The 54,625-nt window shown below is 72.5% G+C and carries 56 protein-coding genes, 2 pseudogenes and 1 riboswitch (2 of these 59 cut by a window edge); of the genes and pseudogenes, 35 read left to right on the top strand and 23 right to left on the bottom strand.

The genetic code is table 11. The features are described from left to right. The 3 genes from ACIBVL_RS30945 to ACIBVL_RS30935 form a co-directional block, all read right to left on the bottom strand. Window positions 1–194 carry the 5' portion of an urease subunit beta gene (locus ACIBVL_RS30945; RefSeq protein WP_399102161.1) on the bottom strand. It extends 118 nt beyond the left edge of the window, so the window shows 194 of its 312 coding nt (coding positions 1–194); its start codon is at window positions 192–194; its stop codon lies off the left edge, out of view. Between the two features lie 14 nt (window positions 195–208). Continuing rightward, window positions 209–511 (bottom strand): urease subunit gamma, encoded by a 303-nt coding sequence (locus ACIBVL_RS30940; RefSeq protein ID WP_334583814.1) that lies wholly within the window; start codon window positions 509–511, stop codon window positions 209–211. Between the two features lie 130 nt (window positions 512–641). Further along, window positions 642–1,271 (bottom strand): TetR/AcrR family transcriptional regulator, encoded by a 630-nt coding sequence (locus ACIBVL_RS30935; protein ID WP_399102159.1) that lies wholly within the window; start codon window positions 1,269–1,271, stop codon window positions 642–644. A 110-nt stretch (window positions 1,272–1,381) separates the two neighbouring features. Between ACIBVL_RS30935 and ACIBVL_RS30930 the strand changes: the two genes are divergently transcribed. Then, window positions 1,382–2,371, top strand: coding sequence for an ABC transporter permease (locus ACIBVL_RS30930; protein WP_399102157.1), 990 nt, complete (start codon window positions 1,382–1,384; stop codon window positions 2,369–2,371). 55 nt (window positions 2,372–2,426) lie between these two features. Here the strand turns inward: ACIBVL_RS30930 and ACIBVL_RS30925 are convergent, their stop codons facing one another. Further along, window positions 2,427–2,705, bottom strand: a complete 279-nt coding sequence (locus ACIBVL_RS30925) for a type II toxin-antitoxin system Phd/YefM family antitoxin (RefSeq protein ID WP_399102155.1) — start codon at window positions 2,703–2,705, stop codon at window positions 2,427–2,429. A gap of 73 nt (window positions 2,706–2,778) precedes the next feature. Between ACIBVL_RS30925 and ACIBVL_RS30920 the strand changes: the two genes are divergently transcribed. The 3 genes from ACIBVL_RS30920 (at window position 2,779) to ACIBVL_RS30910 (ending at window position 4,757) form a co-directional block, all read left to right on the top strand. Then, on the top strand, window positions 2,779–3,414 hold the full coding sequence (locus ACIBVL_RS30920) for an ATP-dependent Clp protease proteolytic subunit (RefSeq protein WP_399102153.1): 636 nt from the start codon (window positions 2,779–2,781) through the stop codon (window positions 3,412–3,414). 7 nt (window positions 3,415–3,421) lie between these two features. Further along, complete coding sequence (locus tag ACIBVL_RS30915) at window positions 3,422–3,727, top strand: hypothetical protein (RefSeq protein WP_399102151.1); 306 nt, start codon at window positions 3,422–3,424, stop codon at window positions 3,725–3,727. Between the two features lie 349 nt (window positions 3,728–4,076). Next, a riboswitch (cyclic di-AMP (ydaO/yuaA leader) is annotated at window positions 4,077–4,280 on the top strand. A 3-nt stretch (window positions 4,281–4,283) separates the two neighbouring features. Then, window positions 4,284–4,757 (top strand): C40 family peptidase, encoded by a 474-nt coding sequence (locus ACIBVL_RS30910; RefSeq protein WP_399102148.1) that lies wholly within the window; start codon window positions 4,284–4,286, stop codon window positions 4,755–4,757. Between the two features lie 45 nt (window positions 4,758–4,802). On the opposite strand, the gene ACIBVL_RS30905 is transcribed toward ACIBVL_RS30910, so the two are convergent. Next, the gene (locus ACIBVL_RS30905) at window positions 4,803–5,300 is read right to left on the bottom strand and encodes an ATP-binding protein (RefSeq protein WP_399102146.1); all 498 of its coding nucleotides are present in this window, start codon (window positions 5,298–5,300) and stop codon (window positions 4,803–4,805) included. Between the two features lie 213 nt (window positions 5,301–5,513). Here ACIBVL_RS30905 and ACIBVL_RS30900 point away from each other — a divergent pair, with 213 nt between their 5' ends. Together ACIBVL_RS30900 and ACIBVL_RS30895 are read left to right on the top strand one after the other, a co-directional pair. Further along, a complete protein-coding gene (locus ACIBVL_RS30900) occupies window positions 5,514–6,374 on the top strand; it encodes a helix-turn-helix domain-containing protein (protein ID WP_399102144.1) in 861 nt (286 codons plus the stop codon). A 9-nt stretch (window positions 6,375–6,383) separates the two neighbouring features. Continuing rightward, window positions 6,384–6,617, top strand: coding sequence for a DUF397 domain-containing protein (locus tag ACIBVL_RS30895; protein ID WP_399102142.1), 234 nt, complete (start codon window positions 6,384–6,386; stop codon window positions 6,615–6,617). Window positions 6,618–6,691: 74 nt separating this feature from the next. Here the strand turns inward: ACIBVL_RS30895 and ACIBVL_RS30890 are convergent, their stop codons facing one another. Then, entirely contained in the window at window positions 6,692–7,819 is a 1,128-nt protein-coding gene (locus ACIBVL_RS30890; RefSeq protein ID WP_399102140.1) for an 8-amino-7-oxononanoate synthase, read from the bottom strand. Window positions 7,820–7,967: 148 nt separating this feature from the next. Between ACIBVL_RS30890 and bioB the strand changes: the two genes are divergently transcribed. The 3 genes from bioB to bioD are packed head-to-tail and all read left to right on the top strand — an operon-like array spanning window position 7,968 to window position 11,156. After that, entirely contained in the window at window positions 7,968–9,164 is a 1,197-nt protein-coding gene (gene bioB / locus ACIBVL_RS30885) for a biotin synthase BioB (protein WP_399102137.1), read from the top strand. Continuing rightward, window positions 9,157–10,437, top strand: a complete 1,281-nt coding sequence (locus tag ACIBVL_RS30880; protein ID WP_399102134.1) for an adenosylmethionine--8-amino-7-oxononanoate transaminase — start codon at window positions 9,157–9,159, stop codon at window positions 10,435–10,437. Before bioB ends, ACIBVL_RS30880 begins: the two co-directional genes overlap by 8 nt. Window positions 10,438–10,439: 2 nt before the next feature. After that, window positions 10,440–11,156 (top strand): dethiobiotin synthase, encoded by a 717-nt coding sequence (bioD, locus tag ACIBVL_RS30875; RefSeq protein ID WP_399102384.1) that lies wholly within the window; start codon window positions 10,440–10,442, stop codon window positions 11,154–11,156. 47 nt (window positions 11,157–11,203) lie between these two features. On the opposite strand, the gene ACIBVL_RS30870 is transcribed toward bioD, so the two are convergent. Beyond that, window positions 11,204–13,420 carry a LuxR C-terminal-related transcriptional regulator gene (locus ACIBVL_RS30870; protein ID WP_399102132.1) on the bottom strand — a complete coding sequence of 739 codons (2,217 nt, stop codon included), beginning with the start codon at window positions 13,418–13,420 and terminating at the stop codon, window positions 11,204–11,206. A 175-nt stretch (window positions 13,421–13,595) separates the two neighbouring features. Here ACIBVL_RS30870 and ACIBVL_RS30865 point away from each other — a divergent pair, with 175 nt between their 5' ends. Next, a complete protein-coding gene (locus ACIBVL_RS30865) occupies window positions 13,596–14,282 on the top strand; it encodes an esterase/lipase family protein (RefSeq protein WP_399102130.1) in 687 nt (228 codons plus the stop codon). 78 nt (window positions 14,283–14,360) lie between these two features. Continuing rightward, complete coding sequence (locus tag ACIBVL_RS30860) at window positions 14,361–15,038, top strand: class I SAM-dependent methyltransferase (protein ID WP_399102128.1); 678 nt, start codon at window positions 14,361–14,363, stop codon at window positions 15,036–15,038. Here the strand turns inward: ACIBVL_RS30860 and ACIBVL_RS30855 are convergent. Then, window positions 15,033–15,407, bottom strand: coding sequence for a fic family toxin-antitoxin system, toxin component (locus ACIBVL_RS30855; RefSeq protein ID WP_399102126.1), 375 nt, complete (start codon window positions 15,405–15,407; stop codon window positions 15,033–15,035). The genes ACIBVL_RS30860 and ACIBVL_RS30855 overlap by 6 nt on opposite strands. Before the next feature lie 4 nt (window positions 15,408–15,411). Further along, complete coding sequence (locus ACIBVL_RS30850; RefSeq protein ID WP_399102124.1) at window positions 15,412–15,639, bottom strand: antitoxin; 228 nt, start codon at window positions 15,637–15,639, stop codon at window positions 15,412–15,414. A gap of 119 nt (window positions 15,640–15,758) precedes the next feature. On the opposite strand from ACIBVL_RS30850, the gene ACIBVL_RS30845 reads away from it, so the two are divergent. From ACIBVL_RS30845 to mug, 9 genes are all read left to right on the top strand, one after another. Next, a complete protein-coding gene (locus ACIBVL_RS30845) occupies window positions 15,759–16,574 on the top strand; it encodes an ABC transporter ATP-binding protein (RefSeq protein WP_399102122.1) in 816 nt (271 codons plus the stop codon). Between the two features lie 4 nt (window positions 16,575–16,578). Continuing rightward, window positions 16,579–19,146 carry an ABC transporter permease gene (locus ACIBVL_RS30840; protein WP_399102120.1) on the top strand — a complete coding sequence of 856 codons (2,568 nt, stop codon included), beginning with the start codon at window positions 16,579–16,581 and terminating at the stop codon, window positions 19,144–19,146. Between the two features lie 105 nt (window positions 19,147–19,251). Then, on the top strand, window positions 19,252–19,677 hold the full coding sequence (locus tag ACIBVL_RS30835; RefSeq protein ID WP_399102118.1) for a GNAT family N-acetyltransferase: 426 nt from the start codon (window positions 19,252–19,254) through the stop codon (window positions 19,675–19,677). 170 nt (window positions 19,678–19,847) lie between these two features. Next, on the top strand, window positions 19,848–21,185 hold the full coding sequence (locus ACIBVL_RS30830; RefSeq protein ID WP_399102116.1) for a hemolysin family protein: 1,338 nt from the start codon (window positions 19,848–19,850) through the stop codon (window positions 21,183–21,185). Then, on the top strand, window positions 21,182–22,195 hold the full coding sequence (locus ACIBVL_RS30825; protein ID WP_399102114.1) for a hemolysin family protein: 1,014 nt from the start codon (window positions 21,182–21,184) through the stop codon (window positions 22,193–22,195). The genes ACIBVL_RS30830 and ACIBVL_RS30825 overlap by 4 nt, the downstream gene beginning before the upstream one ends. Window positions 22,196–22,260: 65 nt before the next feature. Next, a complete protein-coding gene (locus ACIBVL_RS30820) occupies window positions 22,261–23,040 on the top strand; it encodes an SGNH/GDSL hydrolase family protein (protein ID WP_399102112.1) in 780 nt (259 codons plus the stop codon). Between the two features lie 17 nt (window positions 23,041–23,057). Then, a complete protein-coding gene (locus ACIBVL_RS30815; protein ID WP_399102110.1) occupies window positions 23,058–23,192 on the top strand; it encodes a hypothetical protein in 135 nt (44 codons plus the stop codon). A 73-nt stretch (window positions 23,193–23,265) separates the two neighbouring features. Beyond that, complete coding sequence (purB, locus tag ACIBVL_RS30810; RefSeq protein WP_399102108.1) at window positions 23,266–24,708, top strand: adenylosuccinate lyase; 1,443 nt, start codon at window positions 23,266–23,268, stop codon at window positions 24,706–24,708. After that, window positions 24,705–25,250, top strand: coding sequence for a G/U mismatch-specific DNA glycosylase (gene mug / locus ACIBVL_RS30805; protein WP_399102382.1), 546 nt, complete (start codon window positions 24,705–24,707; stop codon window positions 25,248–25,250). The genes purB and mug overlap by 4 nt, the downstream gene beginning before the upstream one ends. 7 nt (window positions 25,251–25,257) lie before the next feature. On the opposite strand, the gene ACIBVL_RS30800 is transcribed toward mug, so the two are convergent. Both ACIBVL_RS30800 and ACIBVL_RS30795 read right to left on the bottom strand, forming a co-directional pair. Further along, a complete protein-coding gene (locus tag ACIBVL_RS30800) occupies window positions 25,258–25,632 on the bottom strand; it encodes a hypothetical protein (protein WP_399102105.1) in 375 nt (124 codons plus the stop codon). 57 nt (window positions 25,633–25,689) lie between these two features. Beyond that, window positions 25,690–26,181 (bottom strand): annotated as a pseudogene (locus ACIBVL_RS30795) (ABC transporter permease); the annotation flags it as partial. Between the two features lie 5 nt (window positions 26,182–26,186). Between ACIBVL_RS30795 and ACIBVL_RS30790 the strand changes: the two are divergent. Together ACIBVL_RS30790 and ACIBVL_RS30785 are read left to right on the top strand one after the other, a co-directional pair. Then, window positions 26,187–26,597 (top strand): annotated as a pseudogene (locus ACIBVL_RS30790) (DNA-binding response regulator); the annotation flags it as partial. Between the two features lie 99 nt (window positions 26,598–26,696). Continuing rightward, window positions 26,697–27,857, top strand: coding sequence for an ROK family transcriptional regulator (locus tag ACIBVL_RS30785; RefSeq protein ID WP_399102381.1), 1,161 nt, complete (start codon window positions 26,697–26,699; stop codon window positions 27,855–27,857). A gap of 163 nt (window positions 27,858–28,020) precedes the next feature. On the opposite strand, the gene ACIBVL_RS30780 is transcribed toward ACIBVL_RS30785, so the two are convergent. Beyond that, window positions 28,021–28,782, bottom strand: coding sequence for a GntR family transcriptional regulator (locus ACIBVL_RS30780; RefSeq protein WP_399102103.1), 762 nt, complete (start codon window positions 28,780–28,782; stop codon window positions 28,021–28,023). 293 nt (window positions 28,783–29,075) lie between these two features. Here ACIBVL_RS30780 and ACIBVL_RS30775 point away from each other — a divergent pair, with 293 nt between their 5' ends. From ACIBVL_RS30775 to ACIBVL_RS30760, 4 genes are all read left to right on the top strand, one after another. Next, window positions 29,076–29,729: an NADPH-dependent F420 reductase gene (locus ACIBVL_RS30775; RefSeq protein WP_399102101.1), complete on the top strand. Its 654-nt coding sequence runs from the start codon at window positions 29,076–29,078 to the stop codon at window positions 29,727–29,729. Window positions 29,730–29,830: 101 nt separating this feature from the next. Beyond that, window positions 29,831–30,661, top strand: a complete 831-nt coding sequence (locus ACIBVL_RS30770; RefSeq protein WP_399102099.1) for an alpha/beta fold hydrolase — start codon at window positions 29,831–29,833, stop codon at window positions 30,659–30,661. Window positions 30,662–30,790: 129 nt separating this feature from the next. After that, window positions 30,791–32,377: an alkaline phosphatase D family protein gene (locus ACIBVL_RS30765; protein WP_399102097.1), complete on the top strand. Its 1,587-nt coding sequence runs from the start codon at window positions 30,791–30,793 to the stop codon at window positions 32,375–32,377. 109 nt (window positions 32,378–32,486) lie between these two features. Continuing rightward, window positions 32,487–33,782 (top strand): GNAT family N-acetyltransferase, encoded by a 1,296-nt coding sequence (locus ACIBVL_RS30760; RefSeq protein WP_399102095.1) that lies wholly within the window; start codon window positions 32,487–32,489, stop codon window positions 33,780–33,782. 45 nt (window positions 33,783–33,827) lie between these two features. On the opposite strand, the gene ACIBVL_RS30755 is transcribed toward ACIBVL_RS30760, so the two are convergent. Further along, window positions 33,828–35,006, bottom strand: a complete 1,179-nt coding sequence (locus ACIBVL_RS30755) for a trans-sulfuration enzyme family protein (protein WP_399102093.1) — start codon at window positions 35,004–35,006, stop codon at window positions 33,828–33,830. A gap of 60 nt (window positions 35,007–35,066) precedes the next feature. On the opposite strand from ACIBVL_RS30755, the gene ACIBVL_RS30750 reads away from it, so the two are divergent. The 3 genes from ACIBVL_RS30750 (at window position 35,067) to ACIBVL_RS30740 (ending at window position 38,143) form a co-directional block, all read left to right on the top strand. Then, a complete protein-coding gene (locus ACIBVL_RS30750) occupies window positions 35,067–35,558 on the top strand; it encodes an Lrp/AsnC family transcriptional regulator (protein WP_399102091.1) in 492 nt (163 codons plus the stop codon). 33 nt (window positions 35,559–35,591) lie between these two features. Then, on the top strand, window positions 35,592–37,283 hold the full coding sequence (locus tag ACIBVL_RS30745; protein ID WP_399102089.1) for a DUF885 domain-containing protein: 1,692 nt from the start codon (window positions 35,592–35,594) through the stop codon (window positions 37,281–37,283). A gap of 65 nt (window positions 37,284–37,348) precedes the next feature. Next, complete coding sequence (locus tag ACIBVL_RS30740) at window positions 37,349–38,143, top strand: ATP-grasp domain-containing protein (RefSeq protein ID WP_399102087.1); 795 nt, start codon at window positions 37,349–37,351, stop codon at window positions 38,141–38,143. Between the two features lie 16 nt (window positions 38,144–38,159). On the opposite strand, the gene ACIBVL_RS30735 is transcribed toward ACIBVL_RS30740, so the two are convergent. Beyond that, entirely contained in the window at window positions 38,160–38,633 is a 474-nt protein-coding gene (locus tag ACIBVL_RS30735; protein ID WP_399102085.1) for a rhodanese-like domain-containing protein, read from the bottom strand. Between the two features lie 124 nt (window positions 38,634–38,757). On the opposite strand from ACIBVL_RS30735, the gene ACIBVL_RS30730 reads away from it, so the two are divergent. Further along, window positions 38,758–39,204 carry an Lrp/AsnC family transcriptional regulator gene (locus ACIBVL_RS30730; protein ID WP_399102083.1) on the top strand — a complete coding sequence of 149 codons (447 nt, stop codon included), beginning with the start codon at window positions 38,758–38,760 and terminating at the stop codon, window positions 39,202–39,204. Between the two features lie 223 nt (window positions 39,205–39,427). Here ACIBVL_RS30730 and ACIBVL_RS30725 read toward each other — a convergent pair whose 3' ends face one another. Continuing rightward, window positions 39,428–40,288 (bottom strand): GNAT family N-acetyltransferase, encoded by an 861-nt coding sequence (locus ACIBVL_RS30725; RefSeq protein ID WP_399102081.1) that lies wholly within the window; start codon window positions 40,286–40,288, stop codon window positions 39,428–39,430. A gap of 238 nt (window positions 40,289–40,526) precedes the next feature. On the opposite strand from ACIBVL_RS30725, the gene ACIBVL_RS30720 reads away from it, so the two are divergent. Continuing rightward, the gene (locus tag ACIBVL_RS30720) at window positions 40,527–40,691 is read left to right on the top strand and encodes a hypothetical protein (RefSeq protein ID WP_399102079.1); all 165 of its coding nucleotides are present in this window, start codon (window positions 40,527–40,529) and stop codon (window positions 40,689–40,691) included. Window positions 40,692–41,045: 354 nt separating this feature from the next. On the opposite strand, the gene ACIBVL_RS30715 is transcribed toward ACIBVL_RS30720, so the two are convergent. The 3 genes from ACIBVL_RS30715 to ACIBVL_RS30705 all read right to left on the bottom strand — a co-directional run bounded on the left by ACIBVL_RS30715 (window position 41,046) and on the right by ACIBVL_RS30705 (window position 47,696). After that, complete coding sequence (locus ACIBVL_RS30715) at window positions 41,046–42,632, bottom strand: diguanylate cyclase domain-containing protein (protein WP_399102077.1); 1,587 nt, start codon at window positions 42,630–42,632, stop codon at window positions 41,046–41,048. Window positions 42,633–43,536: 904 nt separating this feature from the next. After that, window positions 43,537–46,536 carry an AAA family ATPase gene (locus tag ACIBVL_RS30710; RefSeq protein ID WP_399102075.1) on the bottom strand — a complete coding sequence of 1,000 codons (3,000 nt, stop codon included), beginning with the start codon at window positions 46,534–46,536 and terminating at the stop codon, window positions 43,537–43,539. Next, the gene (locus tag ACIBVL_RS30705; RefSeq protein WP_399102073.1) at window positions 46,533–47,696 is read right to left on the bottom strand and encodes an exonuclease SbcCD subunit D; all 1,164 of its coding nucleotides are present in this window, start codon (window positions 47,694–47,696) and stop codon (window positions 46,533–46,535) included. Before ACIBVL_RS30705 ends, ACIBVL_RS30710 begins: the two co-directional genes overlap by 4 nt. A 185-nt stretch (window positions 47,697–47,881) precedes the next feature. Here ACIBVL_RS30705 and ACIBVL_RS30700 point away from each other — a divergent pair, with 185 nt between their 5' ends. Continuing rightward, window positions 47,882–48,643, top strand: coding sequence for a class I SAM-dependent DNA methyltransferase (locus tag ACIBVL_RS30700; RefSeq protein ID WP_399102071.1), 762 nt, complete (start codon window positions 47,882–47,884; stop codon window positions 48,641–48,643). Window positions 48,644–48,690: 47 nt separating this feature from the next. On the opposite strand, the gene ACIBVL_RS30695 is transcribed toward ACIBVL_RS30700, so the two are convergent. The 4 genes from ACIBVL_RS30695 to ACIBVL_RS30680 all read right to left on the bottom strand — a co-directional run bounded on the left by ACIBVL_RS30695 (window position 48,691) and on the right by ACIBVL_RS30680 (window position 51,361). After that, window positions 48,691–49,317 (bottom strand): YigZ family protein, encoded by a 627-nt coding sequence (locus ACIBVL_RS30695; RefSeq protein ID WP_399102069.1) that lies wholly within the window; start codon window positions 49,315–49,317, stop codon window positions 48,691–48,693. Between the two features lie 78 nt (window positions 49,318–49,395). Then, a complete protein-coding gene (locus ACIBVL_RS30690; RefSeq protein ID WP_399102067.1) occupies window positions 49,396–49,797 on the bottom strand; it encodes a hypothetical protein in 402 nt (133 codons plus the stop codon). 266 nt (window positions 49,798–50,063) lie between these two features. After that, window positions 50,064–50,606, bottom strand: coding sequence for a SixA phosphatase family protein (locus ACIBVL_RS30685; RefSeq protein ID WP_399102065.1), 543 nt, complete (start codon window positions 50,604–50,606; stop codon window positions 50,064–50,066). After that, a complete protein-coding gene (locus ACIBVL_RS30680; RefSeq protein WP_399102063.1) occupies window positions 50,603–51,361 on the bottom strand; it encodes a hypothetical protein in 759 nt (252 codons plus the stop codon). Before ACIBVL_RS30680 ends, ACIBVL_RS30685 begins: the two co-directional genes overlap by 4 nt. A 117-nt stretch (window positions 51,362–51,478) precedes the next feature. On the opposite strand from ACIBVL_RS30680, the gene ACIBVL_RS30675 reads away from it, so the two are divergent. After that, on the top strand, window positions 51,479–51,886 hold the full coding sequence (locus ACIBVL_RS30675; RefSeq protein WP_399102061.1) for a CoA-binding protein: 408 nt from the start codon (window positions 51,479–51,481) through the stop codon (window positions 51,884–51,886). Between the two features lie 118 nt (window positions 51,887–52,004). Next, window positions 52,005–53,216 (top strand): 4-hydroxybenzoate 3-monooxygenase, encoded by a 1,212-nt coding sequence (locus tag ACIBVL_RS30670; protein ID WP_399102059.1) that lies wholly within the window; start codon window positions 52,005–52,007, stop codon window positions 53,214–53,216. Between the two features lie 10 nt (window positions 53,217–53,226). On the opposite strand, the gene ACIBVL_RS30665 is transcribed toward ACIBVL_RS30670, so the two are convergent. Continuing rightward, the gene (locus tag ACIBVL_RS30665; protein WP_399102057.1) at window positions 53,227–53,586 is read right to left on the bottom strand and encodes an ArsR/SmtB family transcription factor; all 360 of its coding nucleotides are present in this window, start codon (window positions 53,584–53,586) and stop codon (window positions 53,227–53,229) included. Window positions 53,587–53,647: 61 nt separating this feature from the next. On the opposite strand from ACIBVL_RS30665, the gene ACIBVL_RS30660 reads away from it, so the two are divergent. After that, on the top strand, window positions 53,648–54,625 hold the 5' portion of the coding sequence (locus ACIBVL_RS30660) for a cation diffusion facilitator family transporter (RefSeq protein ID WP_399102055.1). 132 nt of this gene lie beyond the right edge of the window; the window shows 978 of its 1,110 coding nt (coding positions 1–978); its start codon is at window positions 53,648–53,650; its stop codon lies off the right edge, out of view.

Genomic DNA, 54,625 nt, shown 5'->3' with positions numbered 1-54,625 from the left:
GCGGCGACGTTCAGCCGCTTGCCGCGCGCCGCGGCGCGGTCGAACTCCAGGCCGGGGTTGGCCTCGGCGAAGTGGTAGTGGGAACCGACCTGGACGGGCCGGTCGGCGGCGTTGAGGACGGTGAGCCGGGTGACCTCGCGGCCCTCGTTGTAGACGATCGGGTCCTCGGCGAAGAGGATCTCTCCGGGAATCATGGCGGCCTCCCCCGTCAGACGATCGGGTCGTGGACGGTGACGAGCTTGGTGCCGTCGGGGAAGGTGGCCTCGACCTGGACGTCGTGGATCATCTCGGGGATGCCCTCCATGACGTCGTCCCGGGTGAGCAGCTTGCGTCCGGAGGACATCAGCTCGGCGACCGTACGGCCGTCCCGGGCGCCCTCGAGGATGTGGGCCGTGATGAGGGCCACGGCCTCCGGGTGGTTGAGCTTGAGCCCGCGGGCCCGGCGCTTCTCGGCGACGTCGGCCGCGACATGGATCAGCAGCCTCTCTTGCTCGTGCGGGGTCAGTTGCACGTCCCACCTCACATCCTCGCTCCGGACCGTGCGGGGCCCGGTTGCCGCGGCCACGGGCCAAAGTCCCTGGTGGCGTGGAGGGGCAGGCTAGTTGGACCGCATTTCGAGCAAGTTAACCAAGATGTGATCCTCAGCCTTCCTGTCGCGGCTGCGACACGCTCATCAAGGCGCGCAGCCCGTCCCCCAGGATTTCGACCGGCGCGGGCCCGAACAGCGACTGCTGGGCGAGGAAGCCCAGTACGGTGGCGATCATCGTGCGCGCCACGTGGTCCGGGGGTACGTCCTTCCGCATCATCCCGGCGGCCTGATAGACCTCGACGATCCGCCCCCACGCCTCGCGCACCGCGCCGTAGCCCTCCCGCAGGACGGCCGCGAGCTCCTCGTTGCGCAGGGTCTCCGTCCAGACCTGGACGACGAGGCGGGGAAAGGCCGGCCTGCCGTCGACGGTCAGGGACTCGCGGGCGGCGAGGGACCGGCCGAGGACCGAGACCACGAGAACGTCGGGCGTCGGCGGCGGGTCGAGCTCGACCGCCTCCTCGAAGGCCGAGCGGACCTGGCCGAGCACCTCGGAGACGATCGCTGCGATCAGCTCCTCCTTGCCGCCGAAGTAGCGGTACACCGCTCCGGCCGAGAGATCGACCTCCTTCAGCACGTCCTGCATGGAGGTGGCGTGGAAGCCGTTGCGGGCGAAGCAGACCGAGGCGCCGTCGAGGATCTGGCGGCGGCGGGCGTCGAGGTGGGCCTGGGATACGCGTGCCATGACCGTAACGTAAAACGAACATTCCTTCTTGACAAGCGGCAGACCCGGGAGCACGGTGGTGGCACAGAAAAAACGAACGATCCTTCTTTTAAAATCGCCTGGGGGAATCCGTGTCCGCCACCCGACGCCTCATCGCCGCCGTCCTGCTCGTGCCCACCCTGGCCGCCCTCGCCCTGTGGGCCTTCGCCTGGCCCGCCGCCCGCACCGCACCCCGGGATCTGCCGCTCGGCGTGGCCGGACCGGCCGCCGCGACGGCCCAGGTGGCGAAGCAACTGGCCGCACACGAGGGCGCCTTCGAGATTCATCGCTACGCCGACGAGGCCGCCGCCCGAGACGCCGTGGAGGACCGGACCGTATACGGCGCGGTGGTCGTCACCGCGCAGGGACCCGAACTGCTGACCGCCTCGGCCGCGAGCCCGGTCGTGGCCCAGTTGCTCCAGCAGGCGGTGACGGAGCAGGCCGCCGCCGAGGGCCGCCAGGTGAAGACGGTGGACGTGGTGCCGACCCCGTCGGCCGACCCGCGCGGCGCGGCCCTGAACGCGAGCGTGCTGCCGCTGGCGCTGGCCGGGATCATGGCGGGTGCGGTGGTGACCCTGCTGCGGCTGCGCGGCTTCCGCGCGGTGATCGCGCTGGTCGGCGCCGCCGCCCTGGTCGCGCTGGTCGGGGCGGCGCTGGCACACAGCTGGCTCGGGGTGCTCACCGGTGACTGGTGGGCGGAGGCCGCGGTGCTGGGGCTGTCGACGCTGGCGGTGAGCGCGGCCGTGGCCGGTTGTGCCGCGCTGTTCGGCACCCCGGGCATCGGCGCGACGGCCTTCGTGGTGATGTTCCTCGGCAACCCGTTCTCGGGGGCGGCCTCGGCCCCGCGGATGCTGCCCGAGCCGGTCGGGATGATCGGCCAGTGGCTGCCGCCGGGCGCGGGCGCGAGCCTGTTGCGCTCGGTCTCCTTCTTCGACGGCGCGGCGGCGACCGGCCCCGCCCTCACCCTGGCCGGGTGGGCCGCCTTCGGCCTGGGGGCGGTGCTGCTGGGCGCCCGGCTGAAGACGCGGACGCAGGCCCGCCCGGAGCCGGGCGCCGACCGGGAGCCCGCGCTCCTCGGCTGACCCCCCGGCCCGCTCGAAGGCCGTGCACCCCGGCGGTGCGCGGCCTTCGCGCCGTCTACGACGGGTTCGGCCCCCGGTGCTCGGCCGCGATGCCGAACCGCTGGCGTTCGCGGGGAGCGGAACCGACCTCGCGCACGGCGGAGACCGACCTGATCACCTGCTCCTCCGCCGGCCGGTCCAGCTCGTCGAGTCGCTCCAGGTCGGCGGCGGAGACCAGGGCGACCAGGGGCTTGCCGTGCCGCGTCACGACGACCCGCTCCCCGCCGTACACCACCCGGTTGATCAGGTCGGCGAGTTCAGCCCTGGCTTGCGTCACCGGAATCTCGTAGGCCATGACCCCATTCTAACGTCACGTACGTCCTGTACATTTTTTACAGAGGTGCCCGACGCAGAAGGAGGGGTTTCCGATGACCCGACCGTCCGCCCGTCACGTCCTGCCCGAGTTCACCGAACGCACGAGCTTCGGACAGCGCACGATGGATCCGTACTCGAAGCTGCTGGAGGAGCGGATCGTCTTCCTGGGGACGCCCATCGACGACACCTCGGCGAACGACGTGATGGCCCAGTTCATGTATCTGGAGCACAAGGACCCCGACCGGGACATCGCGCTGTACATCAACTCCCCGGGTGGCTCGTTCAGCGCGATGACCGCGATCTACGACACCGTCCGGTACGTCACCTGTGACGTGGAGACGACCTGCCTGGGCCAGGCCGGTTCCTCGGCGGCGGTGCTGCTGGCGGCGGGCACACCGGGCAAGCGGTTCGCGCTCCCGGGCGCCCGGGTGGTCATCCGGCAGCCGTCGCTGCCGGAGCCCGTCGAGGGGCAGGCCGGCGACCTGGCCATCCAGGCAGAGGAACTGGCCCGCACCCGGGACCTGCTGGAGGAGATGCTCGTACGGCACACCGGGCGCAGCCCCGAACAGGTGACCGAGGACATCGAGCGGGACCTGATCCTGACCGCGGCTCAGGCCGTGGAGTACGGCCTGCTGGACGGGGTGGTCCCGAGCCGCAGGAGCTCGGCCGGCACACCGGGCGTGAGGTGAGCCGGCGATGGTTCCCGAGCTGCCGCCGCTGCCCGCGCTGACCCGCGCCGAGGCCGAGCTGATCGACCGTTACCTGGACGTGGTGGACCTGCTCGGGCGGATCAACCCGGCGCACCACGGGGACACGTACCGGGGACTGCGGGCCGCCCAGGCGCTGGTGGCCAGGGCGGCGGAGCTCCGGGACGCGCTGACGCTGATGCACCAGCGGGGCGAGAACGAGCTGCACGCGCCCACCCTCGCGCGGGCGCTGCGCGTCCTGGACGGGGAGCGCCGGACAGCGCGCGTCACGGTGCCTCCGCTCTCCGACAGTTGACGCACGGTCGTCCGGTCCGGAGTGTCCGCGTCATGAACGTGACGTCCGGGCCGGACTCGAAACGCACCAGACGAGTTACCCCCGTTCGGCGTAGCGGTGGCTCCTTTTGCGAGCGCGCGCATGTCGCCGAAGGCGCCGTTTTCCGGAGCGGCACCAGGGGTAGCGCCGCAGGTCGGGGGCCCTTTGGCCCCCTTGACAGCTGATCGCCCATCAGGGTGTCCACCCGAACGGGTGAGTGGTGAGTAACCCCACAAATCCCCGGTTCCATTGGGATTTTCGGTCAACGGTGAGTCAAGATCCCTGTCTGACGACAAGTCCCCGCCACAAGCGGCGGGGCGGTCCGGGCGGACGCCGAGTCCTGCCGCTGCCCGGATTGACCGGTCGACAGAAGTGCATCGGCAGGAGTGGAGGACCCAAGCACGACGGGTCGCCGGAACCGGTCACGCCATGACCGGGCCGAGCAGCCCTTGGGGTGAAGCCGCGAGAGCGGCCGGGCACCTTTGTCAGCCCGAATCCGACAGGTCACCCTTCACAGGCGGTTGACGAAGGGTTGCGCATGACTGCGCTCAATCGTGTCCCGTCGCTCATGGCCCGGGCCGGTACGGCCTCGGCCTTCGCCATCGCCGCCGTGGGCGGCTCGATCGTGATCCCCGGTGTCGCCTCCGACGCGGCGGCTGCCACACCGGCGACGAAGGCACTTCAGGTCGCGGCGTCCAAGAAGGGTTCCCCGTACAGGTACGGGGCCGCCGGGCCGAAGAGGTTCGACTGCTCCGGGCTGACGATGTACTCGTTCAAGAAGGCGGGCAAGAAGCTCCCGCGGACGGCGGCTCAGCAGTACAACAAGACCAAGCACATCTCGGCCTCCAGCCGTAAGGCCGGCGACCTGGTGTTCTTCCACTCGGGTTCGAACGTGTACCACGTCGGGATCTACGCCGGTAAGGGCAAGATCTGGCACTCGCCCAAGACGGGAGACGTGGTCAGGCTGCAGAAGATCTGGACGAAGAGCGTCTGGTACGGCCGGGTCCGCTGACCCCCGGTGTCTTCCCGTGGCGGTGACGGCGTCCCCGACGCGTCGTCACCGGCCCGGGAGCTCGCCCGTCGGCGGGGTCGTCAGGGCCCCCGCCACCGGTTCCTGCACCGGCTCCGGCTCCGCCGGGGCGGTCCAGGGAAGTTCGACGATGACCGTCTTGCCGCCCTCGCGGGTGGGCCGGAATCGCAGCCGGCCGCCGCACTCGGCGGTCAGCCAGCGAATGATCACCATGCCTCGGCCGTTGTCCTGCTGGACGGCGGCCGGGAGTCGTTTGGGGAAACGCGGGTGGCTGTCCGTGACACCGATGCTCAGGTGTTCGTCACGGTCGAGCACGAGGTCCACCGTGAAGGTGGGTGACTGACCGAAGGTGTGCTGTACGGCGTTGGTGGCGAGTTCGGAGACGATCAGCCGGATGGTGTCGGCCGCCTCCGCGTCCGCCGGCAGACCCCATTCTCCGAGGGTGCCGGCCACGAATCCGCGGGCCGTGGAGACCGAGGCGGGATCGCTCGGCAGAGTGATGGATGCTTCCAGATGGTCTGCCATGGCGACCTCGTCCCTTTCCCACGGGACCGGGGTCCGACACGCTGCGGATGGTTCGAGTACGGTCCCGGACCGGTGCTTCTTCGCCAGCCTGCCATTACCGCGCCGGTCCCGGGTGGCGATCCACCAAGATATGCATATATCTGTCGCCCGATGCGGTGAACTCTGCCCCGGCGGAGCGTATGGGGAGGGCCCGCAAGGAGTAAGGAGGAGCCCATGCAGCACGGTCCCGCGGTGCGCCGCCGGAAGCTGGGCGCCGAACTGCGCAGTTTACGCGCCCGGGCGGGGCTCACGAGCGGTGAGGCGGCCCGGCTCGTCGGCTGGCACCAGTCCAAGGTGAGCCGCATCGAGACCGGCACCAGTGGTACGAAACCGGCCGATGTGCGGTTACTTCTCGACGCCTACGCGGTGACCGACCCGCAGCTGCGGGAGCTGATGCTGGCGTTGGCCGGCTCGGAGGAGAGCGGTGGACGGGACCACTGGTGGCACGCCTACCGCGGGGTCCTGCCGGCCGTCTACCGCGACTTCATCAGCCTGGAGTCGCAGGCGGACGCGATGCGCACGCTGGAGACGACCGTGGTCCCCGGGCTGCTCCAGACGCCCGAGTACGCGCGCGCGGTGACCCGGGCGGCGGTGGAGGGGGCGGACGAGGACCAGCTCGACACGCTGGTGGAGGTGCGGATCGCCCGTCAGGACGTCCTGCGCAGGCAGCCGCCGTTCCGGCTGAGCGCGGTGCTGGACGAGGCGGTGCTGCGGCGGGAGGTGGGCGGCCCCGAGGTCATGGCCCGTCAGCTCGACCGGCTGATGGAGGCGGCGCGACTGCCCCAAGTGCGGCTCCAGGTACTGCCCTTCACCGCCGGGGCGCATATCGGAGTAACCGGCCCTTTCGTTATCTTCTCATTTTCGAGCACTTCTGATCTGGATGTGGTTGTTCTCGACCACTTGACGAGTAGCCTCTATCTCGAACGGAAAGAAGACCTCGAGGCCTACACCGAGGCCTTCGACGCCCTTCGGGCACACGCGCTCTCGCCCGAGGAAACACTGGATTACATCGCCGCGACAGCTGACGGCGCGTAGGGAGGCACCATGTCTGCACTGCCTCGGAACGTACCTTGCAGCACCGATCCCCACGCTCTCCCCGAGGTGCGGTGGCTGCGCAGCAGCTACAGCACGGGAGCGAACAACTGCGTGGAGACCGCCCGGCCGGCCTGCGGGCCCTCGGCCGGGCTGCTCGCCGTACGCGACTCGAAGGACCCGGCCGGGCCCGCCCTGCTCTTCTCCCCCGAGAGCTGGTCGGGTTTCACCGCCGCGTTCCGCTGATCACCCGGCTGATCACAGCCGTCCGATCACCGTCATTCGTCCGCAGGGGCGGCCCGCGGCCGTGTCACGCCGACTCATGGTCGTGTCTCCCCGATCACCCGTACAGCGCGTTCCAGCTCGGCCCCGGAGAGGTCCGCGCGGGCGGTGAGCCTGAGGCGTGAGATGCCGTCGGGCACGGAGGGAGGCCGGAAGCAGCCCACCGCCAGCCCCGCCGACCGGCAGTCCGCCGCCCACCGCACGGCCCCCTCCGGGGACGGCGCACGCACGGAGACGACCGCGGCGTCCGGACGTACCGCCTCCAAGCCCGCGGCCGTCAGCCGGGCGTGCAGCTCGGCGGCCACCTCACGCGCGCGCGCCGGCCGTTGCGGCTCCCGGCGCAGCAGCCTCAGCGCCGCCAGCGCCGCGCCCACCGCGGCCGGGGCGAGACCGGTGTCGAAGATGAAGGTCCGGGCCGCGTTGACGAGATGGTCGATCACGCGCGCGGGGCCCAGTACGGCCCCGCCCTGACTGCCGAGCGACTTCGAGAGCGTCACCGTGACGACCACGTCCGCGGCGCCCGCGAGCCCCGCCTCGTACGGGGCGCCCCGGCCGCCGTTGCCCAGCACGCCCAGCCCGTGGGCGTCGTCCACGACCAGTCCGGCGCCGTGCTCCCGGCAGGCGGCGGCGAGGGCGGCCAGCGGGGCGGCGTCGCCGTCGACCGAGAAGACCGTGTCGGAGACGGCCACCGCCGGGCCGTCGTGCGTGCCCAGGGCCTTGCCCACGGCGTCCGGATCGGCGTGCGCCACGACCTGGGTGGTGCCCCGGGCCAGCCGGCAGCCGTCGATGAGCGAGGCGTGGTTGCCCGCGTCGGAGACGATCAGGGAGCCGTGCGGGGCCAGCGCGGTGACCGCGGCGAGGTTGGCGGCATACCCGGAGGAGAAGACGAGGGCCGCCTCCACCCCGCAGAAGTCGGCCAGTTCCCGCTCCAGTTCGGTGTGCAGCTCGGTGGTACCGGTCACCAGCCGGGAGCCGGTGGCGCCGCCGCCCCAGGTCCGCGCGGCCGCCGCGGCCCCCTCCTGGATCTCCGGATGGCGGGACAGGCCCAGGTAGTCGTTGCTCGCGAGGTCGAGCAGCGGGGAGTCGGCCGGGCGGGGGCGCAGCGTCCGTACGAGTCCGGCCCGCCGGCGCAGCTCCGCCTGTTCGTCGATCCAGCCGAACGCCATGGGTCCTCCAGGGCTTTTGTAGGTAGCGGACAGACACTAGCGGCAGCGATCGCTACCCACGGTGTGGCAATACCCACACGTCGAACCGGGTGTGTTGTGTGATCCCTACCTTGGCCCGAAGCGGGTCGGTAAGACAGGATCGGCTTTCATGGACCTGCTGAACACGCTGGTGGACAAGGGGCTTCGGCGCGAGCTGCCGACCCGCGAGGAAGCGCTGGCCGTCCTGGCCACTTCCGACGACGACGTGCTGGACGTGGTGGCCGCGGCCGGGAAGGTGCGCCGGCACTGGTTCGGACGACGGGTGAAACTCAACTACCTCGTCAATCTCAAGTCGGGGCTGTGTCCCGAGGACTGTTCGTACTGCTCCCAGCGGCTCGGCTCCACCGCCGGGATCCTGAAGTACACCTGGCTGAAGCCGGACGAGGCCTCCCGGGCGGCGGCGGCCGGGCTGGCAGGCGGCGCCAAGCGGGTCTGCCTGGTGGCGTCCGGGCGCGGTCCCACCGACCGTGACGTGGACCGTGTCTCCGAGACCATCAAGACGATCAAGGACCAGAACGAGGGCGTCGAGGTGTGCGCCTGCCTCGGACTGCTCTCCGACGGGCAGGCCGAGCGGCTGCGCGAGGCGGGCGCGGACGCCTACAACCACAACCTCAACACGTCCGAGTCGACGTACGGGGACATCACGACCACGCACACCTACGCCGACCGTGTCGACACCGTGAGCAAGGCGCACGCGGCCGGCCTGTCGGCCTGCTCCGGTCTGATCGCCGGCATGGGCGAGAGCGACGAGGACCTGGTCGACGTGGTCTTCTCGCTGCGCGCGCTGGACCCGGACTCGGTGCCGGTCAACTTCCTGATCCCGGTCGAGGGCACCCCGCTCGCCAAGGAGTGGAACCTGACCCCGCAGCGCTGTCTGCGCATCCTGGCGATGGTCCGGTTCGTGTGCCCGGACGTGGAGGTGCGCATCGCGGGCGGCCGCGAGGTCCATCTGCGCACGATGCAGCCGCTCGCCCTGCACCTGGCCAACTCGATCTTCCTCGGCGACTACCTCACCACCGAGGGGCAGGCCGGCCGGGCCGACCTGGAGATGATCGCGGACGCGGGCTTCGAGGTGGAGGGCGCGGGCGAGGTGACGCTGCCGGAACACCGGGTGGCCGCGGGCGGGGGCTGCGGGTCCCACGAAGGCGGCTGCGGATCGCACGAGAGCGCGGGCTGCGGGTCCCATGACGGGGACGGTGTGTGCGGTACCGCCGCTGCCGCCGCTCCGGCGGCGAGCGAGCCGCGGACGGACCTGGTCGCCGTGCGCCGCCGCGGCGCCGGTACCGACCTCGCGCCCAATGCCTGAGCTGTCCCTCTCCCGGCTGCTGGAGCTGGACCGGCGGCATGTCTGGCATCCGTACGGTCCGATGCCCGGCCGGGTGGACCCGCTCGTCGTGGAGTCGGCGAGCGGGGTCCGGCTGCGGCTCGCCGACGGCTCCGGCGAGCTGGTCGACGGCATGTCGTCCTGGTGGTCGGCGATCCACGGCTACAACCACCCGGTGCTGAACGAGGCCGCACGGGAACAGCTCGGGCGGATGAGCCATGTGATGTTCGGGGGGCTGACGCACGAGCCCGCGGTACGGCTGGCAAAGCTCCTTGTCGACATGTCTCCTGATGGCCTGGAGCATGCCTTCCTCGCCGACTCGGGCTCCGTGTCGGTCGAGGTCGCGGTGAAGATGTGCCTGCAGTACTGGCGCTCGCTCGGGCGGCCGGGCAAGCAGCGGCTGCTGACCTGGCGCGGCGGTTACCACGGCGACACCTGGCAGCCGATGTCGGTGTGCGACCCCGAGGGCGGGATGCACGACCTGTGGACCGGGGTGCTGCCCCGTCAGGTCTTCGTGGACCCGCCTCCGGTCGCGTACGAGGAGGCGTACGCCGAACGGCTGCGGGCCGCGATCGAGCGGCACGCGGACGAACTGGCGGCGGTGATCGTGGAGCCGGTGGTGCAGGGTGCGGGCGGGATGCGGTTCCACTCCCCCGCCTATCTGCGGGTGCTGCGCGAGGCGTGCGACGCGCACGACGTGCTGCTGGTGTTCGACGAGATCGCCACCGGGTTCGGCCGCACCGGCGCCCTGTTCGCGGCGGAGCACGCGGCGGTCACCCCGGACGTGATGTGTGTGGGCAAGGCGCTGACCGGCGGATACCTGACGATGGCGGCGACGCTGTGCACGTCCCGGGTGGCCGACGGGATCTCACGGGGCGAGGTGCCGGTCCTCGCCCACGGCCCGACCTTCATGGGCAACCCCCTGGCGGCCGCCGTGGCCTGTGCCTCGATCGAGCTGCTGCTCGGGCAGGACTGGCACGCGGAGGTCAAGCGGATCGAGGCGGGCCTGCGGGACGGGCTGGCGCCGGCCGCCGGGATCCCCGGTGTGCGGGACGTCCGCGTCCTCGGTGCGATCGGGGTCGTCCAGCTCGACCACGCCGTGGACATGAAGGCGGCCACGGCGGCGGCCGTGCGCGAGGGCGTCTGGCTGCGCCCGTTCCGCGACCTGGTCTACACGATGCCGCCCTACGTCACCGGCGACGCGGACGTGGCACGGATCACGCGCGCGGTGAGCGCGGCGGCGCGGGAGGGATGAGCATGCCGATCCTGGTGATCACGGGAACGGGCACGGAGGTCGGCAAGACCGTGACCACGGCGGCCGTCGCCGCCTCCGCGCTGGCGGCGGGCAGGACGGTGGCCGTCCTGAAGGCCGCGCAGACCGGCGTACGGCCGGACGAGCGCGGGGACGCCGACGAGGTCGCGCGGCTCGCGGGCGCGGTCACGGCGGCCGAGGTCGCCCGCTACCCCGAGCCGCTGGCCCCGGCGACGGCGGCCCGGCGGGCGGGGCTCGCGCCGGTGCGGCCGCACGACGTCGTGGAGGCGGCGCAGAAGCTGGCCGCCGAGCACGATGTGGTGCTCGTCGAGGGGGCGGGCGGGCTGCTCGTACGGTTCGACGAGGCGGGCGGGACGCTGGCCGACGTGGCTCGGGCGCTGCGGGCGCCGGTGCTGGTGGTGGCCTCGGCGGGCCTGGGCACGCTGAACACGACGGAGCTGACCGCCCGTGAACTGCGGTCGCGAAGCGTGGAGTTGCTCGGTGTCGTGATCGGAGGCTGGCCCGACTCGCCCGATCTGGCGATGCGTTGCAATATCACCGACCTGCCGGACGTCGCCGGGGCCCCGCTGCTGGGGGCGCTGCCGATGGGCGCGGGCGCGCTGGCCCCCGCCGACTTCCGCACCGCGGCGCCCGGTTGGCTGGCGCCGCGGCTGGACGGGACGTGGGAGGCGGACGCGTTCCGCGAGCGCGCCGCACGCTAGTGCCGGGGCGGGCGACGTTTGCCTGCGGACGTCGCCCGCCGTGGCACCTAGGAGGTGTCCGCCTCGGCCAGGAGCCGTACCAGCTCGATGCGGGAGCGGATGTCGAGGCGGGTGAAGACGCCGCGCAGATGGTGGTCGATGGTGCGGGGGCTGAGGGCGAGGCGGGCGGCGATCTCGCGGTTGGTGGCGCCCTCGGCGGCCATCCGGGCGACGAGCAGTTGCTGGGCGGTCAGCCGGCTGGTCGCGGGCTCGGTCCTCCGGGCGGGGGTGGCGGGGGCGCCGAGGGCGCGGAGTTCCGCGCGGGCCGCGTCGGCGCAGTGGGGGGCGCCGAAGGACTCGAACGCCTCCCGCGCGCTGTGCAGCCGGTCGCGGGCCTCCGCGCGCCGGCGCAGTCGCCGCAGGGCGCTGCCGAACAGCAGTTCCGTGCGGGCGCGTTCGAAGGCGCGGGTACCGTCGGCATGCAGGTCGAGGGCGGTGCGGTAGTGCTCCAGGGCGTCGGCGCCCGGTGTGAGCAGGGCGCGGCAGCGGGCGCTGAGGGCGAGGTCGTCGGGGCTGCGGACGGCGCGGGCCCAGCGGTCGTAGTCGGCGTGTGCGGCGCGGGCGATCCGCGTGTCGCCGGCGCGTACGGCGGCCTCGACGTAGTGCGGGGTGGCCAGGTGACGGACGGCCCGGTGGCCGTGGCCGGGGCCGAAGGCGGCGAGGGCGCGCAGCCGGGCCGCGGCGGCGCCGAAGCGTCCCGCTCCCAGCTCGAGGAGGGCGAGCGCCCACTGGGCGAGCGCGGCGGGCAGGCCGAGACCGTGGGCGAGGGCGTACGACCGTGCCGCCGCCGCGCGTTCCCGGCACAGGTCGCCGTCGCCGGTGAGCGCGGCGAACATCGCGAGGGCGGCCTGGAGATGGCAGGCGCCGTTGTCCTGTCCGGTGGCGTACGCCTGCCGTAGGGCGTCCAGCGCGGCGGTCTCGGCGGCGCGCGGGCGGCCGGTCCAGAAGTCGGCGTAGGCGCGGAACTCCATCGCCTGGGAGACGGTCGCCACGCGGCCGCTCGTGCGGGCGGCGGCCGCTGCCCGCACGGTGGCGGTGGCGGCGCGGGTGTGGTCGCCGAGCATCAGGGCGGCGATCCCGGCGTGCAGGAGGAGGGTCGGGTCACCGCCCGGTCCGCACCGCCCGGCGGTCGCCTCCAGCAGGTCGCGGGCGTCCTCGTACCGCCCGTCGACGGCGGCGGCGATCCCGCCGAGCACTCCTGGGGGCGCGATGCCGAGCCGCCGTGCGACGAGCACGGCTTCCCGGCATCGGCGCAGGTCACCTGTGTAGACGGCGGCTTCCGTGGCGCGGGCCAGGAGGTGTTCGGCGGCGGGGTCGGCGTGGGCGGCTGTTCGGGGGACGGGGGCGGAAAGGGGCGCGGTCGGCGGGTCGGCCGCCTCTCCCGGCGGGTCGGTGGCGGTGGGGTTCCGGTCGGGTGCTCGTCCTGCGCCCGCCAGCAGGGCGTCGAACGCCTCTCCGGCCTGGCCGGTGCGCAGGGCCAGGAGGCCGTTGAGCGCCTCGGCCTCCGTGTGGGCGGCGAGGGTGCGGGAGCGGTCGGAGTCGCCGGCGTGCCAGGCGTCGGCCGCCGCGTGGGCGAGGAGGCGGGACCGGTGGCGGGGGTCCGGGCAGAGCGCGGCGGCACGTTCGGTGAGGGCGGCGGCGAGGGCCGGGTCGGCGGCCCGGCGGGCCCGCTCGGCGGCCGCCGTCAGCTCCGCGGCGAGCCGCCCGCTGGGGCCGAGGGCGCCCGCCCCCCGGTGCCAGGAGCGGCGGGGCAGTTCGGCGTGGTCGTGCAGGACGCGGGCCAGCAGTCGGTGGACGTCACGCCGGTCGGCCGGTGCGGCCGTCTCGTACGCGGCGATCCGGGTCCAGGCGTCACGGAAGCCGACCCCGCCCGCGGTCCCGTGGGCGATCCCGGCCGCCTCGGCGGGTTCCAGCCGCCGGGTGTCCAGGCGGGCGGCGGCGACGGCACGCAGGAAGGCGTGGGTGGCCACGGGGTACTGGTCGGCGGCGGCGAGGAGCAGCAGCAGCCGGGTGTCGTCGGGCAGGGCGCGGATCTCCCGGCGGTGGCCGCGCAGGAGGCCGGGGGCCAGGTCGGCGGGGTGGGTGGGCAGGGGGTCGAGGCCGGCCGCCTGCCGGTCGGTGAGCCGCGCGGCGAGTTCGGCGGCGGCGCGCTGATCGCCGTATACGAGACGCAGCACGCGCACTCGGACGCCCTCGGGGAGGGACGCGGCAGGGTGCGGCCACATGTCCGGGAGCGGCGGTGGCGAAGCGCCCTGGAGGCGTGGGGGGTTTACAGGAGTCACCACACAACTGACGTTACTGGCGGGTTACTTGAACAGTAAAGACCGGCGATTTCACCGATGCGGCGCGCGTAGATCCGACCGGACACTCCTGGCAACCCGTCCCGTTTCAGGAGGCATCATGCAGCGCCGCAAGCGTCGCATCGCCGCGGTCCTCTCGGCCGTGGCCTCTTCGCTCCTTCTGTCACTGTCGTTCTCCGCCCCCACAGCGCAGGCCGCGACCCACGATCCGGTCGTCTTCGTGCACGGCATCAGCAGTTCGTCCAGCAGCTGGGACGACTGGGTCGACGACTTCAAGGCCGACGGCTATACCGCCGCCGAGCTGGACGCGTGGACCTACAGCTGGTCCCAGTCGAACGCCACGACCGCCTCGCAGCTCGCCACCGAGATCAAGAACGTGCTCGCGAGAACCGGTGCGAGCAAGGTCGACGTCGTCATCCACTCGATGGGCGCGCTGAGCGCCCGCTACTACCTCAAGAACCTCGGCGGGACGGCTTACGTGGACGACTTCGTCTCCGTGGCGGGCGTCAACCACGGCACCTCGGTCGCCTCCTGGTGCAGCTGGCTGTACGCCTCCTGCTCCGAGATGGTCACCGGCAGCTCGTTCCTCACCGCGCTCAACTCCGGTGACGAGACGCCGGGCAGCGTGAACTACGCGACCTACTGGTCGAACTGCGACGCGGCCATCGACCCGGACTCCTCGGCGCTGCTGAGCGGGGCCACCAACGTCGGTGTCGGCTGCGTCTCGCACAACGACATGAACAACGACTACGGCGTCTACGAGCAGGTGCGCGACTTCATCCGGTAGGACCGGTGCGACAGCGGGGGTGCGGCGGGACCGTTCGGGGGAGAATCCCGGTAGGCCCGTCCTGCCCGGGAGGTCGTCATGCCGATACGGTCCGCCGGCTCCGGCCAGGTGTCCGGTGATCCCGTCCACCACCCGCTGTTCGCCCGCTGCTACGCCGCGCTCGGCACGGCCGCGGAGTCCCGGGCCGGTCTCGCCGATGTGCGGGAGCGGCTGCTCGCCGGGCTCTCCGGCCGGGTCGTCGAGATCGGCGCGGGCAACGGACTGAACTTCGCGCACTATCCGGGCGCCGTCTCGGAGGTCGTCGCGATCGAACCGGAGCGCCGGATGCGGCAGCTGGCGCTGGAGGCGGCCCTGCGCGCCGAGACGCCCGTCGACGTGGTGCCGGGAGTGGCGGAGGCGCTGCCGGTCAAGAGCGAGGCGTTCGACGCGGCGGTGGTCTCGCTGGTGCTGTGCAGTGTGCGGGACGTGCCGCGCGCGCTGGGCGAGCTGCGGCGCGTCCTGCGTCCGGGCGGCGAGCTGCGCTTCCTCGAACACGGTCCCGGCGGCGGCCGGGCGATGCGCGCCACCCAGCGCGCCCTGGACCGCACGCTCTGGCCGTACCTGGCCGGCGGCTGTCATCTCACCCGCGACGCCGTCGGCGCGCTGCGGGACGCCGGGTTCGAACTCGGCCCGTACCGGCGGGTGTCACTGCCGGAGAAGGGGCCGAGGCTCCCCTTCTCGTACGCCGTGCTCGGTACGGCCCGCCGGCCCTCATAGGCTCCACTGGCGCAGTTCCCGGGCGATGTCGGCCACCGACGCCTCGCCGTTCTTGACCAGGCGGGCCAGATCCCGGACCTGTTCGGGAGAGGTGACCACCTTCAGGCCGCTGGCGACGAGGTAGGCGTAGGCGACCGCGCAGGCGAAGAGCGCGTTGGAGCGCTCCAGCGCCGGGACGTGGATGAGGAGTTGGAGCAGCGCGGCCGCTCGGGCCTGCGGATCGTCGTAGACGGGGACGTCGAAGATCTCGGCCTGGTGGCGTGCCACCGCTGCGACCAGGGCACCCCAGTCGGTGACCTGAGGGTCCCCGGGCGTCTTCTGCTCGGCGAGCATGAGGAGCCAGGCGAGATCGATACGGAGGTTGCTCAAGGGATCAGCGGCGACCTTCGCGGTCGGCGCCGAGTTCCTCGGCGAAGACGTTCTCGTACTGCTTCATGAAGTCGGCGGCGGCCTCCACGAAGGTGTGGCCCACTTCCCCGGCGTCCTGTCTGACCAGCTCCTCGATGTAGCGGTTGACACTCATGCCGCGGGCCGTGGCGCGCTCGCGGGCGGCCCGGGCCGTGCCCTCGTCGACGCGTACGTTCAGCTGGGTCTTCGCCATACCTTGACGCTAGCGCCGAGGTGCTAGCAGCGGCAAGGGCGCGCCGGGACCGAAAAGCGATACCGGATGTGGGCCGGGTCACACTAATCTCGGACATCCATGCGAGCGAGGAGGCCTCCTTGTCCACAGCAGCCTTGTCCAAAGCCGACGGGGTCGCCGCCCGGGCCCACGGTCTGACCAAGGCATACGGCTCCGGCGAGACCGCGGTGCTGGCCCTGGACTCCGTGGACGTCGACATCGCGCGCGGCCGCTTCACCGCGGTCATGGGGCCCTCGGGGTCCGGGAAGTCCACGCTGATGCACTGTCTGGCCGGCCTGGACACCGTCTCCGCCGGTCAGGTGTGGCTCGGCGACACGGAGATCACGGGGCTGAAGGACCGGGAGCTGACCCGGCTGCGGCGGGACCGGATCGGGTTCATGTTCCAGTCGTTCAACCTGATCCCCACGCTGAACGCGGTCGAGAACATCACCCTGCCCATGGACATCGCGGGCCGCAGACCCGACCAGGAGTGGCTGGACCAGGTCATCGACACGCTGGGGCTGCGGGAGCGGCTGAAGCACCGGCCGTCCCAGCTCTCCGGCGGTCAGCAGCAGCGGGTGGCCTGCGCCCGGGCGCTGGTCTCCCGTCCCGAGCTGATCTTCGCCGACGAGCCGACCGGCAACCTGGACTCGCGGGCAGGCCTGGAGGTCCTCGCGTTCCTGCGCCGGGCGGTGGACGACCTCGGCCAGACGGTCGTCATGGTCACCCACGACCCGGGCGCCGCCGCCCACTCCGACCTGGTGCTCTTCCTGGCGGACGGCCGGATAGTGGACAGGATGGAACACCCCACGGCGGAGGCGGTACTAGAACGCATGCGCCTCTTCACCGGGGAAGGCTCCCGGACCGCCGGGCCGGACGCCGCCGCCCCGGTGGACGGCTCCCCCGAGGAGGACTGACCCGGTGCTGAAGGCGACGCTCAGGAGTTTCCTCGCGCACAAGGGACGGCTGCTGCTGTCGGCCCTCGCCGTCGTCCTGTCGGTGGCGTTCGTCGCGGGCAGTCTGATCTTCTCCGACACGGTGACCCGTACCTTCGACCGGCTCTTCGCGTCCACCTCGGCCGATGTGACGGTCGAGCCCAGGGACGACCTGAACTCCAACGTGCCCAGCGGCGCGGTCCAGACGGTCCCCGCCTCCCTCGCCGCGCGCGTCGCCGACGTGGACGGCGTCGCCTCCGCCCACGCGGACGTCAGCGTCGAGAACATCACCGTCGTCGACAGCGACAACAAGTCCGTCGGCCCCACCACCGGCGCCCCCACCATCGCCACCGACTGGTACCTCACCCACCGCAGCCCCGTGAAGCTGACCTCCGGCCACGCCCCGCAGGGCGCCGGCCAGGCCATGCTCGACGCCGACACCGCCGACAAGAAGCACGTGGGCATCGGCGACACACTCACCGTGCTGGCCCAGCCGGGCTCCTTCAAGGTCGAGATCGTCGGCATCGCCACCTTCACCACCACCAACCCCGGTGCGGCCCTGGTCTTCCTCGACCCCAAGGTCGCCGCGACCGAACTCCTCGGCTCGGCGGACAAGGCCACGAGCGTCTCCGCCGACGCCGCGCAGGGCGTGTCCGACGCCGAGCTCAAGCGGCGGGTGAGCGCGGCGATCGGTTCCGGGCCGTACGAGGTGAAGACCGCCGACGAGCAGGCGAAGTCGTCGGCGGAGTCCCTGGGCGGGTTCCTCGACGTGATCAAGTACGTGATGCTCGGGTTCGCGGGCATCGCCGTTCTGGTCGGCGTGTTCCTGATCGTGAACACGTTCTCGATGCTGATCGCGCAGCGCACCCGCGAACTGGGTCTGCTGCGCGCGCTCGGCGCCGACCGCCGTCAGGTGCGCCGCTCGGTGCTGACCGAGGCGGTGCTGCTCGGGCTGGTCGGCTCCACGCTCGGTCTCGCGGCCGGCATCGGTCTCGCGGCCGGGCTGATCAAGCTGATGAGCGTGTTCGGCATGAACCTGAAGACCACGGAGATGGCCGTCGGCTGGGCGACCCCGGTGGCGGCGTACGCCGTCGGCGTCGGCGTCACCTTCGTGGCCGCCTACCTCCCGGCCCGGCGCGCGGCCACCGTCTCGCCGATGGCGGCCCTGGCGGACGCGGACATCGCCGGGGTCGGCCGGCCGCTGAAGGTGCGCGCGGTGGTCGGATCGGTCGTCGGGGCGCTCGGCGTGGCCGCGCTCCTGGGCTGCGTGTCCTCGTCGAAGACGGCGTCCGCGGCCTCCCTGCTGGGCCTCGGCGTGGTCCTGACGCTGATCGCGACCGTGATCGCGGGCCCCTTGCTGGTGCGCCCCGTGATCCGGGTCCTCGGCGCCGCCTTCCCGGCCCTGTTCGGCTCGGTCGGCCGGATGAGCCAGCGCAACGCCCTGCGCAACCCCCGCCGTACGGGTGCCACCGCCGCCGCGCTGATGGTGGGTCTGGCCCTGGTGGGCGGCATGTCGGTGGCGAGCGCCTCGATGTCGAAGTCGTTCGACGAGCAGATCGACAAGACGCTCGGCGCGGACTTCGTGATCCAGAACGCCAACTTCACGCCGTTCTCCCAGGAGGTGACCGACGCCGTCCGGGACACCGACGGGGTCGGTCTCGTCGTACGGCAGCGCTTCGCGCCCATGGCCGTACGGCTGCCGGACGGCAAGCGGATCGAGACGACCGCCTCCGGATACGACGACCGGGTCGACGACGTCGCCCATGTCACGTACGCCGAGGGCAGCTCGGCGGCGGCGCTGGCGGACGGCGCGATCGGCATGGACGTCGACTTCGCCAAGGACCACGGGGTGCGGCTGGGCAGCGTGCTGCCGGTGGAGTTCCCCGGCGACCGCAGGACCTCACTGAAGGTGGGCGCGCTCACCGACCAGGACTCCGCCGGTGGGTTCAACATGCAGGGCGGCCTGTTCCTGGGGTTCGGGACCGTCGAGAAGTACGTGCCCGGGGGGCAGGACTCCGCCCTGTACGTGAACGCGGCCCCCGGCACGAGCGCCGACCGGCTGCGCCCCCGCCTGGAGAAGACGCTCGACCCGTATCCGCAGGTGCAGGTGCGCGACCAGGCCGACTACAAGAAGCTGGTCCACGACCAGATCGCCGTCCTGCTGTACCTGGTGTACGCGCTGCTCGGGCTCGCGATCGTCATCGCCGTGCTCGGCGTGGTCAACACGCTGGCGCTGTCCGTGGTGGAGCGCACCCGCGAGATCGGGCTGCTGCGGGCGATCGGGCTGGCCCGGCGCCAGCTGCGGCGGATGATCCGGCTGGAGTCGGTGGTGATCGCGGTGTTCGGCGCGGTCCTGGGGCTGGCGCTGGGACTGGTGTGGGGCGTGTGCATCCAGCAGGTGCTGGCCCTGCAGGGCATGAAGGCGCTGGCGGTCCCGTGGACCACGATCGTCGCGGTCGTCGTCGGCTCGGCGGTGGTCGGCGTGGTGGCGGCCCTGCTGCCCGCCCTGCGCGCGTCCCGGATGAACGTGCTGGCGGCGATCGCGCACGAGTGAGACGCACGGGTCGTCGCCGCGGGGTCGGGGAGCGTCCGGTTCCGGGCTTCCGTCCGGATCCTGGAATTCCCCGCCCCGGGACGGCACCGGTGATCTGATCGTCACATGTCTGATCTGCGTATACGGGCCGCGACGCCCGACGACCTGGACACCGTCCTCGCCTTCTGGAAGAACGCCGCCGAGGGCACGAGCATCAGCGACGACCGCGCCGGTGTGGAGCGGCTGGTCGCCCGTGACCCCGAGGCGCTGATCCTCGCCGAGCACGGTGGCGAGCTGGTCGGCACGGTGATCGCGGGATTCGACGGGTGGCGGTGCCATCTGTACCGGCTGGCGGTGCACCCGGAGCGCCGTCGGCAGGGCATCGGATCGGCGCTGCTCGCCGCCGCCGAGGACAGGTTCGTACGGCTCGGCGGGCGGCGCGCGGACGCGATGGTGCTCGTCCGGAACGAGACGGCGCATCATGCGTGGCGCGCCGCGGGGTACGCGCCGGAGGAGAAGTGGCGGCGCTGGGTGAAGCCGCTCGCCGACTGAACAGCGCCCCTTTGCCGATCCTTTACCATGAGGGGACCGCGCCGTCCTTGTGCGGTCCCCCGACGACTTGAAAGGTGTGAGCGTCCGCCCATGGGCGAGCCTCCCAGTAGCCGTACGCGACATCGCGCGATCCGCCCCGCCCTGCCGGACCATGGGACGGAGGTGGACCGATGACGGAAGTGCTCCTGCTGCTGGTGGCGATCCTGCTGTCGATCGCGTGCGGCGCCTTCGTCGCCGCCGAGTTCTCGCTGACCACGGTCGAGCGCGGGGAGCTGGAGCGGGCGGCGGAGCGGGGCGAGCGGGGCGCGGCCGGCGCGCTGAAGGCCGTACGGAATCTCACGTTCCAGCTCTCCGGGGCCCAGCTCGGCATCACCGTCACCAACCTGGTGGTCGGCATGCTCGCCGAGCCGTCGATCGCCAAGCTGATCGCCGGGCCGCTGAAGTCGATCGGCCTGTCGGGCACCGCGTCGGAGTCGGTCGCGCTGGTGCTCGGCACGGCCCTGTCGACCGTGTTCCTGATGGTCGTCGGCGAGCTGGTGCCCAAGAACTGGGCGATCTCCTCGCCGCTGCCCGTGGCCAAGTCCGTGGGCAACGCCCAGCGCTGGTTCAGCGGGGCCTTCCGGCCCTTCATCACCCACCTCAACAACACCGCGAACCGGGTCGTGCGCCGCTTCGGCGTGGAGCCCACCGAGGAGCTGGCCGCCGCCCGCGGGCCCCAGGAGCTGGCGGCCCTGGCCCGGCACTCGGCACGGGAGGGCGCTCTGGAGGCGGACACCGCCGAGCTGTTCGTGCGGACCCTGAACCTGGCCGACCTGACCGCGGAGAACGTGATGACCCCCCGCGTCCAGGTGATCGCCCTCGACGCCCAGGCGACCTGCGAGGACGTGGCGAACGCGACCCGGGCGACGGGCCTGTCGCGCTTCCCCGTCTTCCGCGGCACCCTCGACGCGGTGGTCGGCACCGCGCACATCAAGGACGCGCTGGCGGTCCGCGCCGACCGCCGCGTGCGTGTGCCCGTCGCGGAGATCATGCGCGAACCGCTCCTGGTCCCCGAGTCACTGACCGTGGACCGGCTGCTGGACCGGCTGTCCGGCAAGCGGACCATGGCCGTGGTCATCGACGAGTACGGCGGCACGGCGGGCGTGGCCACCTTGGAGGACATCGTCGAGGAGGTCGTCGGCGAGGTCCGCGACGAGCACGACCCGCACGAGACGCCCGACCTGGCCCCCGCGGGCACGGACGACGACGGCCGCATCCTGTACTCGGCCGACGGCGCCGCCCGCATCGACCAGCTCGCGAGCGTGGGTCTGCACGCCCCCGAGGGGCCCTACGAGACGCTCGCCGGCCTCCTGGCCACCGAGCTGGGCCGCATACCGGCCGTCGGTGACACCGTCGAGGCCACCGGCTGGCGGATGGACGTGGTCGACGCGTCCGGCCACCGCGCCGCGCGGGTGCTGCTGCACGCGCCCCTCGACGACGCCCCGCGGGACGGGGAGGAGGACCTGTGACCGCCGTACAGCTGCTGATCGCTCTGGCGACCCTGGTCGTCAACGCCTTCTTCGTCGGCGCGGAGTTCGCGCTGATCTCCGTACGCCGTTCCCAGATCGAGCCGTACGCCGACCAGGGCGACCGGCGCGCCAAGAGCGTGCTGTGGGGGTTGCGCCACGTGTCCGCGCTGATGGCGGCCGCACAGCTCGGCATCACCCTGTGCACCCTGGTCCTCGGTGTGGTCGCCGAACCGGCGATCGCGCATCTGCTGGAGCCGGTGTTCCACGCGATCGGCGTGCCCGAGAGCGCGGGCCACGCGGTGTCCTTCGTGATCGCGCTGATGCTGGCGACGTATCTGCACATGCTCCTCGGCGAGATGGTGCCGAAGAACATCGCGCTCGCGGAGCCGGTGCGCACCGCACTGCTGCTCGGCCCGCCGCTGGTCACGCTGTCGCGGGCGCTGCGCCCGGTGATCTTCGCGATCAACGCGTTCGCCAACGCTCTGCTGAAGCTGCTGCGGATCGAGACCAAGGACGAGGTCACCGCGGCCTTCTCGGACGCCCAGCTCGCCCAGATCGTCAAGGACGCCGGTGAGGCGGGCCTCATCGACGACCGTGCCCGGGAGCGCCTGCACGACGCCCTGGAGCTGGGCCGACGCCCGGTGCGGGACGTCGTCCTACCGCTGGAACGGGTCCTGTACGCACGCGTGGGAGTCACGCCGGAGGAGCTGGAAGGGCTCGCGGCCGAGTCCGGGTTCTCCCGCTTCCCCGTCGTCGACGAGGGGCGCCGGATCGTCGGCTACCTGCATGTGAAGGACGCGCTGGACGCCTCGCCGCGGAACGTGCCGTTCCGGCTGCGGGACATGCGGCCCATCGCGCGCGTCAGGGAGACGACACCCCTGGACGACGTCCTCACCGCGATGCGGGGCAGCCGTACGCACCTGGCGGCCGTGCTCGGCGCCGACGGACGGCTGGCGGGGCTGGTAACCATGGAGGACGTGCTGCGGGAGCTGTTCGGACAGCGGGCGTGAGACCGCGCACCCGGCGGGGGTGACCGACCGGTGGGTATGGGACTCGGGCTACCATCTGTGTCGCCATGCAGACGAACCCCACACACACCAGCCTGGTCGCGGTCGGCGACTCCTTCACCGAGGGCATGTCGGACCTGCTGCCCGACGGCTCCTACCGGGGGTGGGCGGATGTTCTCGCCTCCCGGATGGCCGCGCACACGCCGGGCTTCCGGTACGCCAACCTGGCGGTGCGCGGCAAGCTGATCAAGCAGATCGTCGACGAGCAGGTACCGGTGGCCGCCGCGATGGGCGCCGACGTGATCACCCTGGTCGGCGGCCTGAACGACACCCTGCGCCCCAAGTGCGACATGGTCCGGGTCAAGGACCTGCTGACGGAGGCGGTGGAGCGGCTGGCCCCGTCCTGCAAGCAGCTGGTGCTGATGCGCAGCCCGGGGCGCCAGGGTCCCGTCCTGGAACGGTTCCGGCCGCGCATGGAGGAACTGTTCGTCTGCGTCGACGAGCTGGCCGAGCGGCACGGCGCGGTGGTCGTGGACCTGTACGGCGCCCCGTCGCTCGCCGACCCGCGCCTGTGGGACGTCGACCGGCTGCACCTGTCGCCCGAGGGGCACCGCCGGGTCGCCGAGGCGGTCTGGCAGACCCTCGGCTACGACCCCGAGGACACGGAGTGGCGCACGCCGATGCCGGCGACCCTGCCGCCCGGCTGGGCCGCCCGCCGTGTCGCGGACGCCCGCTTCGCCCGGCAGCACCTGCTTCCGTGGATCGGCCGCCGCCTCACCGGCCGCTCCTCCGGGGACGGCCGCCCGCCGAAGCGGCCCGAACTTCTGCCGTACGACGGTCCGGCATAGGCGGTTCCACCACGCGGGTGATCAACCTCCGGGGCGGGGTCCACGCACTCGGTCCCCGGCTGGAACTCGCCCCCGAGGACGCGGTCCACGTCGGCCGCCGCCGGACGCTCGGCCTCGCCGACGCCCCGGAACGCGCCGCTCCCGCGGAGTGACGCCGGTCTCGTAGGTTCCGCCGAACCGGACCATGGCGGTGGCCTGCAGGAATCGCCAGTAGAATCCGTACACGTGACTTCCGCTCCCGCCAAGCCCCGCATCCCGAACGTCCTCGCCGGACGCTACGCCTCCGCCGAGCTCGCCACGCTCTGGTCGCCCGAGCACAAGGTGAAGCTGGAGCGTCAGCTCTGGCTCGCCGTACTGCGGGCGCAGAAGGACCTCGGGATCGAGGTGCCGGACGCGGCGATCGCCGACTACGAGCGTGTCCTTGACACCGTCGACCTGGCCTCCATCGCCGAGCGCGAGAAGGTCACGCGGCACGACGTGAAGGCGCGGATCGAGGAGTTCAACGACCTCGCCGGGCACGAACAGGTCCACAAGGGCATGACGTCCCGCGACCTCACGGAGAACGTCGAGCAGCTGCAGATCCGCCTCTCCCTGGAGCTGGTGCGCGACCGCACGGTGGCGGTGCTCGCGCGTCTGGGCAGGCTCGCCGGCGAGTACGGCGAGCTGGTCGTGGCCGGCCGCTCGCACAACGTGGCCGCGCAGGCCACCACCCTCGGCAAGCGTTTCGCGACCGCCGCCGACGAGCTGCTCGTGGCGTACGGGCGCGTCGAGGAGCTGCTCGGCCGCTACCCGCTGCGCGGCATCAAGGGCCCGGTCGGCACCGCGCAGGACATGCTCGACCTGCTGGGCGGCGACTCCGGGAAGCTGGCCGAGCTGGAGGACCGGATCGCGGCACACCTGGGCTTCGCGCAGGCGTTCACGTCCGTCGGCCAGGTCTACCCGCGCTCGCTGGACTACGAGGTCGTGACGGCCCTGGTGCAGCTGGCGGCGGCCCCCTCCTCGCTGGCGAAGACGATCCGGCTGATGGCCGGGCACGAGCTGGTCACCGAGGGCTTCAAGCCGGGCCAGGTCGGCTCGTCCGCGATGCCGCACAAGATGAACACCCGGTCGTGCGAGCGCGTCAACGGGCTCATGGTCATCCTGCGCGGCTACGCGTCGATGACCGGCGAGCTGGCGGGCGACCAGTGGAACGAGGGTGACGTGTCCTGCTCGGTGGTGCGCCGGGTGGCCCTGCCGGACGCCTTCTTCGCGCTGGACGGTCTGCTGGAGACGTTCCTGACGGTGCTCGACGAGTTCGGCGCCTTCCCGGCGGTCGTCGCCCGGGAACTGGACCGCTATCTGCCGTTCCTCGCCACCACCAAGGTGCTGATGGGCGCGGTGCGCGCGGGCGTGGGCCGTGAGGTCGCGCACGAGGCGATCAAGGAGAACGCCGTCGCCTCCGCCCTGGCGATGCGCGAGCAGGGCGCCGAGCGCAACGAGCTGCTCGACAAGCTGGCCGCCGACGAGCGCCTGCCCCTCGACCGCGCCCAGCTGGACGCGCTGATGGCCGACAAGCTGTCCTTCACGGGCGCGGCGGCCGCGCAGGTGGCCACGGTCGTCGGCCGCATCGAGGAGATCGTGAAGCAGCGTCCGGAGGCGGCCGGTTACACCCCGGGAGCGATCCTCTGACGCGTTTCACCCAGGCGGAGCTGGAGGCCGCCCGCGACCGTCTCGTACCGGACGTCGTCGCGGGCGGCCTGCGGGTGCTGTTCTGCGGCATCAACCCGGGGCTGATGACGGCGGCGACCGGCCACCACTTCGCCCGCCCGGGCAACCGCTTCTGGCCGGTCCTCCACCTCTCCGGCTTCACGCCGAGACTGCTGAAGCCGGCGGAGCAGCGGGAACTGCTTTCGTACGGCCTCGGGATCACCAATGTGGTGGCGCGGGCCACCGCGCGGGCCGACGAGCTGAGCGCCGAGGAGTACCGCGAGGGCGGACGGCTGCTGGCGGAGAAGGTGACGGCCTTGAAGCCGCGCTGGCTGGCGGTGGTGGGCGTGACCGCCTACCGGGCCGCCTTCGACGACCGGAAGGCCGCGGTGGGTCCGCAGGAGCGGATCATCGGGGACACACGCGTGTGGGTGCTGCCCAACCCCAGCGGCCTGAACGCCCATTGGACGGCGGCGACGATGGCGCAGGAGTTCGAGCGGCTGCGGGTGGCGGCCGAGGACTGACCGGCTGTCAGGGCGGGTCGGTGTCCGTGACGACCAGCAGGAGCTGTATCTCGTCGCTCGGGTCGAGGTCGGCCACGCCCAGGACGACCCAGCGGGCGTGCTCCTCCGCCCGCCAGAGGTACACGTCCCCCACCCGGAGACTGAGTTCGGCCCAGGGCTCGGGTATCTCCTCCGCCGCGGTCCGCAGCCGGACCGTCTGCAGGCCGAGGTGGTACGGCTGTCCCCATCGCTCCGTCAGCCTCCCGGCCAGGTCCTCCTTCTCCTCGTGGAACCGCTCCGTCTCCGCGAGGCGCACCGCAGCGTCCGCCGCCACCAGGCCGTGGCTGGTCGCCAGGGCCGCCGTGCGGTGGCCGGTCCCGGCGAGGTAGCTGTCGATGTCCATGCGATCCAGTAAACCCGCCGTCACTGACAATTGGCGGCCCGTCAGCCCGCTCCGCGCTCAGGCGTCCCGGCGGCGCATCCGCCACCCCCCTGCCGCGACCGCCGCAGCCGGCCACAGGGCGGTCACCGCGAGCCCGGTCCACGGCCCCAGCGTGCCGTCCCAGTCGCTGTGCAGCACCACTTGACCGGCCCGGTCGGGCAGGAAGTCGGCGACGTTGCCGCTCATGTCGCCGACGACGAAGGACACGACGAGGAGGAAGGGAACGAGGATGATCAGCGCCCCCACTCCGCTGCGCAGGACCGTTGTCAGGCCGGCGGCCAGCAGGGCCATCAGCGTCAGATGGACGGCGCAGCCGGTCGCCCCGCGCAGGCCCTCCGCCAGGGTCGGGCCCTGCGCCTTCTCCCCCAGCGCCGCGCTGCCCACCGCCAGGGCCACCAGGCCGGTGACCAGGCCTACGGCGAGTACCGGCAGCGCGATCGCCGTCAGCTTGGCGGCGAACCAGCGGCCCCGGCGGGGCACCGCGGCCAGCGACAGACGAAGGGCGGCGCCGCCCCGAGAACGACGAGTACGTGTACGAGGCGCTGCGTGCGGGCGCGGACGGGTTCCTGCTGAAGCGGGCCCGGCCGGCCGAGATCGTACACGCGGTACGGCTGGTCGCCGAGGGCGAGTCGCTGCGGTTCCCGGCGTCGGTGCGGCGGCCGGCCGCCGAGTACGGCGGCGGGGACGGGGTCGGCGACCGGGCGGCGCGGGACACGCTGGAACGGGCCCGGCTGACCGAGCGGGAGGCGGAGGTGCTGCGGCTGATGGCGCGCGGTCTGTCCAACGCGGAGATCGCCGCGCGGCTCGTCGTGGGCACGGAGACGGTGAAGCCGCATGTGAGCGCGGTGCTGGCGAAGCTGGGCGCCCGGGACCGCACTCAGATGGTGATCGCGGCGTACGAGTCGGGGTTCGTGGCGCCGGGCTGAGCGGTGCGTGACGGCATCGGTACGCATCCGGCACTCGCCGGGGTCCTCCCGGCCGAGTACGATCCGCCCACATACGCGCACGAGCTGGGAGGACGGACGTTGGGGCGGCTGACCGGCGGGGATCCCTCGCTGCTGCGAAGGATCAACTCCGCGGTGGTGCTGCACGCGCTGCGTGCCGCGGACTGCGCGACGCTCACGGAGATCACCCGGGTGACAGGGCTGTCCCGGCCCACGGTGGAGGGGGTCGTCGAGGACCTCATCGGGGCGGGGCTCGTCGTCGAGAAGGCGGCCGACGAGAGTGTCGCCCGGCGGCAGGGGCGGCCCGCACGGCGGTTCCGGTTCCGTGCGGAGGCCGGGCATCTGCTGGGCCTGGAGATCGGCTCGCACCGGGTGGCGGCGCTGCTGGCCGACCTGGACGGGCGGATTCTGGGCGCCCAGGCCAGGGACGTGGACGAGTCGGCCCCGGCGGACGAGCGGCTGGAGCGGCTGCGGACCAACGTCGCCGAGCTGCTGCGCCGGGCGGGGGTGCCGCGCAGCTCCCTGCGGGCCGTGGGGGTCGCCACGCCGGGGATCGTCGAGGCGGACGGAACCGTACGGCTGGGTACGGCGCTGCCGGAGTGGACGGGGCTGCGGCTCGGCGAGCGGCTGAGCCGTTCCTTCAAGTGCCCGGTGCTGGTGGAGAACGACGCAAACGCGGCGGCCGTCGCCGAGCACTGGAAGGGGTCGGCCACCGAGTCCGACGACGTCGTGTTCGTGCTGGCCGGGCTGAGTCCGGGCGCCGGGTCGCTGATCGGCGGGCGGCTGCACCGGGGGTACGGCGGGGCGGCCGGCGAGATCGGCGCGCTGCATCTGCTGGGCCGTGAGGTGACGCCGGAGACGCTGTTGTCGACGACGGACGAGCCGCTGCACCCGCTGGACGAGCCGGCGGTGGCCGAGGTGTTCGCGCGGGCACGCGAGGGTGACCAGCGGGCGCGGGCCGCCGTGGACCGCTTCCTCCAGCGGCTCGTGCACGACGTGGCGGCGCTGGTCCTGGCCCTCGACCCGGAGCTGGTCGTGGTCGGCGGCTGGGCGGCCGGGATCGACGGCGTACTGGAGCCGCTGCGGCGGGAGCTGGCGCGCTACTGTCTGCGGCCGCCGAGGGTGGCGCTGTCGCTGCTGGGCGAGGCGGTGGTGGCGACGGGGGCGCTCAGGCTGGCCCTGGACCACGTGGAGGAGCAGCTGTTCGCGGTCGAGGGGACGGTGACGGGGCGTCACGGGTGAGACGCCCGCGCCCCGGAGGAGTTCCGGGGCGCGGGGGCCGTGTGACGTCTTCCGCCGGGACGGGTGCAGGCTGTTCAGGAGCCTGCCGCACGTGGCCCGGGGCGGAGGCGGCGCACCGGGATGACTGGTCGTCGGGACAACCGGCCGCCGGTACCTTCGGCCGTCAGGACGCCTGGCGTTCCGGGCCGTGGTGTATCTCCACGCCGCCCGAGGCGCCGAACGTCAGGCGGCACGTGTCAGCGCGATACGTGGCGACGGAGAGCGCCGCGGTGCGGCCCCCGGCGAAGAAGCGGGTGGTGACGACGAGGACGGGGGCGCCGGGCAGCCGGTCGAGTTCCCGGGCGTCGTCCGCGCGGGCCGAGCCCAGTTCCACGGCGCGGTCCTGGCCCTGCAGCTCCAGACGCTGCAGTTCGCGCAGCACCGTACGCGCGCGTGCCGCCTCGGACGGGGTGTCGATCGCGGTCAGGTCGGGCACCGACGACCGCGGGACGTAGAGGAGTTCCGCGGCGACCGGCTGGCCGTGGGAGACGCGTGAGCGGCGCACGATGTGCACGCTCTCCTCGCGCGGGGTCTCCAGGGCGGTGGCGACGGCGGCGGGCGGGACGTCGAGCGCGCAGTCGACGCACTGCCAGGCGTCGTCCTTGCCGCCCGGCCAGGTCTGCCGTTCCGTGCCGACGGCGACGCCCATCCGGGGCGGCGCGACGGTCGTACCGACACCGCGGCGGCGCTGCAGCCGGCCCTCCAGTTCGAGCTGCTCCAGGGCCTGACGGAGCGTCGCACGGGCGACGCCGAAGCGGGCGGCCAGTTCGCGCTCGTTCGGCAGGATCTCGCCGACGGCGAACTCGGAGTCGAGCGCCTCGCTGAGCACCGTCTTGAGATGCCAGTACTTCGGTTCCGGTACCGATTCCAGTTGCGTGGTCCCCACCCTGTCCTCCGCAATCGCCGTGGTCCGGCGGCTTTTTCGCGCCCTTGTTTATTAAAGGTTGTTGTACTTCTCTGCGACCATAGGGCGGCCCCCACCCTTGGTCAAGACCAATCCTCGATCCCCGGAGAGCCTGTCGAGCACCTGTCGGGAAAGCGTTTACGGTGCGTTCGCACGGGCCCGTTCTCGTGACACTCCGGCCACCCGGCCGACACGTTCCGCGCAGTCCGGGCGGAATCCTCGCCTTCGGCGCACAATGACCGGGTCGTAAGTGGTCCGCGGAACGGGAGGTCGCCATGCGGTACGGGGTACTGGGCACGGGCGTTGCCGGTCGCACGCTGGGCGGGAAGCTGGTGGAACTGGGACATGAGGTGACCCTGGGCTCGCGGACGAAGGACAATCCGGTGGCGCTGGAGTGGGCCGGGAGCGCGGGCGGGGGCGCGGCCGCCGGTACGTTCGCGGAGGCGGCCGCGTCCGCCGAGATCGTGGTGAACGCGGTGGCCGGGCAGGTGGCGCTCTCCGCACTGGAGGCGGCCGGGGCGGACAGCCTCGACGGGAAGGTCGTGGTGGACGTCTCCAATCCGCTGTGGTTCGAGGACGGCGAGGTACGGCTGTCACCCGTGGAGTCGGACAGTGTCGGCGAGCAGATCCAGCGGGCGTTCCCGCACGCGCGCGTGGTGAAGTCGCTGAACACGGTCAACTGCGCGGTGATGGTGGATCCCGCGCGGGTGCCGGGTGACCACCAGGTCTTCGTGTGCGGGGAGGACGCGGAGGCGAAGGCCCAGGTCACGGCGCTGCTCGGAGAGTTCGGCTGGCCTGCGGAGCGGGTCCTGGACCTGGGCGGCATCCGGTCGGCCCGCAGCGTGGAGATGTGGCTTCCGCTGTGGCTGAACGTCATGCGCACGTTCGGGCACGCCGACTTCAATCTGGAGCTGCGCCGGGCTCGTTGAGCCTCCTCGAACGGCGACCGCCACAAGGGCTACCCGTCGGTAGCAATTGCTGACAAGCTGTCTACGGCGTCCGCCGGTCCGCCCAGACGAGGAGTTCCCCCATGCCCGCCACCCTCTCCTTCCCGGTCCCCACTCCCACCGGCCCGCAGTCGGTCACCGTCTCGTACGAGCGCGTGGGCAGCGGCGACCCCCTGCTCCTGCTCCATGGGATCGGCCACCACCGGCAGGCCTGGGACCCGGTGGTGGACATCCTCGCCGCCGAGCGCGACGTGATCGCCGTGGACCTGCCCGGCTTCGGTGTCTCCCCGGCACTGCCGGACGGGCTCTCCTACGACCTGCCCACCACGACCGCCGTGTTCGGCGCCTTCTGCGAGGCGCTGGAACTCGAACGGCCCCATGTGGCGGGCAATTCCCTCGGCGGCCTGCTCGCCCTGGAACTCGGCCGGGAGAAACTCGTTCGGTCCGTCACCGCGCTGTCTCCCGCCGGGTTCTGGTCGGAGGCCGAGCGGCGGTACGCCTTCAGCATCCTGCTGACGATGCGGCACCTCTCCCGGCGGATGCCGCTGCCCCTCGTCGAACGGCTGGCCCGCACCGCGGCGGGCCGTACGGCGCTCACCAGCACCATCTACGCCCGCCCCGCCCGGCGTTCGCCCGAGGCCGTGGTCGCCGAGACGCTCGCGCTGGCCCGTGCCACCGGGTTCGACCAGACCCTGCGGGCCGGCACGACGGTCCAGTTCACCGAGGACATCCCCGGCATCCCGGTCACCGTCGGCTGGGGCACCCGCGACTGGCTGCTCGTGCGCCGTCAGGGCGTCCGCGCCAAGCAGATCATCCCCGCCGCCCGCCTGGTACGCCTCCCCGGCTGCGGCCACTGCCCGATGAGCGACGACCCGGCCCTGGTGGCCCGTGTGATCCTCGACGGGAGCCGCTGAGCCCTACGGGTGAATCCGTCTCCCGTTCAGGTGGGGCCAGTTGTTCATGTGCGGTTTCCGTGTGCGCTGCGGTGCACCAGTAGTTGTGGCTGTGCACACCGGCCGGATCCCGCCACTGGAGGCCCACCCATGTCACACCGTCCGTTTCCCGGGCGCCGCAGCGTGCTGCGCGGCTCGCTCGCCGCGTCCGCGGCACTGACCATGCCCGTCGCGGCCGGCGCGGCGCCGGCGCTCGCCCTGTCCGGGCGCCCCCGGGCCGACTGGGGTGTGCAGACGGGCGACGTGACCTCCGACTCCGGGCTGGTGTGGGTGCGTTCGGACCGTCCGGCGCGGATGGTCGTGGAGACGGCGGCCACCGAGTCGTTCCGGGGGGCGCGTCGCTGGTACGGACCGCTGCTCGGCGCGGGTACGGACTTCACCGGTACCACCCGGCTGCACGGGCTGCCGGCGGGCGAGCAGATCCACTACCGCGTGCTGCTGGCCGACCCGGACGACCCGCGCCGGATCGGCGAGCCGGTGACCGGCACCTTCCGTACCGTCCCCGCGGGGCGCCGGCGCGGGGTGCGGTTCCTGTGGTCCGGTGACCTCGCGGGCCAGGGCTGGGGCATCAATCCGGACCTCGGCGGCTACCGCATCTACGACGCGATGGCGAAGCTCGATCCCGACTTCTTCCTCTGCAGCGGCGACAACATCTACGCCGACGGCCCGATCACGGCAACCCAGGCGCTGCCCGACGGCAGTCTCTGGCGGAACGTCACCACCGAGGAGAAGTCCAAGGTGGCCGAGACGCTAGCGGAGTTCCGCGGCAACTTCCGCTACAACCTGCTGGACGAGAACCTGCGCCGGTTCAACGCCCAGGTCCCGTCGGTCATCCAGTGGGACGACCACGAGGTCCGCAACAACTGGTACCCGGGCGAGGTGATCGCCGCCTCCGACACCCGCTACACCGAGAAGAGCGTCGACGTGCTCGCGGCACGCGCCCGGCGGGCGTTCAGCGAGTACTTCCCGATCTCCACGCTGCGGCCGGGCGCCGAGGAAGGGCGCGTCAACCGGGTGATGCGGCACGGGCCGCTGCTCGACGTGTTCGTCCTGGACATGCGGACGTACCGCAACGCCAACTCGCCCGACGACCAGACCGTCGATCCGCAGGGCATCCTCGGCCGTGAGCAACTGGACTGGCTCAAGCGTGAGTTGTCGCGCTCGCGGGCGGTGTGGAAGGTGATCGCCGCCGACATGCCGATCGGCCTGGTCGTGCCGGACACCACCGAGGGCAAGGCGAACATCGAGGCGGTGGCACAGGGCGACCCGGGCGCGCCGCTCGGCCGTGAGCTGCAGATCGCCGAGCTGCTGCGGTTCGTCAAGCACCGGCGGATCACCGGCACGGTGTGGCTGACGGCGGATGTGCACCACACCTCGGCGCAGCACTACCAGCCCTCGCGGGCCGCGTTCACCGACTTCGAGCCGTTCTGGGAGTTCGTCTCCGGTCCGCTCAACGCGGGCGCCTTCCCGGCCAGCGCGCTCGACAACACCTTCGGCCCGGAGCGGGTGTTCGTGAAGGCGCCGACCGCGTCCAACGTCTCGCCCGCCGGCGGCTACCAGTTCTTCGGCGAGGTCGACATCGACGGCGGCAGCGGGGAGCTGACGGTCCGGCTGCGCGAGCAGGACGGCACCGTGCTGTTCACACGGACGCTGCAGCCGGGGCGGGTCGGTCAGTGAGCGCGGCTCGGCGGTCGTAGAAGAGTTAACGAAACGGACATTAGTAACCTTTACCCGCCAGTCACAGAGCGTTCGTGATCACGCAACACCGTTCCTTCACAGTGGCTGCATGACTCCAGACATGGCTGATGTGACGCGTGGGCAGCACGAGCACCCCTGGTGGGCCGCCATGGCCCAGCTCCGCACCTGGTGGGCGAGGCGTCACGGCCACGCACCGCCGGTGAGCGACACCGATACCGGCGCCCGGTCCTCCTCCCCCGAGGAGCAGGCCGGGCCCGCCGTCGTCGGCGAGGAGAGCACCCTGTGGCGGATGCGGACGACGGTGAAGGACGCCCCGGGGTCCCTGGCCGCGCTGTGCACGGCGCTGGCCGGGGACCGGGTGGACATCCTGAGCCTGCAGACGCATCCGCTCGGCGAGGACACGGTCGACGAGTTCCTGCTGCGCGCCCCGGGCGCGCTCGCGGCGTCCGACCTCACCCGGGCCGTGGCCCAGGCGGGCGGCAAGGGCACCTGGATCGAGCGGGCCGACGCCCACGACCTGGTGGACGCGCCGACCCGGGTCCTCGGCCTCGCCACTCGCACCGCCCTGGACGCGGCGGAACTGCCGCTCACCCTGCGGCAGTTGCTCGGCCGGTGCACGATACGATCACTACCTGCCTCGCCCGCGGGCGGCGGCCGGGGGCCGGCCGACGTGCCCGTCGAGGGCGTGCTGGAGGACACCGTGATGCGCCTGCGGGCGCCGGAAGGCGGAGTGATCACCGTGGAGCGGCCGTATCTGCCGTTCACCCCGACCGAGTTCGCACGCGCACGTGCCCTGGTGGAGCTGGACGCGCGGCTCGGGCCACGGATCCCGCGCAGCCAGGACGTGCTGACCCTGCCCGAGGGCAACGACATCACCGTGCGCCGGGCCGACACCGGTGACCTGGAAGCGGCCAGGGCGATGCACGAGCGGTGCTCGGCGCGCACGCTCGGCATGCGCTACCACGGGCCCGTCGGCGACGCCGACCGCTACCTCAACCACCTGCTCAGCCCACGCTTCGGCCGCACCCTGGCCGTGCAGACGCCGTCCGGGCGGATCGTCGGCCTCGGTCACCTCCTCTGGGACGGTGACGAGACGGAGGTCGCGCTGCTCGTCGAGGACCAGTGGCAGCGCAGGGGTATCGGCACCGAACTCCTCGGGCGCCTGGTGGCGATGGCCGACGAGGCCGGGTGCGAGAGTGTGTACGCCGTGACGCAGTCGTCCAACACCGGCATGGTCGCCGCCATGCGGGGGCTGGGACTGCCCCTCGATTACCAGATCGAGGAGGGGACGCTCGTGATCACGGCGCGTCTGGCGGAGGCGGCGGCGCGGAAGGCCTCCGAGCAGGAGGCAATGCGGTACGGGGAGCGCGTCGCGCGCGACTGACGCGGAACGCTCGAAGGACCCGGCGGTGGGACCGTCGGGCCTTCTTCACACGGTGACGGACCTCCCGAGCGCCCCCGCCAGATCCCCCCACAGATCCTCGACGTCCTCCAGCCCCACCGACAGCCTCAACAGCCGGTCGCTCACCCCGGCGCCCCGGCGTTCGTCGGCGTCCACGATGCGGTGGCTGATGGACGCCGGGTGCTGGATGAGGGTGTCCACGCTGCCCAGGCTCACGGCCGGGGTGATCAGGCCGACACCCGCGATCACCTCGTGCGGATCGCCGTACACCTCGAAGGCGATCATGGCGCCGCCGATCCGCGGACAGTGGACGCGGGCGACGCGCGGGTCGGCCGCGAGGCGCCGGGCCAGTTCGGCGGCGGTCGCGGAGGCGGCCCGGACCCGCACGGGCAGCGTGGACAGGCCGCGCAGCAGCAGATAGCCGGCGAGCGGATGCAGGACACCGCCGGTGGCGAACCGTATCTGCCGCAGCCGTCCCGCGAACTCCTCGTCGCAGGCGACCACACCCGCCAGCACGTCCCCGTGCCCGCCGAGGTACTTGGTGGCACTGTGCAGGACGAGCCGCGCGCCCTGTTCGGCGGGGCGCTGGAGCACGGGGGTGGCGAAGGTGTTGTCGGCGAGCAGCGGGACCGAGCCGCAGGCGTGGGCGACGGCCCGCAGGTCGACCTCGGCCAGCGTGGGATTCGCCGGCGTCTCGACCAGCACCAGGCCGGTGTCGGGACGCAGCGCGGCCGTGATCCCGGCCGGGTCGGTCCAGGTGACCTCCGAGCCGAGCAGCCCGGCGGTCAGCAGGTGGTCGCTGCAGCCGTACAGGGGGCGTACGGCCACGACGTGACGCAGGCCCATGGCGGCGCGCGCGAGCAGGACCGCGCTCAGGGCGGCCATGCCGCTGGCGAAGGCGACGGCGCTCTCGGTGCCCTCCAGACGGGCGAGGGCGGTCTCGAAGCGGGCCACCGTCGGGTTGCCCAGGCGTCCGTAGACCGGCGGCCCCTCCGGCTGCGCACCCGTGGCGGCGAACGCGTCGATGCGGGCGGCCTCGGCGCGGCTGTCGTAGGAGGGGTAGGTGGTGGACAGGTCGATCGGCGGGGCGTGCAGGCCCTGCCGGGCCAGGTCCTCGCGCCCGGCGTGCACGGCCTCGGTGGCCAGTGCGCGGGGCGCCGCTGACGTCCGTACGTCGCTGTACGCGTGCGTGCTCGCTGAGTCCATGCACCGCAGGGTGAACAACGGACGGGCCACAGGGGTCGAACACCGTGCTACGTTCGGCCAATGGCCGAATCTGTCATACTGGACCCGGTGGACCTCCAGCTGCTGCGGCTGCTGCAGAACGACGCCCGGACGACCTACCGCGACCTCGCGGCGCAGGTCGGGGTCGCGCCGTCGACGTGCCTGGACCGGGTGACGCGGCTGCGCCGCTCCGGCGTGATCCTCGGGCATCAGCTGCGGCTGGATCCGGCCAAGCTGGGGAGGGGGCTGCAGGCACTGCTGTCGGTGCAGGTCAGGCCGCACCGGCGGGAGCTGGTGGGGCCGTTCGTGGAACGGATCCGGGCGCTGCCGGAGGCGCTGACCGTCTTCCACCTCACCGGTCCGGACGACTATCTGGTGCATGTCGCCGTCGCCGACATGGCGGATCTCCAACGGCTCGTGCTCGACGAGTTCACGTCCCGGCGGGAGGTCGCTCGGGTGGAGACACGGCTGATCTTCCAGCAGTGGGAGTGCGGGCCGCTGCTGCCACCCGCGCCTTCCGGACAAACGCCGTGACGTGCGCTGTCTCACCGTACGAGGATGGTGCGCATGTCACAGACACACAGCCCGCTTCCCCGTGCGGTCGCCGACGCCTACGTCGACGGCCTCATCGCCCTCGACCCGGTGACCGGTACCTTCCTAGGCGTGACGGAGAGTTCGAGCCGTCTGCCCGACTACTCGCCCGCGGGTCACGAGGCGCTCGCGCAGCTCGCGCGGGACACCCTGGCGAATCTCGACGAGGCGGAACGCCAGCCCGGCGCGGACAGTGACATCGAGCGCCGGTGCGCGCGCCTGCTGCGCGAGCGCCTCACGGCGGAACTCGCCGTGCACGACGCCGACGAACGCCTGCGCTCGGTCGGCAACCTGGGCATGCCCGCGCACCATGTGCGCGAGGTGTTCACGGTGACGCCCTCGCAGACCGACGAGGACTGGGCGGCGATCGCCGAGCGGCTGCGCGCGGTCCCGGCGGCCCTCGCCGGCTACCGGGAGTCCCTGGCGCTCGGCCTGGAGCGCAAGCTGTACGCGGCGCCGCGCCCGACCGCCACCTTCATCGAACAGCTCACCGAGTGGTCGGACACCGACGGCGACGGTCGCGGCTGGTTCGAGGACTTCGCCGCCTCCGGCCCGGACGCGCTGCGCACGGAGCTGGACGAGGCGGCCCGTACGGCGACGGGGGCGGTCGTGGAGCTGCGGGACTGGATGCGGGAGGTGTACGCGCCGGCCGTCGAGGGCGCGCCGAACACGGTCGGCCGCGAACGGTACGCCCGCTGGTCGCGCTACTACAACGGCACCGATCTCGACCTGGACGAGGCGTACGCGTACGGCTGGGCGGAGTACCACCGGCTCCTCGGTGAGATGAAGAAGGAGGCCGAGCGGGTCCTGCCGGGCGCGGCGACGCCCTGGGTGGCGCTCGCGCACCTCGACGAGCACGGCAAGCACATCGAGGGCGTGGACGAGGTCCGCGACTGGCTGCAGGGCCTGATGGACCAGGCGATCGAGGCGCTGGACGGCACCCACTTCGAACTCGCCGAGCGAGTACGGAGGGTGGAGTCGCGGATCGCCCCGGCCGGCAGCGCGGCGGCTCCGTACTACACGCCCCCGTCGGAGGACTTCTCGCGGCCCGGCCGCACCTGGCTGCCGACGATGGGCCTGAACCGCTTCCCGGTGTACGACCTCGTCTCGACCTGGTACCACGAGGGTGTCCCCGGCCATCACCTCCAGCTCGCGCAGTGGGCGCACGTCGCCGCCGACCTCTCCCGCTACCAGGCCGTGGTCGGGATGGTCAGCGCCAACGCCGAGGGCTGGGCGCTGTACGCGGAGCGCCTGATGGACGAGCTGGGCTTCCTCACGGACCCGGAGCACCGGCTCGGCTATCTGGACGCGCAGATGATGCGGGCGGTGCGGGTCATCGTCGACATCGGCATGCACCTGGAGCTGGAGATCCCGGCTGACTCGCCGTTCCACCCGGGCGAGCGCTGGACGCCCGAGCTGGCGCAGGAGTTCTTCGGGGCGCACAGCAGCCGCCCGGCGGACTTCGTGGAGAGCGAGCTGACCCGTTATCTGGCCATTCCCGGCCAGGCGATCGGCTACAAGCTCGGCGAACGGGCCTGGCTGCTGGGCCGCGAGAAGGCCCGCGAGCGCCGCGGTGCCGCCTTCGACCTCAAGTCCTGGCACATGGCGGCCCTTTCGCAGGGCTCGCTGGGTCTGGACGACCTGGTGGACGAGCTGGGGCGGCTCTGACAGCGTGGCCGGGCCCCGGAAACTCACTGTCGCCGGGGCCCGGCCCTGCGCCATCCTCGTCTCCCATGACGACCACCCGGACCCTGTTCCTCTCCCCGCGTGTCACCGCGACCGGCCACGCCCTCGCGGACGCGGCACGGCGGCGCGGGGCGCGTGTGGAGACCCTGCGCGACTGGCGGGTGCCGGAGCACCGGCGTGCGGCCGCGGGCGCCTCGCTCTACGCCGGTCCGCTGTTCGCGGACGCCGTCGCGCGGGAGCTGGGGGTAGGGCTGCTGGAGGCGCCGGAGGACTGGCTGTCCCGGCTGCCGTACGAACTCACCCTGCGGGACGTGGAGTTCATCACGATCGCGCGGGCGCGCCAGCTGCGGCGCCCCGCGTTCGTCAAGCCGCCGAACGACAAGAGCTTCCCGGCCCGCGTCTATCCGGACGGCAGCGGCCTGCCGGGGGCCGACGCCGTCGAGGGCACCGAGCCCGTGCTGGTCAGCGACATCGTGGCGTTCGCCGTGGAGTACCGGCTGTTCCTGCTGGACGGCGAGGTGCGCACGGGCAGCCGGTACGCCACCCGGGGCGGACTCGACGTCGCCCCGCTGGCGGAGGACCCGCGCCGCGAGGAGGTGCTGGCCTTCGCGGGGCGGCTGGCCGGGACGGGGCTGCCGAGCGCCGTCGTGGTGGACGTGGGCCTGATCGACGGCTCGGGCTGGGCGGTGGTGGAGGCCAACGCCGCCTGGGCCAGCGGGCATTACGCGTGCGATGCGGACGCCGCGCTGGACGTCGTCCTGCGAGCGGCGCGCCCCGAGGGGGAGTTCGGGGCGGCGGACCACCGCTTTCTGCGGCCGGTACCGGAGGTGGTACGGGACTGACCGGACAACTGGGCTCTCAGCAGCCGCAGCGGTCCGCGTCCACGGGAGCCGTGAGGGGATCGGCGGCGCGCTGCTCACGGCCCTCCCAGGTCTCGTAGGCGAAGCCCTCGCGCGCCCAGTACTCGAAACCGCCGAGCATCTCCTTGACCCGGTAGCCGAGTTCGGCGAGCGCGAGGGCGGCGCGGGTGGCGCCGTTGCAGCCCGGGCCCCAGCAGTACGTCACCACCGGCACGTTCTTGTCGAGGAGTTGCTCGGCCCGGTCGGGGACGAGGGCGGTGGGCAGGTGGACGGCGCCGGGGATGTGGCCCTGGTCCCAGGCCTCGGTGGAGCGGGAGTCCAGGACGACGAAACCGGGGTCGTCGCCGGCCGCGAGCGCGGCGGCCACGTCGGAGACGTCGGCGTGGAAGACGAGGCTCGCCCGGAAGTGGGCGGCGGCCTCGGCGGGGGCGGCGGGGGCGACACGCAGGACGGGGTTGACGGTGCTGGTCATCGCAGGGCCTCTCTGTGGCGGGTTCCCGGTGCCCAGAAATCTACGGTCGGTGATCATCTTCCTGAAGGGGCATTCCCCGGCGTGAACCTTGCCCCGCCGGGGATTCCCCTGCTATTCCTCCCCCATGACCGTGTATTCCCCGGACGCCACCGACTGGCGCATCCTCGAGGTCCTCCAGCGCGAGGGCCGGGCCAGCTTCGCCGATCTGGCGCGGGCGGTGTCGATGTCGCCGAGCGCGGTGACCGAGCGGGTGCGGCGGCTGGAGGAGGCGGGCGTCATCCAGGGGTACGCGGCCGTCGTGGACCCCGAGCGGCTGGGGCTGTCGATCCTGGCGTTCGTGCGCCTGCGCTACCCCAACGGCAACTACAAGCCGTTCCACGACCTGGTCGCCGTCACGCCCGAGATCCTGGAGGCGCATCACGTCACGGGCGACGACTGCTTCGTGATCAAGGTCGCCGCCCGTTCGATGCGGCACCTGGAGGAGGTGTCGGGCAAGATCGGTGCCCTGGGCTCGGTCACCACCAGCGTCGTCTACTCCTCACCACTCCCCCGACGGCCCCTGGGACGCTAGCCAGCTATCCGGGTCATAAGAGGGCCACAGCTTCGCTCGCATTGATGGCCAGCGTTGGGCTGTTCGCGGCGAGGGTGTACTCGTGAGCGAACGGGCCCTGTGGTCGCCTCCCTGGCAAGAGCGGCCGAGGGCCCGCCCTCGTTGCGGCGGTCACTGAGGCGGCCTGATCCCCTGCAGGGCCGCCCGCGGACACTGGTGTCGTATGAGCGGCGGAAGGGCCTCCCTAACTCGGCTCGTAGCGAGCGCGCCGCGCGAGGGGGGTGAACCCCAGGCTCCCAAAGAGCGCGGCTGAGGCGGGATTGTTCACGTTGACGTCGAGGGAGACGTCGGCGTCGCCGCCGGATTGCATGCGCGTCAGTGCTGCGACGGCGAGGCTGCGGCCCAGACCGCGACGGCGGCCTTGTGGAGCGACTCCGACTTGAATGAGGAAGTCTTGCGCGCAGGTCACGAACCCGACGGGAGCCCCATCCGATGAGCGAGCCAGCAGCGAGTACTGCGGACGGAAGTCGTCCCCGGCCGTCCAGTCGGTCCATTGCTCCTGGGTCCAGCCCGGGAAGCCGGGGCGATCAGTGAACGACGAGCGGTATGCGTTGAAGAAATCACTCTGGTTCGCGTCGCTCCATTCCTCGGTGTGGACCTCCGCCGGAAGGGGGGCCTCGGGAAGTGGAGTTCCCAGGCTGCGGTGCATGACGTCCTCCGCGAACGCCTGGTGAAGGCCGCGTGACTGAAAGAGCTCGTCGGCATCGGCGGTCAGGGACTCCGTTTCCACTCGGAGAGCGTCCGATCGCCGGCGGGCCGTCTCCAGCAGCTGATCGAGCAGCGCGGAACCCAGTCCTCGGCGGCGATGAGCCGGATCGACCTGACCTGTCACCACGCTGCATCCGCGCACTTCACGGACGGAACCCGACGTGATCAGTATGTCGTCGTGGAAGGCGCCGATAGCCGCTACTTCTTCGCCGACGTATCGCTTCTCAAGGAAGTCGCGTGAAGCAGTAGCTGACAGTCCTCCATCCACAGTCATGCAACGCCTGCGAAGACCGACGACGGCCTGCAGGTCTTCGGCCGATAGTTCGATCCATTCCACGCTCACTCGTTCTCCTTGGGCGGGTTCAGTTTCCTCGGTGACCGCTTCCGTGACTCACATACCGTAGGGCTGTTCGAGGACGGGGCAGGGCTGGGGGTGCGGGGCCGGTGCCTCGGCGTGGTGTCCCAGCGTTCCCCTTCACGCTGTGGCGCCAGAACGGCCTTGACCAGCGAATACAGGAACCTCTGCGCTGCCTGGTGCCGGCGAGAGCCAAGCGATTGGAGGACCCGTCTCCCCCGTGGTCATCGACACCCAGTCCGTCCGCGCGGCGGTCGGGGCTCCCAAGACCACGACGGGACTGGATGCGAACAAGAAGACGCCGGGCCGCAAGCGCGGACTCGTGGTCGACGTCCGGGGCCTGATCATCGGAGTACGAGCGGGCGACGGCTGGCGCACTGGCTGATCGAGCGGGGCACGGGCCCGAGGGCCGAGGGGATTCGCGCCGCCTTCGACCGGGTCCTGGCCGCTGACCCCGGCCGTACCCTGCAGTACTCGGCCACGGCCGGGGACCCGGCGCTGCGTGCACACCTGGCGCGGCGCACCGGATCGGCGCACGGCTGAGCGTCCTCATCCCGCGGCCCTGTCCCCGTCCCCGGCCGGCCTCGGGCCTGGGCCGCGGGAAAATCGCACCGACAGAGTGGGAAACGCCTCGAGGCGCTCTCTTGGGATTCGACGACGACGGCATGAGCTTGGCACGCCTCGTCTTCGCCTGGAGGGCTCCGACACCGGCCAAGGGCTGCTGAAGTCTTCGAGGACTTCAGTTCGCCGCATCATTGACGGGCGCGGTCTGAAGCATACGGATGCGGCCTTTCCCTGCTGCTTTGGCTTGGTACATGGCCAGGTCGGCGTTGTGCAGGAGTTCGTCTGGCGTGATTCCCGGGGTGGCTACCGCGACGCCGATGGAAGCCGACACCACCGCGTCGGTGTCGTTGATGCGGTACGGCTGGGACAGGGTGGACACGAGCCGCTCGGCCACTTCCCTGACCGTGGAGGGGCATGTCCCTGCCTTGCCCTCCAGGAGTGCGGCGAACTCGTCACCACCGAGGCGGGCGACGGTGTCACCGGCTCGTACAGAAGACTGCAGACGACGGGCGGCAAGGCGGAGCAGGGTGTCGCCCGTCGCGTGTCCGGCGGAGTCGTTGACGGTCTTGAAGCCGTCCAGGTCCACAAAGAGCACCGCGGGCGGAGCCGTGCTGGTGGTGCGCTTGCGCAGGGCGTGGGCGACTCTGTCAGCGAATAGCGCGCGATTGGGCAGGCCGGTCAACGCGTCGTGGAAGGCCAGGTGCTCGAGTTGTGCCTGCAGCTCGACCCGCTGGGTCACATCGCGACTGTTGAAGATGAGCCCCTCGGGGTGGCGGCCGACCGTCGACTCGACGTGGCGCCATCGCCCATCAGCCGCCCGGAACCGGCAGGACACACAGGCGCCCGGCCCGCGGATGCCTGAGGCTGCTTCCTGCCGCAACGTCGCGACCGCTTGCATCAGCGCGGCCATGTCGTCCGGATGGCAATACAGCGGCAGGCGGGCACCCACCAAGTCCTCGGGCAGATATCCGAACACCTCGCGGACTGCGGGGCTGACGTAGCGCAGGCGGCCATCCAGACCGGCGATGGTGATCACATCGCTCGAGCCGTCGACCAGCGTGCGGTAGTGGGCATCACGGGTTGCGGCCTCGCGCATGAGACGCAGATGGTCGGCATGAGCGACTCCCTGCCGGGCGCCGAGTCCGAGGAGTACAGAACCTGCCAGGGCCACCATCATCACATCAGTGTGGCCGCCGGCCAGCGCGTGGGCCGCCAGAGCCAGCTCGCAGACCACCACAGGCACGAAAGCCGCCATCACCGCGGCAACAGGCATCTCACGCCGGTCGATCCCCACGGCGCCGGCACCGCCGGGTAGCCACGGCGTGAGGGCAACGAGGAACAAACCCGTCACCGAGCAGGCCGCCGAGAGAGGAATCCCGTGCCAGGCACCCGGAGCCGGCAAGAGGATCCGCAGCATGTCGCTCACGGCCAGGATGGTGAGGGCCACGGTGGCCACCGTGACAGCTGTGCGCTCCTGGCGGTTCAGACAGAAGCGCAAGGCGACCAGCAGTCCTAGAACGAGGATGTCCGTCACCACACGGGCGAGGCCCAACAGTGATGGCCACATGTCACTGCCCTGGTCGGCGCGGTGCAACAGCAGCACCCAGCCCAGGGTGAGCAGTGACCCTGCGATCAACCAGGCATCCAGCAGCCTCCGTAACCAGACCAGGGGCGTGCCGCTTTCCGTGGCTGCGAGAACGAGCCCGGCGATTCCCAGCCCCAGACAGACGGCGAGCCCGGCAAGAGCCAGCAGTCCAGCCACCGAACAGGGAACACCGGCAGACCGCGCCGGAGACGAAGGAGTCTGCGCCACCACCAGATGGTGAAGGCCGCCTGATACCAGAGAAACAGCGAGCAGCCTCAGGCGAAGGCGCACCCGTCCCCTGGATCCCCGGGCCCGGACAACCAGGGACAGGGCAGCCAGAGCATGCGCAGCGGGTACCACTACGCCAGCTCTTGGCAACGCGGCCGCCGCTACACCCCCTCCGGCTGCGGCAACCGCCAAGCCCACACACATGGCCCTTGCTCGCCGCAGCCGGCCAATGCGAGCGGCGGGCATTGAACCGCCTCGACCGGCCTGTGCCTGCGCCATGCGAACCCCCGGGATGGTCAGCCTCAGAAGGGCAGCCACACAATCTTTGAACAACTCCAGTGCGACGAGAGGTTAGGAGGATCTACGGCCTGCCCCACGGGGGCAGCGTGGAGTTCGCCCGAAATAACGACATCAATTGTGTGTCGACGCCCCCGGCGACGTGGAAGCTGGTAGGCAGGACGCTGCTGTATCCCTTCGGCCTGCGCTGTGCCAGAGAGAATCGTTTCTCAGGACGGGGGATGCCTGCGCCGGCCAGAGGCCCACGAGCCGGCGGACTGTGAGGTTCCCCCGCTGCGCGGGAGTGGCCGACCAGCTGTCAGAGCGGGTTGACGTGGTTTCAGGTTCACCGGTTCGACTGCCGCCCGGTCGGCGTAGTGGACGGGCCGCCGTCGCTCACCGATCTGCTGGCCCAGCCGCCGACCCAGGGAACTTGCCGTCCTCAGCGCCTGCAAGACCGCGACGGGCGGTATCGACCATCTCGACTCCGGCCTCTTACGAAGCCCATTGATCACAACTGAGACAGCCCCTGGCGCCGCGAAGTCCCGCCCGGCTCGCGACGCCTGCCCGGCACGGCTCAGGACCCGCCCCGCTGTCGCACCGATGAACCGGATCTGCCCTTCACGACCTCCAGCTGTGCGTGGATGCGGCGGCGCAGGTCGGCGACGTGGCTGACGATGCCGACGCTGCGGTCGCGTTCGCGCAGGGAGTCCAGGACGTCGAGGACCTCGTCGAGGGTCTGGTCGTCCAGGCTGCCGAACCCCTCGTCGATGAAGAGGGTGTCCAGGCGGACCCCGCCCGCCTCGTCGGTGACCACGTCGGCGAGGCCGAGCGCGAGGGCGAGCGAGGCGAAGAAGGTCTCGCCGCCCGAGAGCGTGGCCGTGTCCCGCTCGCGGCCCGTCCAGGCGTCGACGACATGCAGTCCGAGCCCGCTGCGGCCCCGTCCGGCGCGGTCGTCGGAGTGGACGAGGGTGTAGCGCCCGGACGACATCCGCCGCAGCCGTACGGTCGCGGCGGCGGCCACCTGTTCGAGGCGGGCCGCGAGGACGTACGCCTCCAGGCGCATCTTGCGCTCGTTGTCGGCCGAGGTGCCGGCGGCCAGCCCGGCCAGGCGCGCCACCCGGTCGTACTCGTCCCGCAGCGGCGCGAGCCGCCGTACGCCACCGGCCGCGCGTGCGGAGAGGTGGTCCAGTTCGGCGCAACGGCGGACGGCCGTGTCCTGGGCGGAGGCGGCGCGGCGCAGCCTTTCGGCGGCATGGCGCGCTGTCCGTTCCGCCGCCGTGACGTCGGCGGCCGGCTGCTGGGAGGCGGCCAGCGTGTCGGGTTCGGCGAGGACGGCACGGACGGCGGCCTCCTCGGACTGCCAGGCGTCCAGGCGCCGTTGCAGCTCGCGGTGGGCGGTGTCGTCGAGGAGCGCGTCGGCGGCGGCCTGCGGGGTGTCGAAACCGGCCCGGAAGGCGGCCTCGTCGAGGCGCCCGTCGGCGGCCTTGAGGCGTTCGGCGCTCTCCTCGGCGGCGCGGGCGCTCTCCGCCGCGTCGGTGAGCAGGGCGGCCTGCCGCTCCAACTGGGCGGCGCGTGCGGCGACGCTCGGCGCGGAGCCCCGGGCCTGCGCCAACTCCTCCTCCAGCGAGGCCCGTTCACGGTCCAGCCGCTCGCGGTGGCCGACCCGGGAGGCGGCCCGCACGGCGGCCTCCCGCTGGGCCGTCGTACGCCGCTCGTGCTCCTGCTCGGCGCGGCGCAGCTCCTCGCGCGCGGAGTGCAGCACCGAGGCGTCGCGGCGGGCGAGCGCGTGGTCGCGCTCCAGTTCCTCCGCCTCGGCGGTAAGCCGGTCCGTCGGGGTGTCGCCCGCCTCGGCGGTGGCGGCCGCCAGGGCCTCCCGTACGACGCCGAGGTCGCGTTCGTCCCGCGTGTGCCGCTCCTCGGCGCGCCGGGAGTCGGCGAGGGCCTGCTCCTCGGTCTCCCGGTCGACGTGTCCGGCGTCCTTGCGGGCGGGGGCGGGGTGCTCGACGGCGCCGCAGACCGCGCAGGCCTCGCCGTCCTTCAGCGTCGCGGCCAGCTCGGCGGCGATGCCGTTCAGGCGCTGTTCCTTGAGGTCGAGCCAGTGCGCACGGGCCGCCTGGGCCTGCTCGCCCGAGGTGAGCGCCTTGCGCTGGGCCGCCTCCAGGTCGCGCGCCAGCTGGTCGCGGAGCCGGGCGGCCTGCAACCGCCGCTGCGCGGGCTCGCGTCGGACGGCCAGCTGCTCGGCGCGGGTGGCGGCCTCCTGAGCTGCTTCGATACGGCCCTGGAGCGCGCCGCGGGTCGCGTCCCAGTCGCGCAGCCAGCCCTCGCTCTCCGTCAGGACGTCGTCGTCGGCCCGCTCCTGCCGGTCCAGGTCGGCCCGCTCGGCGGCGAGTTCGGCCAGCCGTCGCTCACCGCGCCGGGCCGACTCGAGGCCGCCCAGCTCCTCGGCGGCCCTGCGCGCGGCGGCGGCGAGCCCGGCCGCACCGGCGTCAGCGAACCGCTCCGGCAGCAGAGCACGTGCGCGTGCCTCGGCCTCGGCCGCCCTGCGGTGCTCGGCGTCGGCGGCGTCGCGCAGCTCCAGCGCCGGCGCCACCGCCTCCGCCTTGCGCGCCCGCTCCATCCGCGTCTGCGCCTCCCGGTGTGCTCCGGCCCGCTCCTCCAGCAGCCGGGCCCGCTCCTGCGCCTGCCCGAACCGCCGCTGCAGCCGGTCGAGTTCGCGGACGGCGTCCAGGGCGCGCTCGGCCGCCGCCTGGGCGGACTCGGCGGCGAGCCGGCCGCGCTCGGCGATCGTGAGCTGTTCGCGGGCGGTGCTGCGGGCGACGGCGGCCGCGGTCAGCACCGCCTCGGCCAGGCCGGGCTCGCCCGGCGCCAGCTCGGGCAGCCGCATGGCGTCCCCGGCGGCCTGCTGCATCCGGTGCGCGTCGGCGAGCAGCGCGGCGTCGCCCTCCCGCACCCGTGCCTCGGTGGTACGGCGCCGCTCGGCGAGCCGCTTCTCCACCTCGGCGAACCGCTGGGTGTCGAAGAGGCGCCCGAGCAGCCGGCCGCGCGCCTCGGCGTCGGCGCGCAGGAAACGCGCGAAGTCGCCCTGGGGCAACAGCACGACCTGGCAGAACTGCTCGCGGCTCATGCCGAGCAGCTGGGTGATCTCCTCGCCGATCTCCTGGTGGGAACGGCTGAGGTCCTTCCAGGCGCCGGCGACCGGGTCGTACTCGCGCAGCAGACTCTGGGCCTTCTCGACCGTCGTGCCCGTGCCACGCCTCTTGGGGCGCTCGTGGGGCGGCTGCCGGGTGACCTCCAGCCGGCGTCCCGCGACGGTGAGGTCGAGGGTGACCTCGGTACGGGTGCCGGGGGCGGCGTGGTCGCTGCGCAGGGTGAACCCCTGGCCCTGAACGCTCTGGCGGGCGCCCGGGACGGAGCCGTAGAGGGCGTAGCAGACGGCGTCGAGGACGGAGGTCTTGCCCGCGCCGGTCGGCCCGTGCAGCAGGAAGAGACCGGCGGCGGACAGGTCGTCGAAGTCGACGCTCTGGGACCCGCCGAAGGGCCCGAAGGCCGTCAGCTCGAGCCGGTGCAGCCTCACCGCGCCACCTCCCGTACGGCGTCCTCCGCTCGGACCGCGTCGAAGGCGTCCCGCAGCACGCCCTGCTCACGCGGGTCGGGTCCCGCTCCCCGCACGTGGGCGACGAAGTCCTCGGCGATCTCCTGGTCGCTGCGTCCGGCGAGGCGCCGGGCGTAGGACACGTCGGGGTCGTCCGGGGCGCGGTCGGGGGCGAAGACGAGGCTGAGGGTGCCCGGGAAGCGCTCGGTGAGCCGGGCCATGGGATCGGCCGGGCGGACGGCGTCGGTGAGCGTCGCCTCGACCCACGCCTCCTCGTAGCGGGTGAGCGCGGGATCGGCGAGCAGTTCCTCCAGGGGCCCGGAGATCCGGGCGAGCGCGCGCGGTACCGGACAGTCGACGCGCTCGGCGGTGAGGGCCCCTTCGGCGTCCAGGTCGACCAGCCACATGGTCTTGCGGTGGTCGGTCTCGGAGAAGGAGTACGGCAGTGGGGAGCCGCTGTAGCGGACGCGCTCGGTGATGGTCTGGGCGCCGTGCAGGTGGCCCAGCGCCACGTAGTCGACGCCGTCGAAGACGCCGGCGGGTACGGAGGCGACCCCGCCGACGGTGATGTCCCGCTCGCTGTCGCTGGGTTCGCCGCCGGTGACGAAGGCGTGAGCCAGCACGACGGAGCGCGTGCCCGGCGCGCGGGTCGCGAGGTCGGCGCGGACCCGGTCCATGGCGGCGGCGAGCACGCTCTCGTGGCCGGCCTTCTCCACGCCGAACTCGTCCTTCACCAGGGCGGGTTCGAGGTAGGGCAGCCCGTAGAAGGCGATGTCGCCGTGGGAGTCGGCGAGCATCACCGGTGTCCCGGCCGCCGAGGGGGCGGTGCGCAGATGGATGCCCGCCCGCCCGATCAGTCCGGCGCCCACGCCCAGCCGGCGGGCGGAGTCGTGGTTCCCGGAGATCATCACCGTCGGCACGCCCAGGTCCGCGAGCCGGTGCAGGGCGTCGTCGAACAGCTCGACCGCGGCGAGCGGTGGCACCGCGCGGTCGTACACGTCCCCCGACACGACCACCGCGTCGACCTCGCGCTCCCGCGCGGTCGTGACCAGATGGCCGATGAACGCGGCCTGGGCCCCGAGCATGTTCACGCGGTGGAAGGACCGGCCGAGATGCCAGTCGGACGTGTGCAGCAATCTCAAGAAACCGCTCCGACCTCCAGGACCAACCGTGAACATCGACCACGCTAACGCCTTCGGCCCCTGATCCCTCACCCACCGTGACCTTTTGTCCGTGTAGGGCAGCAGATCGTCGAATATGACTGAGGTGATGCCGGGGACGGCAAATTCGTTGGACAACTCCCCTGCCCGCGGCAATGGTTGGCGGAATGCGACAAGAGCAGATCTGGGACGCCGACACCGCCGAGCGCTACGACTCCCCGGGTACCGGGATGTTCGCGGCCGAGGTCCTGGAGCCGACCGTGAACCGGCTCGCCGAGCTCGCGGACGGCGGGCCGGCGCTGGAGTTCGCCATCGGGACCGGGCGGGTGGCCGTTCCGCTGGCCGAGCGCGGCGTGCCTGTGACCGGTGTCGAGTTGTCGCTCCCGATGATCGAACAACTGAGAACAAAGGTGGACGAAAAGGCGATCCCGGTGGTCGTCGGTGACATGGCGACCGTGCGCGCCCCGGGGACGTACTCGCTCGTCTACCTCGTGTACAACACGATCTCCAACCTCCTCACCCAGGCCGAGCAGGTGGAGTGCTTCCGCAACGCCGCCCGTCACCTCACCCCGGGCGGCCGGTTCGTGATCGAGCTGTGGGTGCCCGAGCTGCGCAGGCTCCCGCCGGGGCAGCAGGCGACGGTCTGGCAGGCGGAGCCCGGCTACATCGGCCTGGACACCTACGACGTCCTGCGGCAGCACGTCGTGTCGCACCACTTCAGGTTCGACGAGGAGGGGCGTCGGGCCCGGCTGGACCGCAGCCCGCACCGCTACATCTGGCCCGCCGAGCTCGACCTCATGGCCCGGCTGGCCGGGTTCGAGCCGGAGAGCCGGCACGCGGACTGGACGGGAGCCGAGTTCACCGCCGAGTCGCGTTCGCACGTGTCGGTGTACCGGATCCCGGAAGCCCAGGGCGTGCTCCCGAAGTAGCGCCGTCCGCGCGCCCGGAGGCCGGACGGGGCTTTCCCCGCACGCCCCTAGGCTTCCCCGTAGGCCTCCCCGCCCAGCTCGAGGCCCGCCGTGCCCGCCGTCGCGTCGGCGAGCCAGGCGCGGAAGGCGTCCACGTCGGCGTCCGGGAGGCCGATCTCGATGGTGACCGCCTCGCCGTAGCGGACGTCGCGCACCGCGCGGCTGGTGGCGCGCAGGTCGTTCTGGACCTTGCCGGCGCGCTGGTGGTCGACGGTGACCGTGGCGAGGCGGAAGCGGCGGCGGGTGCGGGTGCCGAGGGTGTCGAGCGCCTCGCCGACCGCGCCGCCGTAGGCCCGGATCAGACCGCCGGCGCCTAGCTTGACGCCGCCGTAGTAGCGGGTGACGACGGCGACGACGTACCGCATGTCGCGACGCAGCAGCATCTGGAGCATCGGGACGCCCGCGGTGCCGCCGGGTTCGCCGTCGTCGCTCGCCTTCTGGACCGCGGCGTCGGCGCCGATGACGTAGGCCCAGCAGTTGTGGGTGGCGGCGGCGTGCTCCTTGCGGACGGAGGCGATGAAGTCCTGGGCCTCCTGCTCGGTGGCCGCCGGGGCGAGGGCGCACAGGAAGCGGGAGCGGTTGACCTCGGTCTCGTGCACGCCCGCCTCGGCGACTGTGCGGTACTCGTCCTGCATCCGGTCAGCCTAATCCGTGGTTGAGGGCGTTCCGACGGAGCGGACGGCCTCGGGGTGTTCGAGTACGGTGCGCGTCGTTTACCGGTGCGTGCGGAGTCCGTCGAGGATGAGCGCGAGCATATGGGGTGCCCGGTCCTCGCCGGCTGGACGCGGCGCGCCACAAGGTGCCGGTGAGCTGGAGGAAATCCCCCGGTCGGCGTCCGGGCGGATGCTTCCGTCCTTCTTGCCGGCGTCGAGGAGTTCGGTGATCGCGGCGATGACCGGCCCGTAGCTCTGCTCGGTGATCGCCTGGTGCGCGCCGATCCGGCAGCCGCCGGCGAGCGTTTCCTCGCAATCGCCGGGCACAGCCTGCGGGCCGTCGAGATCGCGCGCATCCTGCGTGACCGCCTCGGGGAGCGCGCCGCCAAGGCCCCGACCCGTGAACTGCCCGTGGCCCGCCCGCGCACTGGGCGTCGTGAACCCGGAACTGAGACTGCTCAAGCACCGGCTCGGCCGGGATCTCGACGCCACGAGTGCCAAAGCGGAGAAGCTTCTCGGGTGGCGAGCGCGTCCCGTCGAGGACACCATCGCGGAGACCGCCGAGAGCCTCCTCGCCCCATGCCATGGCATCGGGGCATGACCGGCTCATGGCGAGTGGCCGCGACTCGTCAGGCACCGCCGCCGGCAATGGACCGCGTTGGAACGACGGTCCACCCGACAGCCGGCGACGCGGTCGGTGCCGTGGTGCCGGGTCCACCTGGGCCGGCTCAGCCGTCCTTCCTGCCCCGGGGAACGACCATCGAGGTCAGCAGGGCGGTACCCGGGGTCAGGGACCGCCAGGCGGGTCCGTACCAGGCCAGCACGGCGATCGCCGAAGTCGGGAACTTCGTCCGTACCTCGTCCAGCGTGTCGTCGAGCCCCTCCCCGGCCAGCTCCAGTACCAGCTCCTCCAGGCCCGGGTTGTGGGCGACGAGGAGCAGCGTCCCGACCTCGGCGGGCGTCTCGCGCACGACGTCCAGCAGTTCGGGTACGTCGGCCGCGTACAGGCGCGGGTCGTACCGGACCGGGGGCGCGGTGCCCCACTGGGCGGAGGCCAGTTCCCAGGTCTGGCGGGCGCGTACGGCGGTGGAGCACAGGACGAGATCGGGTACGCAGCCGGTCTCGGTGAGGGCCTGGCCCGCCGCGGGGGCGTCCCGGCGGCCGCGCGGGGCGAGGGGCCGCTCATGGTCGGGGACTCCCTGCGGCCAGTCGGACTTGGCGTGCCGCAGCACCACCAGCCGGCGCAGCGGCGGCCTTGCCCGCTCGCTCATGCCGAGGCCCCGAGGTCGCGGGTGAGGTCGAGGCCGAGGAGGCGGTCGGCGTAGGCGTACGTCTCGAAGCGGGCGCCGTCCGGCAGCTCCGGCCCGGCCCCCTCCACCCACCGCAGCACCCGCAGCACCCCGGGTACGTCCAGATCGTCCTCCCAGGCGGCGCGGAGCCGTCCGCGCACCTCGTCCGGGACGGGCCGCGAGGGCCGCCGCGCCCAGTCGGCGACGGCCCGCCGCCAGCGTACGAGGGTGTCCTGGGCCTCGCCCAGCGCCGTCGCGTCGAGGCGGACGGGCTCGGTGCGGGGCCGGGCGAGGAGCGCGAGGCGCAGGGCGGAGGAGTCGTCCGCGACCGCCCTCCTCCCTTGTTCCACGGCGCCCCCCAGCCCGTCGGGAACCGTCCCGTCCACCGGCGCCACAGCGATGCGCACGCCGTCGGGGGCCGGACCTCCCTCCCCCACCACGTGCAGGATCTGCGCCTCCCCCACCGCGGTACCGAGGCCCCGGCCGTCCTCGAAGGGGTGCATGCCGAGGGCGGCGGCGCCGGCCCGGAGTTCCGCCTGCTCGCGCTCACCGGTCAGCAGCGCCCATACGGGGGTACCACCGAGCTCCAGCGCGCGCACCAGCAGGTCGGTGACGAGCAGCACACGGAGCGAGCCCGCGTCGTACCCCGAGGCATGCGCCTGGACACGGGTCAGACCACGGCGGACGGGGGCGGCGGCGACGGGTTCGCCGGTTCGGGAATCGATGATGCGCAGCACGTGCCGAGCCTAGGCTGGCTGCGGGCGGCGCGCAGGTGGGCGACCGGAATCAGGGGGCACCGCAGGGTGTTGACGCCCACGGAAGACGTGTCCGACCCCCCGCTCAGGAGGCCTACGGTGTACGGCGACGAGGCAACGATCCGCAAGATCCTCACCGGGCTCGGTGACACCTGGGCCGTGGTGGGCCTGTCGACCAACCGCCGACGGGCGGCGTACGGCGTCGCCGAGGTGCTGCGGCGCTACGGCAAGCGGGTCGTGCCGGTCCATCCGAAGGCGGAGACGGTGCACGGGGAGCAGGGGTACGCCTCCCTCGCGGACATCCCCTTCGAGGTGGACGTCGTCGACGTCTTCGTCAACAGCGATCTCGCGGGGGCCGTGGCGGACGAGGCGGTGGCCAAGGGGGCGAAGGCGGTGTGGTTCCAGCTCGACGTCGTCGACGAGGCGGCCTATGAGCGGACGCGCGCGGCGGGCCTGGAGATGGTCATGGACCGCTGCCCGGCGATCGAGATCCCGCGACTGGGCTGACCCGGCGATTGAGGCGAAGGCGTCCCGCACGGAGGAGATCGAGCGGAGCGCCGAGAAGGTCGCGGTCGTGGCCGCTCCGGCCCACTGACGCTCCGCGAAGGCCGCCCATAATGTGCGGGTGACCATCAACTCCCCTTCCCCCGAACGCACTCCGGTCGTCGTGGTCGGCGCGGGCCCCGCGGGTCTCACCGTGGGCAACATCCTGCGGGCCGCGTCCGTCGACTGCGTCGTCCTGGAGACGGAGAGCCGCGCGTTCATCGAGCGGCGGCCGCGCGCCGGTGTCGTCGAGGAGTGGGCCGTCCGCGGCCTGCAGCGACGCGGCCTGGCCGACAACCTGTTGGCACGGGCCCAGCGTCACACCGCCTGCGAGTTCCGCTTCGGCGGCGAGCGCTACCGCTTCTCCTACGGCGATCTGACGGGCCGCCACCACTGGGTGTATCCCCAGCCGCTGCTGGTGACCGATCTGGTCCACGAGTACGTCGACGTCCGCGCCGGAGACGCCCGCTTCTCCGTCCGTGACGTCGAGCTGCACGATCTGGAAACGGCCCGGCCCTCGGTGTCGTACACCTGCCCCGACACCGGTCAACGGCGGTTGCTCCACTGCGACTTCGTCGTCGGTGCCGACGGGGCGCGCGGGGTGAGCCGGGCCGCGCTGCCGCCGGAGCATGTGCGGATCGCGCGGCACGACTACGGCATCGGCTGGCTGGCGCTGCTGGCCGAGGCGCCGCCGTCCTCCGACTGCGTCCTGTTCGGCGTCCACCCGAACGGATTCGCCGGGCACATGGCGCGCAGCCCCGAGGTGACCCGCTACTACCTCCAGTGCGCGCCCGGCGACGACCCGGACACCTGGTCCCACGAGCGCGTCTGGTCGGAGCTGCACCAGCGTCTCGCGGGCGGCGCGGACGCCCCACCGCTCACCGAGGGACGGCTGATCGAGAAGCGCGTGCTGGACATGCACGACTACGTGGTCGAGCCGATGACGTACGGGCGGCTCTTCCTGGCCGGCGACTCGGCCCACCTCGTCGCGCCGATCGCCGCCAAGGGCATGAACCTCGCGCTGCACGACGCGTTCCTGCTGGGTGACGCGCTGGCCGCCTACCTCGACGGCGGGGGCGGCGACGGTCTCGACGGCTACTCGGAGGCGTGCCTGCGCCGGGTGTGGGACTACCAGGAGTTCTCCCAGTGGCTGTCGGAGGTCTACCACGGGACCGCCGCCGGGGACCCCTTCCGCGCGGGCACGACCTTCGCCCGCCTGCGCCGCCTGTTCACCTCACCCGCAGCCGCGACCGCCTTCGCGGAGCAGTACCTGGGGACGGCCGAGCACTACTGACGCGAGCGGCTCAGTCGTGCACGGGCTTGTCCGCGAGCCGGTGGTCGGCGACGTTCAGCGCCTCGTCCACCAGGCGGCGCAGATGGCCGTCGGAGAGGGAGTAGATCACCCGGCGGCCCTCCTTGCGGGTGTGCACCAGTCCGGCCAGCCGCAGGCGGGCCAGATGCTGGCTGACCGCCGGCCGGGCCGCCCCGCACGCCTCCGTCAGGGTGGTCACATCGGCCTCGCCGGAGGTCAGGGCGTGCAGCAGGGTGAGCCGGGTGCGGTCGCCGAGCAGGGCGAGCAGCTCGGCGGCGAGCGCGAACTGCTCCTCGCCGGGGGTGCGCGGGTGCGCATGGTGCGCAGGTGACAGGTGCATGCGTGCGCTCATACGCACATAATGGCGGCGTGGGCGCAGGCGCGTCCACCCCGGCGCACCGGAAGGGACCGACGTGAGCGAACGGCACGACCACCTCGACGGTCACGAGCACCACCCTGGGCATGAACACCACCACGGTCACGAGCACCACCACGGCCGTGAACACCCGCATCCCCACCCGCCCACCGGCCTACGCCACCGATTGGGACACCGCTTGGGACACCTCCTCACGCCCCACTCCCACGAGACCGCCGACAAGCTCGACCGGGCCCTGGAGTCCTCGGCCCGGGGGATGCGCGCGCTGTGGGTCTCGCTGACGGTGCTGGGCGTGACGGCGATCGCGCAGGCGTTCGTGGTGGTGGCCTCGGGGTCGGTGGCACTGCTCGGCGACACGGTCCACAACGCGGCGGACGCGCTGACCGCCGTACCGCTCGGCATCGCCTTCGTGCTGGGCCGGCGGGCGGCCACCCGCCGGTTCACCTACGGCTACGGGCGCGCGGAGGACCTGGCGGGTCTCGCGATCGTGCTGACCATCGCCGCGTCGGCCGCCTTCGCCGGGTGGACGGCGGTCGATCGGCTGCTGAACCCCCGGCCCGTCGAGCATGTCGGCGCCGTCGCGGTGGCCGCACTGGTCGGCTTCGCGGGCAACGAGTGGGTGGCCCGGTACCGCATCCGCGTCGGCCGTTCGATCGGCTCGGCGGCACTGGTGGCCGACGGGCTGCACGCGCGCACCGACGGCTTCACCTCACTGGCCGTGCTGCTGGGCGCGGGCGGTTCGGCGCTGGGGTGGCAACTGGCCGACCCGGTGGTGGGGTTGGCGATCACGGCGGCGATCGCGCTGGTACTGCGGGACGCGGCGCGGGAGGTGTTCCGGCGGGTGCTGGACGCGGTCGACCCGGCGCTGGTCGACCGGGCCGAGCGGGCGCTGCGGGAGGTCGAAGGGGTGTGCGGGGTGGGCGAGTTGCGGCTGCGCTGGATCGGTCACCGGCTGCGGGCCGAGGTGGCGGTCGTCGTGGACGGCGAGGCGACGGTACGTCAGGCGCACGCGATC

The organism is Streptomyces sp. NPDC049687 (assembly GCF_044465285.1).
GTDB lineage: Bacteria > Actinomycetota > Actinomycetes > Streptomycetales > Streptomycetaceae > Streptomyces.
Note: the sequence above shows the minus strand (reverse complement) of the source record. Positions and strands in the feature narration are given on the sequence as shown.

Excerpts from the sequence above, each read along its gene's own strand:
- ACIBVL_RS30865 (WP_399102130.1), top strand. The coding sequence starts at position 13,596 with ATGCAGCGCCGCAAGCGTCGCATCGCCGCGGTCCTCTCGGCCGTGGCC.
- ACIBVL_RS30820 (WP_399102112.1), top strand. The coding sequence starts at position 22,261 with ATGCAGACGAACCCCACACACACCAGCCTGGTCGCGGTCGGCGACTCC.
- ACIBVL_RS30695 (WP_399102069.1), bottom strand. The coding sequence starts at position 49,317 with ATGCAGGACGAGTACCGCACAGTCGCCGAGGCGGGCGTGCACGAGACC.
- ACIBVL_RS30920 (WP_399102153.1), top strand. The coding sequence starts at position 2,779 with ATGACCCGACCGTCCGCCCGTCACGTCCTGCCCGAGTTCACCGAACGC.
- ACIBVL_RS30750 (WP_399102091.1), top strand. The coding sequence starts at position 35,067 with ATGGCCGAATCTGTCATACTGGACCCGGTGGACCTCCAGCTGCTGCGG.
- ACIBVL_RS30925 (WP_399102155.1), bottom strand. The coding sequence starts at position 2,705 with ATGGCCTACGAGATTCCGGTGACGCAAGCCAGGGCTGAACTCGCCGAC.
- ACIBVL_RS30870 (WP_399102132.1), bottom strand. The coding sequence starts at position 13,420 with ATGTGGCCGCACCCTGCCGCGTCCCTCCCCGAGGGCGTCCGAGTGCGC.
- ACIBVL_RS30880 (WP_399102134.1), top strand. The coding sequence starts at position 9,157 with ATGCCTGAGCTGTCCCTCTCCCGGCTGCTGGAGCTGGACCGGCGGCAT.
- ACIBVL_RS30890 (WP_399102140.1), bottom strand. The coding sequence starts at position 7,819 with ATGGCGTTCGGCTGGATCGACGAACAGGCGGAGCTGCGCCGGCGGGCC.
- ACIBVL_RS30850 (WP_399102124.1), bottom strand. The coding sequence starts at position 15,639 with ATGGCGAAGACCCAGCTGAACGTACGCGTCGACGAGGGCACGGCCCGG.
- ACIBVL_RS30770 (WP_399102099.1), top strand. The coding sequence starts at position 29,831 with ATGCCCGCCACCCTCTCCTTCCCGGTCCCCACTCCCACCGGCCCGCAG.
- ACIBVL_RS30740 (WP_399102087.1), top strand. The coding sequence starts at position 37,349 with ATGACGACCACCCGGACCCTGTTCCTCTCCCCGCGTGTCACCGCGACC.
- ACIBVL_RS30745 (WP_399102089.1), top strand. The coding sequence starts at position 35,592 with ATGTCACAGACACACAGCCCGCTTCCCCGTGCGGTCGCCGACGCCTAC.
- ACIBVL_RS30665 (WP_399102057.1), bottom strand. The coding sequence starts at position 53,586 with ATGAGCGCACGCATGCACCTGTCACCTGCGCACCATGCGCACCCGCGC.
- ACIBVL_RS30935 (WP_399102159.1), bottom strand. The coding sequence starts at position 1,271 with ATGGCACGCGTATCCCAGGCCCACCTCGACGCCCGCCGCCGCCAGATC.
- ACIBVL_RS30915 (WP_399102151.1), top strand. The coding sequence starts at position 3,422 with ATGGTTCCCGAGCTGCCGCCGCTGCCCGCGCTGACCCGCGCCGAGGCC.
- ACIBVL_RS30910 (WP_399102148.1), top strand. The coding sequence starts at position 4,284 with ATGACTGCGCTCAATCGTGTCCCGTCGCTCATGGCCCGGGCCGGTACG.
- ACIBVL_RS30685 (WP_399102065.1), bottom strand. The coding sequence starts at position 50,606 with ATGAGCGAGCGGGCAAGGCCGCCGCTGCGCCGGCTGGTGGTGCTGCGG.
- ACIBVL_RS30900 (WP_399102144.1), top strand. The coding sequence starts at position 5,514 with ATGCAGCACGGTCCCGCGGTGCGCCGCCGGAAGCTGGGCGCCGAACTG.
- ACIBVL_RS30765 (WP_399102097.1), top strand. The coding sequence starts at position 30,791 with ATGTCACACCGTCCGTTTCCCGGGCGCCGCAGCGTGCTGCGCGGCTCG.
- ACIBVL_RS30860 (WP_399102128.1), top strand. The coding sequence starts at position 14,361 with ATGCCGATACGGTCCGCCGGCTCCGGCCAGGTGTCCGGTGATCCCGTC.
- ACIBVL_RS30760 (WP_399102095.1), top strand. The coding sequence starts at position 32,487 with ATGACTCCAGACATGGCTGATGTGACGCGTGGGCAGCACGAGCACCCC.
- ACIBVL_RS30830 (WP_399102116.1), top strand. The coding sequence starts at position 19,848 with ATGACGGAAGTGCTCCTGCTGCTGGTGGCGATCCTGCTGTCGATCGCG.
- ACIBVL_RS30735 (WP_399102085.1), bottom strand. The coding sequence starts at position 38,633 with ATGACCAGCACCGTCAACCCCGTCCTGCGTGTCGCCCCCGCCGCCCCC.
- bioB (WP_399102137.1), top strand. The coding sequence starts at position 7,968 with ATGGACCTGCTGAACACGCTGGTGGACAAGGGGCTTCGGCGCGAGCTG.
- bioD (WP_399102384.1), top strand. The coding sequence starts at position 10,440 with ATGCCGATCCTGGTGATCACGGGAACGGGCACGGAGGTCGGCAAGACC.
- ACIBVL_RS30905 (WP_399102146.1), bottom strand. The coding sequence starts at position 5,300 with ATGGCAGACCATCTGGAAGCATCCATCACTCTGCCGAGCGATCCCGCC.
- ACIBVL_RS30775 (WP_399102101.1), top strand. The coding sequence starts at position 29,076 with ATGCGGTACGGGGTACTGGGCACGGGCGTTGCCGGTCGCACGCTGGGC.
- ACIBVL_RS30800 (WP_399102105.1), bottom strand. The coding sequence starts at position 25,632 with ATGGACATCGACAGCTACCTCGCCGGGACCGGCCACCGCACGGCGGCC.
- ACIBVL_RS30835 (WP_399102118.1), top strand. The coding sequence starts at position 19,252 with ATGTCTGATCTGCGTATACGGGCCGCGACGCCCGACGACCTGGACACC.
- ACIBVL_RS30730 (WP_399102083.1), top strand. The coding sequence starts at position 38,758 with ATGACCGTGTATTCCCCGGACGCCACCGACTGGCGCATCCTCGAGGTC.
- ACIBVL_RS30700 (WP_399102071.1), top strand. The coding sequence starts at position 47,882 with ATGCGACAAGAGCAGATCTGGGACGCCGACACCGCCGAGCGCTACGAC.
- ACIBVL_RS30755 (WP_399102093.1), bottom strand. The coding sequence starts at position 35,006 with ATGGACTCAGCGAGCACGCACGCGTACAGCGACGTACGGACGTCAGCG.
- ACIBVL_RS30895 (WP_399102142.1), top strand. The coding sequence starts at position 6,384 with ATGTCTGCACTGCCTCGGAACGTACCTTGCAGCACCGATCCCCACGCT.